Origin of the sequence: Saccharospirillum sp., from assembly GCF_040881935.1 — a bacterium.
Taxonomy (GTDB): domain Bacteria; phylum Pseudomonadota; class Gammaproteobacteria; order Pseudomonadales; family Natronospirillaceae; genus Saccharospirillum.
Window position 1 is genome coordinate 1 of sequence record NZ_JBBECH010000006.1, and the last position, 44,676, is coordinate 44,676.

34 protein-coding genes are annotated in these 44,676 nt (G+C 56.3%); 16 read left to right on the forward strand and 18 right to left on the reverse strand.

Annotated features, from left to right (window positions below; all coding sequences use genetic code 11):
- Positions 1-122: 122 nt before the first annotated feature.
- From WEB54_RS00505 to WEB54_RS00515, 3 genes are read right to left on the reverse strand one after another with little or no spacing between them, the layout of a single operon-like run.
- Positions 123-1,082, reverse strand: coding sequence for a sigma-54 interaction domain-containing protein (locus WEB54_RS00505; RefSeq protein WP_368052690.1), 960 nt, complete (start codon positions 1,080-1,082; stop codon positions 123-125).
- A complete protein-coding gene (locus WEB54_RS00510) occupies positions 1,075-2,685 on the reverse strand; it encodes a SulP family inorganic anion transporter (protein WP_368052691.1) in 1,611 nt (536 codons plus the stop codon). Before WEB54_RS00510 ends, WEB54_RS00505 begins: the two co-directional genes overlap by 8 nt.
- 3 nt (positions 2,686-2,688) lie before the next feature.
- Positions 2,689-3,021: a TIGR01244 family sulfur transferase gene (locus tag WEB54_RS00515; RefSeq protein WP_368052692.1), complete on the reverse strand. Its 333-nt coding sequence runs from the start codon at positions 3,019-3,021 to the stop codon at positions 2,689-2,691.
- A 354-nt stretch (positions 3,022-3,375) separates the two neighbouring features.
- Between WEB54_RS00515 and WEB54_RS00520 the strand changes: the two genes are divergently transcribed.
- Positions 3,376-3,987, forward strand: coding sequence for a Yip1 family protein (locus tag WEB54_RS00520; protein WP_368052693.1), 612 nt, complete (start codon positions 3,376-3,378; stop codon positions 3,985-3,987).
- A 15-nt stretch (positions 3,988-4,002) separates the two neighbouring features.
- Here the strand turns inward: WEB54_RS00520 and WEB54_RS00525 are convergent, their stop codons facing one another.
- The 3 genes from WEB54_RS00525 to WEB54_RS00535 all read right to left on the reverse strand — a co-directional run bounded on the left by WEB54_RS00525 (position 4,003) and on the right by WEB54_RS00535 (position 7,185).
- On the reverse strand, positions 4,003-4,869 hold the full coding sequence (locus tag WEB54_RS00525) for a hypothetical protein (RefSeq protein WP_368052694.1): 867 nt from the start codon (positions 4,867-4,869) through the stop codon (positions 4,003-4,005).
- Positions 4,870-5,183: 314 nt separating this feature from the next.
- Positions 5,184-6,254 carry a patatin-like phospholipase family protein gene (locus tag WEB54_RS00530; RefSeq protein WP_368052695.1) on the reverse strand — a complete coding sequence of 357 codons (1,071 nt, stop codon included), beginning with the start codon at positions 6,252-6,254 and terminating at the stop codon, positions 5,184-5,186.
- Positions 6,255-6,435: 181 nt separating this feature from the next.
- The gene (locus tag WEB54_RS00535) at positions 6,436-7,185 is read right to left on the reverse strand and encodes an inositol monophosphatase (protein WP_368052696.1); all 750 of its coding nucleotides are present in this window, start codon (positions 7,183-7,185) and stop codon (positions 6,436-6,438) included.
- A 265-nt stretch (positions 7,186-7,450) separates the two neighbouring features.
- On the opposite strand from WEB54_RS00535, the gene trmJ reads away from it, so the two are divergent.
- Entirely contained in the window at positions 7,451-8,227 is a 777-nt protein-coding gene (gene trmJ, locus WEB54_RS00540; protein WP_368052697.1) for a tRNA (cytosine(32)/uridine(32)-2'-O)-methyltransferase TrmJ, read from the forward strand.
- A 1-nt stretch (position 8,228) separates the two neighbouring features.
- The gene (cysE, locus tag WEB54_RS00545; protein WP_368052698.1) at positions 8,229-9,017 is read left to right on the forward strand and encodes a serine O-acetyltransferase; all 789 of its coding nucleotides are present in this window, start codon (positions 8,229-8,231) and stop codon (positions 9,015-9,017) included.
- A 25-nt stretch (positions 9,018-9,042) separates the two neighbouring features.
- Here the strand turns inward: cysE and WEB54_RS00550 are convergent, their stop codons facing one another.
- Both WEB54_RS00550 and WEB54_RS00555 read right to left on the reverse strand, forming a co-directional pair.
- Positions 9,043-9,909 carry a hypothetical protein gene (locus WEB54_RS00550; protein WP_368052699.1) on the reverse strand — a complete coding sequence of 289 codons (867 nt, stop codon included), beginning with the start codon at positions 9,907-9,909 and terminating at the stop codon, positions 9,043-9,045.
- Between the two features lie 393 nt (positions 9,910-10,302).
- Positions 10,303-12,861 carry an ExeM/NucH family extracellular endonuclease gene (locus WEB54_RS00555; protein WP_368052700.1) on the reverse strand — a complete coding sequence of 853 codons (2,559 nt, stop codon included), beginning with the start codon at positions 12,859-12,861 and terminating at the stop codon, positions 10,303-10,305.
- A 547-nt stretch (positions 12,862-13,408) separates the two neighbouring features.
- Between WEB54_RS00555 and WEB54_RS00560 the strand changes: the two genes are divergently transcribed.
- Both WEB54_RS00560 and WEB54_RS00565 read left to right on the forward strand, forming a co-directional pair.
- Positions 13,409-14,890: a SulP family inorganic anion transporter gene (locus tag WEB54_RS00560; protein ID WP_368052722.1), complete on the forward strand. Its 1,482-nt coding sequence runs from the start codon at positions 13,409-13,411 to the stop codon at positions 14,888-14,890.
- Positions 14,890-15,750: a universal stress protein gene (locus tag WEB54_RS00565; RefSeq protein WP_368052701.1), complete on the forward strand. Its 861-nt coding sequence runs from the start codon at positions 14,890-14,892 to the stop codon at positions 15,748-15,750. The genes WEB54_RS00560 and WEB54_RS00565 overlap by 1 nt, the downstream gene beginning before the upstream one ends.
- Before the next feature lie 8 nt (positions 15,751-15,758).
- Here the strand turns inward: WEB54_RS00565 and WEB54_RS00570 are convergent, their stop codons facing one another.
- The 5 genes from WEB54_RS00570 to WEB54_RS00590 form a co-directional block, all read right to left on the reverse strand.
- Positions 15,759-16,139, reverse strand: a complete 381-nt coding sequence (locus WEB54_RS00570; RefSeq protein WP_368052702.1) for a hypothetical protein — start codon at positions 16,137-16,139, stop codon at positions 15,759-15,761.
- The gene (locus WEB54_RS00575; protein ID WP_368052703.1) at positions 16,136-16,684 is read right to left on the reverse strand and encodes a TIGR00730 family Rossman fold protein; all 549 of its coding nucleotides are present in this window, start codon (positions 16,682-16,684) and stop codon (positions 16,136-16,138) included. Before WEB54_RS00575 ends, WEB54_RS00570 begins: the two co-directional genes overlap by 4 nt.
- A 63-nt stretch (positions 16,685-16,747) precedes the next feature.
- Positions 16,748-17,257, reverse strand: a complete 510-nt coding sequence (locus WEB54_RS00580; RefSeq protein WP_368052704.1) for a hypothetical protein — start codon at positions 17,255-17,257, stop codon at positions 16,748-16,750.
- Positions 17,258-17,380: 123 nt separating this feature from the next.
- Positions 17,381-19,153 carry a sodium:solute symporter family protein gene (locus tag WEB54_RS00585; protein WP_368052705.1) on the reverse strand — a complete coding sequence of 591 codons (1,773 nt, stop codon included), beginning with the start codon at positions 19,151-19,153 and terminating at the stop codon, positions 17,381-17,383.
- 5 nt (positions 19,154-19,158) lie between these two features.
- Complete coding sequence (locus tag WEB54_RS00590; RefSeq protein ID WP_368052706.1) at positions 19,159-19,419, reverse strand: DUF4212 domain-containing protein; 261 nt, start codon at positions 19,417-19,419, stop codon at positions 19,159-19,161.
- A gap of 235 nt (positions 19,420-19,654) precedes the next feature.
- Here WEB54_RS00590 and WEB54_RS00595 point away from each other — a divergent pair, with 235 nt between their 5' ends.
- Positions 19,655-20,500 carry a putative RNA methyltransferase gene (locus WEB54_RS00595; protein WP_368052707.1) on the forward strand — a complete coding sequence of 282 codons (846 nt, stop codon included), beginning with the start codon at positions 19,655-19,657 and terminating at the stop codon, positions 20,498-20,500.
- A 245-nt stretch (positions 20,501-20,745) separates the two neighbouring features.
- On the opposite strand, the gene aceF is transcribed toward WEB54_RS00595, so the two are convergent.
- The 5 genes from aceF to hexR form a co-directional block, all read right to left on the reverse strand.
- A complete protein-coding gene (aceF, locus tag WEB54_RS00600; RefSeq protein WP_368052708.1) occupies positions 20,746-22,701 on the reverse strand; it encodes a pyruvate dehydrogenase complex dihydrolipoyllysine-residue acetyltransferase in 1,956 nt (651 codons plus the stop codon).
- A 36-nt stretch (positions 22,702-22,737) separates the two neighbouring features.
- On the reverse strand, positions 22,738-25,395 hold the full coding sequence (gene aceE / locus WEB54_RS00605; RefSeq protein ID WP_368052709.1) for a pyruvate dehydrogenase (acetyl-transferring), homodimeric type: 2,658 nt from the start codon (positions 25,393-25,395) through the stop codon (positions 22,738-22,740).
- Between the two features lie 257 nt (positions 25,396-25,652).
- Entirely contained in the window at positions 25,653-27,095 is a 1,443-nt protein-coding gene (pyk, locus tag WEB54_RS00610; protein WP_368052710.1) for a pyruvate kinase, read from the reverse strand.
- Positions 27,096-27,246: 151 nt separating this feature from the next.
- Positions 27,247-28,272 carry a type I glyceraldehyde-3-phosphate dehydrogenase gene (gap, locus tag WEB54_RS00615; protein WP_368052711.1) on the reverse strand — a complete coding sequence of 342 codons (1,026 nt, stop codon included), beginning with the start codon at positions 28,270-28,272 and terminating at the stop codon, positions 27,247-27,249.
- Positions 28,273-28,679: 407 nt separating this feature from the next.
- A complete protein-coding gene (gene hexR / locus WEB54_RS00620) occupies positions 28,680-29,540 on the reverse strand; it encodes a transcriptional regulator HexR (protein WP_028670392.1) in 861 nt (286 codons plus the stop codon).
- Between the two features lie 324 nt (positions 29,541-29,864).
- On the opposite strand from hexR, the gene zwf reads away from it, so the two are divergent.
- The 10 genes from zwf to WEB54_RS00670 all read left to right on the forward strand — a co-directional run.
- Positions 29,865-31,346, forward strand: a complete 1,482-nt coding sequence (gene zwf / locus WEB54_RS00625) for a glucose-6-phosphate dehydrogenase (protein WP_368052712.1) — start codon at positions 29,865-29,867, stop codon at positions 31,344-31,346.
- A 12-nt stretch (positions 31,347-31,358) separates the two neighbouring features.
- Positions 31,359-32,057, forward strand: a complete 699-nt coding sequence (pgl, locus tag WEB54_RS00630; protein WP_368052713.1) for a 6-phosphogluconolactonase — start codon at positions 31,359-31,361, stop codon at positions 32,055-32,057.
- Between the two features lie 102 nt (positions 32,058-32,159).
- The gene (edd, locus tag WEB54_RS00635; RefSeq protein ID WP_368052714.1) at positions 32,160-33,995 is read left to right on the forward strand and encodes a phosphogluconate dehydratase; all 1,836 of its coding nucleotides are present in this window, start codon (positions 32,160-32,162) and stop codon (positions 33,993-33,995) included.
- Positions 33,988-34,998: a glucokinase gene (gene glk, locus WEB54_RS00640; RefSeq protein ID WP_368052715.1), complete on the forward strand. Its 1,011-nt coding sequence runs from the start codon at positions 33,988-33,990 to the stop codon at positions 34,996-34,998. Before edd ends, glk begins: the two co-directional genes overlap by 8 nt.
- Before the next feature lie 52 nt (positions 34,999-35,050).
- Positions 35,051-35,686 carry a bifunctional 4-hydroxy-2-oxoglutarate aldolase/2-dehydro-3-deoxy-phosphogluconate aldolase gene (locus WEB54_RS00645; protein ID WP_368052716.1) on the forward strand — a complete coding sequence of 212 codons (636 nt, stop codon included), beginning with the start codon at positions 35,051-35,053 and terminating at the stop codon, positions 35,684-35,686.
- A gap of 95 nt (positions 35,687-35,781) precedes the next feature.
- Positions 35,782-39,000 carry a glycoside hydrolase family 15 protein gene (locus tag WEB54_RS00650; protein WP_368052717.1) on the forward strand — a complete coding sequence of 1,073 codons (3,219 nt, stop codon included), beginning with the start codon at positions 35,782-35,784 and terminating at the stop codon, positions 38,998-39,000.
- Positions 39,001-39,222: 222 nt separating this feature from the next.
- The gene (malQ, locus tag WEB54_RS00655) at positions 39,223-41,418 is read left to right on the forward strand and encodes a 4-alpha-glucanotransferase (RefSeq protein WP_368052718.1); all 2,196 of its coding nucleotides are present in this window, start codon (positions 39,223-39,225) and stop codon (positions 41,416-41,418) included.
- Between the two features lie 200 nt (positions 41,419-41,618).
- Positions 41,619-42,713, forward strand: a complete 1,095-nt coding sequence (locus WEB54_RS00660) for an ABC transporter ATP-binding protein (RefSeq protein WP_368052719.1) — start codon at positions 41,619-41,621, stop codon at positions 42,711-42,713.
- A gap of 117 nt (positions 42,714-42,830) precedes the next feature.
- Positions 42,831-44,117: a DUF4032 domain-containing protein gene (locus tag WEB54_RS00665; RefSeq protein WP_368052720.1), complete on the forward strand. Its 1,287-nt coding sequence runs from the start codon at positions 42,831-42,833 to the stop codon at positions 44,115-44,117.
- 167 nt (positions 44,118-44,284) lie between these two features.
- Positions 44,285-44,676: hypothetical protein (locus WEB54_RS00670; protein WP_368052721.1), on the forward strand; the 392-nt coding region annotated here is incomplete at its 3' end.

A 44,676-nucleotide genomic window follows, 5' to 3' on the forward strand; every position in this document is an offset into this window, starting at 1 on the left:
CCTGTGGGGTCGGCGTAAATCCATCCATGGAGCCTAGGCCGCAGCATCCCTGCTGCGGACTTCCCCACAGGAACAACCCAGGCAGCCGCCGCTCGTCAATTCGGGGAACTTCGAATTGTAAGTTACATAAGCTGCAATGATTTCATTTTTCGCCACAGCGTGGCGCGTGAAATGCCCATGGCGTCGGCGACGGCCTGTTTATGGCCTTTGTGCTGTTGCATCAGCGCGAGGATCCGGTCCCGTTCATTTTGTTCGACGCTGATTTCGGACTCATCCGGCGGGGCTTCGCCGCGCAGCTCCGGTGGCAGGTCTTCCAACTGAACGGTCGGGCCTTCGCCGATGGCATGGGCGTAGGTGATGACGTTGATCAACTCGCGAATGTTGCCCGGCCAGTGGTAGGCCAGCAGTGAATCGAAGGCGGGGGCGGCGATGCTGTCTATCTGGCGTTCGTTCTCCTGGTTCAGGCTGTGAATGAACTGCCAGCTGAGCATGGCGACGTCACCGACGCGGCTTTTTAAGGGGGGCAGATACAGGGGCACGACGCGCACCCGGTACATCAAGTCTTCGCGGAAATCGCCGTCTGCAGCCAGCTTGCGCAATGATTTGTGGGTGGCGCTGACCATGCGGATATCGGTATGCAGCACCTCGCTCGACCCCATCGGGGTGAAGCATCGGTCCTGTAGCACCCGTAGCAGGCCGGCCTGAATGTCCAGCGGCATTTCAGCGATTTCATCCAGAAACAGGGTGCCGCCGTCGGTCAGTTCAAACAGTCCGGTGCGATCATGAGTGGCGCCGGTAAAGGCACCGCGTTTGTGACCAAAAAGCTCCGAGGCCATCAGTTCACGCGACAGGGCCGCACAGTTGATGGCGCTGAATGCCTGGCCGGCCCGGCGCGACTGGTCGTGAATGTAACGCGCTACCAGCTCCTTGCCTGAACCGGTTTGGCCGCGTACCAGTATGGATGCCTGGGTTCGGGCCACGCGTTCGGCCTGTGCCATGAACTCGATCATGTTGGGGGCGACGGTCAGCAGGCCCCCAAAGTTATGCGGGCGCCGGACATCGGGCCGGTAGAGGTCAGTCATCCTCTACCTCTGGTTCCCGGATACGCTGGGCCATCACCCGGTCGCACCAGGGCAGACGAATGCCCAGGGTGTTGGACAGCTGGACCAGCGCCGGGGTGTGGCCGCAAATCTGAATCTCGATGCCTTGTGTCTGGCCGTGCGCCACGAACTGTTGCAATGCCTGCAGGGCCGCGACACGAATGTGGTGAGTATGGGTCAGGTCGATGGTCAGTAGCGTTGTTTTTGGGGCCAGCATGGCGGTCAGTCGTTCCGGCAACTGACGGGCAGCGGCGAAATAGAGACTGCCCGAGATCTGGATCAGCGTATGGGGGCTGTCGAGTTCGATGGTGTCGCGCAACCAGCCCTCCTCGTCCACCGCGTAACGTCGCAACAGAGGTACGCTGGCCTGAAACAGAAAGATGCCGAGCCCCAGCGCCGCCCCGAGCAGAATGGCCTCGTGAAAATTGAGCACCAGTGTGCTGATCAGGGTGACCAGAAACAGAGTCCGGGTCTGGGAATTGGCTTTGAGAATGGTGCTAATCTGCTTGGGTTTGAGCATTGACAGAGCAGTGGCGATCAACAGACCGGCGATAACCGCCTGCGGGATGGCTCGTATCAAATCGGCACCGAACAGAATGATGGGCAGAATGGCCAGGGCGGCGATAAAGGGCGCCCAGCGGGTAGCTGCGCCGCCAATGTCGAGCAACACCGACCGGGTCAGGGAGGTGCTGGCCGGGAAGGCACCGGTGATACTGCCGACCAGGTTGGCGATGCCCTGGCTGCCGAGCTCGCGCCGCAGCCAGCGCTGTTCGGCGCGGTTGCGCAGGGTCACTATCAGTTCCAGCGAGCCGATAAAGGAGACGGCAAACCCCGGGATGATCAGTGCCTGCACCATGCTCCAGCTGGGCCAGTGGGTGGCCAGTTGCGGCCAGCCATCGGAAATGACAGTGGTTTGCTCCAGCGTTATCCATTGTGCGACGAAGGACCAGGGAGCCCAGACAACCAGGGCCGTGCTGATCACCAGGGTCATCAGTGGAATTGGCCAGCGTGGCAGGTAGCGTCGGCCGAGCACGACCGATGCCAGGGCAAAGACCGACAGACCCACCGCGGCCCATTGAATGTCAGGCAATCTCAGACCCGAGAGTTGCACCAGTTCATCCACGACATTACGCACGTTGGTGAAGGGGGCGCCGATGAATTCGTCGAGCTGCATCAGCGCGATAATAACGGCTGCACCGGTGGCGAAACCCACCATGACGGCCTCGGGAACAAAGTCGAAGACGCGTTCAGCGCGCAGTGCGACGATCAACAGGCGCGAAAGGCCAGCCAGAACCGCGAGGGTGGCCATGGCCGTCAGTAACAGGTCGGGCTGGTCTGCCCAGGGGGTCAGGCTGGCGAGAATGATCAGGCCGGTGGTGTTGGTCGGGCCGACCGTAACGTGGGCGCTGCGCCCAAGCAGGGCGGCCACCATGCCCGGCAAAGCAGCCGTAACCAGCCCATACATCGGCGGCAGCCCCGACAGCATCGCATAGGCAAGGCATTGCGGAATACCGACCAGAGCCACCAGTAGGCCTGCATTGATATCGCCGGCGCGGGGCAGAGAGAAGGCGATGGCTTTCGGCAAGGCTCAGTTGGACTCTTGAGTGGCGTTGTACAAAATGCTGCTGCGGTTGCCGGAGCGACAATAGGCGAGAATGTTGTTGCCATCATCGATCAGGGATTTCAGGGTGCTAACCTGTTCGGGCGAATAGTTGGGCCCGTTCATCGGCAGCTCGACAAATTTGATACTGGCCGCCTCGCAAGCGCGACGGATGTCGGCGGCTGGAATCTGGTCGGCACTTTCGCCATCGGGCCGGTTGCAGACAATGACACCAATGCCCTGTTCTTTGGCTTGGGCGACGTCGTCGGTGGTAATTTGCGGGCTGACCCGGAAGGTGGGGGATAGCTGGGTTACGTTCATTGAACCTCTCCTGCTCGATGTCGGATTGTGTTGGATGCTACCACCTGAAGAATGACGGTGCGATACCGCTGATCGGATTGCAGCGTCCAGTCAGTGAATTAGAGAAATATAATATAATGATTTGGATCACAATTTCCAGAGATTGGTCCTCGCAGTGCAATAATTTTCCGTGTCACAGGCCCCGGCATGCTTGCAGTCTGCGCTAATTCCTCTATGTTAGCAGTCAGCATCCGGCCACTTCCACGTAGCCTCTGGACGGTTGTAAACAGGCCATTTTTCAGCTTGGAAAAACCGCTCATACGACCGTCAACAACAATAACCCGTACCGGCCGGAAAGACCCTTTGGAGAGTATTATGATTCTGGATCACACCCTTGGTATTTTCACTCACCCCGGTAGTGAGTGGTCACTCATTCGTAAACAGCGACGCAGCAAGACGATGGAGTTTCTGACCCACGTCCCGATGCTGGCGTTGATTCCTGCGGTGTGTTTCTATTTTGGTGTGGCGGAGGTCGGCTGGCGTCTGGGTGACGGCCCGCTGACGGTCTTGACGGCACAAAGTGCGCTGGTTCTGTGCGTGCTGAGCTATCTGGCTGCACTGGTCGGTGTCTGGACATTCGGCGAGTTTATTACCTGGATGACAACGACTTACTCCGATGAACCGGTTGACCCCCATCACGGTATGGCATTGGCGGTCTATACGACGGCGCCGATCTTTCTGGCCGGTATTGTAGGTGCCTGGCCGGAGCTTTGGCTCAATGCGGTGGTGTTCGCGATCGCAGCGGCTTATTCGGTCTACCTGATCTACGAAGGCATGCCCATTGTCATGAACATTCCGAAAGAGCGTGCTTTTATGTACGCGACCTCGGTGATCACCGTAGCACTGGTGCTGCTGGTTACCCTGCGCGTTGGCACGGTCATCGTCTGGTCAGCAGGCTTCGGACCGGAATACATGGTCATTGAATAAGGTTGGCTGCCCGGTTTAGGGCAAGCTGGACCAGGCGATACTGTCCCGGTAGCCATTGCTGTCGGTCCGGGTTACGCCATAGTCCGAAAATTCCAGATCCACCCAACCCCGATAGGCCGTTAGCCGGACTTTGCCGGCGTGTGGCCGGATGTCGTTCTGGTACCAGTGAACGCCGCGGGTGGTGGTCAGGCTGGCGGAGTTGGTGCGCCAGCCGTCATCGAGCCAGACGCTGGCGCGCGCTTCGATGCGAAAGTCGGTTGAATTCAGTTCGATGATCTCGGTGCTGATGTTGGTGTAGTTCAGATCGCTGCGTTCGGCGCGCATGCGCAGCCTACCGGTCATGGTGCCTTCGAGTGATTCGATTCGGTTGTAATAGTCGTCGTACCAGCCCATGACATCAAAATCGAGTCGACTGTTCAGGGTGACATAACCCTGCCAGTTGCGGGTGTCGCAATCGACGGCTTCAGCCGTTACATCCATGGTAATGAACGTCATGCTGTTGGCGTAGGTTTCGGTTTCGCCATAGGCGTCGATGCTGGTGTAGCCGCCAAAATCGCAGGCTCCGCTGTCAAACAGGTAGGTTGAGGTGGTTTCAACCGGTGTATGGCTGCGACTGGTCATGCGGGCCGACGGGGTCAGAAATGCCTCGGGATCAGCGATCATCTCGATGCTGGTGGCACTCAGTGCATAGGGAATCAGCGCGCTGCGCACCAGAAAGTCGGTGTCGTAGCGCGCAAGAGAAGGTGTGACTTCCGTGTCGTAACCGGCCTCATGCTCATGTACATCGGTGACCGTAAAATGGCAGCCACTGAGCAGCAGCGCAGCCGAGGCGATCATGGCCAAGCGGCGGGGCTGAGCAGGAATATTCGGGTGCTGAGTCATGGGCAGGGCTCCTTCATTGTTGGAGCCATTATCTCAAGGCAGGCTGAACCCGATCTGAACCGGGCAGATCAGTAATGGTGCCTGTTCAGATTGGGTTAAGAGTTGAGTTCTTAGATAGGCATTTGTTTATCAATACTTTTAACTCAATGTTCGGAGTATGCACTCCACTGAGTGCCGGGTATCGGGTGTGCCTGTCCGGGGTAGTCCGCAACATGGATGTTGCGGTCTAGGCCCCATGGATGGGTTTACGCCGACCCCCGACAGGCACACCCGGTGCCCGGCGCGGACCTCTGGTAAAGTTGGAAACCCTAACTTTACCGCGCAATGGTGGTGATGGGCTGCAGTCGTTCTGCCAGCTTGCCAGTGCTCACCAGGTTGTGGAATTCATCGGCCAGGGCCCGATTCATGTCGACGACTTTGGTCCAGTAGCGAATGCGCGTGTCAGCATCGAGGGTTTCGAAGTCTTTGCGGTCGGGAATTTTGCCGTAGGGTAGGCTGTTGATGAACGCTGGGCTTGGGCACATCACCAACGTGTGGCTGTAGTGGTTGGCGGTGACTTTGCGCCATGGCAGGGGTTTGTCAAACCAGCCGGGTTTCAGCACCGGTGAGAAATGCGGGTAGAGCACCAGGCCGTTGTCTGGTTTGATCGGCAGGTCGAAATGGTAGTCGACCATGCCGCCGTCCCGGTAGACCCCCGGCGGGGCGCCAGCCGGGTTGGTGACGCCGTGTATTACAACCGGAATCGCGCCGCTGGCCTGCAGTGCCTGGCGCAGGTTGTCGATGGAAAGCGTCACCTGATAAGTGGTGAATTGATCCCAGTCGGGCAGGGGAAGCTGACCACCCTGGCTGCGAAACACGACACGATCGAAGTAACGTGGCAGGGTGGCGCGCGAGATCATGTTGCTGGCCGCGACGCCGGTAAACACCCAGGCTTGCCTGCGCGAGGAATGGGCCGCTGTGATTCCCCGGCAACGGGCGGTAACCAAATGCAATAACCGGTTTGGGTGCAGGTCTTCGAAGGAGGTATCGCCCAGCGTTTCGTCGATGAACTCATTCACCTTGCCGGTAATTTCATCGGCATCGGCGTTGTCTGAATAACGCTGGTTCAGGTAGCCGTGTTCAAGTCGGTCCAGCGCTGCCACCGGGTCTTTGTTGGCATAGGCCGTCATACGCCAGGCACCGATGGAGCTGCCAATGAGATTCAGCGGGTGATTGATGGCGGGTAGCCACTCGCTGGCCAGGTAGCGATCGAGGTGACTGAGCACAAACCATTTGGGGCCACCGGAGGCACCGAGAATCACGCGAATAGACTGGGGTGACAGCCCCTCGTTCTGAATGGTTCGATAGGCGTGCTCGCCAGCGTAGAAATTAAGCGCTTGGGTCAAACGAGGGTCCCTGTAGTTGCGGAAAACATATAGTTGCGGAAAACGCGCACTATACCCTGTGACGGGTCTTGTCCCAAGGTGTGGCGGGTAAAATCGGATGTTGATGTGTGGAACCGGAAAGGGCGTCTCAGAATGCGGGTCTCTGGCCGTCTGCTGCCAGAGACCCTTCGGTCAGTTTGGCTTAGCCGCGACTGAACAATTGCTTGAACAGGCGCGGAGACGACGCCAGCAATTCGGCTTTTCTAGCACTGACAGGGCCGCCGTTACGGTCGCCACTGAGGGCACCCGACTCCTGCAATAACAGGCTGGCGGCGGGGAAGTCGACATCGTTCAAATCGTCGGCAAAGGCCAGTTGCACGCGGCCTGCGACCAGTTGGGCGATGCTCATCAGGCCACAGCCGCTGACGCGTATGCCGGCAACGCGCTCAGACCAGCGCCCGATCTCGGCCGGGTCGCTGCTGTCGATGGCGGCCAGGGCCAAATCCAGTGTCGACGCATCGACACGTACCCGGCGCTCGTTCAATTGCACGCCGCGGCCGCGCATGCTGGTCCACTCGTCACCGGTGATCGGGTCGAGCAGGGCGACGGCTTCGATACGGTCTTTGATAAAAAAGGTGATGACGATGAGAAAGCCCGGGTAACCGGAGCGGTAGTTGGATTCACCGGCCAGCACGTTGATTTTCCAGCAGGATTGACCGTCGTAGTCGCGGCTTTCGTCCATACCGATGTGCAGGCTGTCGATGTGGTGGCGCGGGTGGCCTTTGCGGATGGCCTTGCGGGCACGCCAGGCGGCGTCTTCAATGGCCTGGTCAAACACGTCTTTGCGGGTGGCCCCTTCGGCAGTCAGTGAATCGATGTTCGACAAAGTGTAAGTCAGTTTGTCGGCTGCGTTGCGCGCAGCGCGCAGGGCTATGGTCAGAATTGGTTGCATGGTCGGTTCATACTCACATTCAATAGGGTTAAACCGCACCGGTTACAGGCAAGGGGCCGGCCATCATCGTCGGGTGTGTGACAGCACAGCCAGACAGAACGGACCGGACGAGCCAGTTCAGGTACGTCGGTTTTATCCGCAAAAACGGGTTTGTTAAACAGCGGTTCGGGCGCTTTCCCGAACGAGGGCGCGTATAATACACACCTTTGATGCACTCTTTAAGTCTTGGTGTGCAGTTTTTGAACGATAAGAGGTGATTTCAAGCATGTCGCAGTCACAGGACGCCGCAGGCGAAACGGGCATCCGGCTGGATGATATTAAAGTGGTTCTGGTGCACACCAGCCACCCTGGCAACATTGGTGCCGCCGCGCGGGCTATGAAGACCATGGGGCTGACCCGGTTGGTACTGGTCTCTCCCAAGGATTACCCTTCGGGTGAGGCCTTTGCGCTGTCTTCCGGTGCCCATGATGTGCTCGACCAGGCCGTAGTGGTCGATGAGATCGATGCTGCCATTGCTGACTGTTCACTGGTGGTGGGCGCGTCGGCCCGATCCCGTTCGTTGCCCTGGCCGCTGCTGAACCCCCGTGAAATGGCCGATAAGGTCGCAGCCCATCCACCCGGATCTTCAGTGGCGTTGCTGTTTGGGCGCGAGCGAAGTGGTCTGACCAATGATGAACTGGCCAAGTGCCACTATCACGTCAATATTCCCTCCAACCCGGATTACAGTTCGCTCAACGTGGCCCAGGCTGTTCAGGTTCTGTGTTATGAATTGCGCATGCGCCAGGAGCTGGCGGTAGCGCAGACCCGAACCGACTGGGGCGTTGAATGGGATCAGCCACCGGCGCGGGCTGAGCAGCTTGAGGGGTTGTTCGAGCACTGGGAGAAAACTCTGGTTGAGATCGACTTTCTCGACCCCACTAACCCCCGAACATTGCTCAGCAAAATTCGCCGTTTGATACTGCGCGCACAACCTGATGAAGTTGAGGCTAACATCCTGCGCGGTATGCTGACGCAAATAGACAAGTCGATAAGGAAACCCTGATATGTTCCGCAACCTGAAAGAAGACATCCAGAGCGTCTTTGACCGTGACCCTGCGGCGCGAAACTGGTTTGAGGTAATCCTGAACTATCCGGGTTTGCACGCCATCCTGATTCACCGTTTCAGCCATAAACTGTGGCAATGGAATCTGAAAACGCTCGCCCGCTGGGTGTCCCAACTGGCGCGCTGGTTTACCGGCATTGAAATTCACCCGGGCGCCAAACTTGGACGACGGTTTTTTATTGATCACGGCATGGGCGTGGTGATTGGTGAAACGGCCGAGATTGGCGATGACGTCACTATTTATCAGGGTGTAACCCTGGGTGGTACCAGTTGGGAGAAAGGCAAACGCCACCCAACGCTGGAAGACGGTGTCATTGTCGGTGCCGGGGCCAAGGTGCTGGGGCCTTTTACCGTCGGCAAGAATGCCCGGGTAGGTTCCAATGCCGTCGTCACCAAGGCGGTACCCGAGAATGCGACCGTTGTTGGTATTCCCGGTCGCATCGTGAAACAGCAGGGCGAAAAGATACTACCGTTCAGCGACCAACAAAAAGCCATGGCCGATAAAGTCGGTTTCGATGCCTACGGCGTCTCGCAAATGCCAGACCCAACGTCCCATGCCATCATGGCCCTATTGGAACACATCCATGCGCAGGATCAGCGTATGGATGTGATGTGCAAGGCACTCAAGCGCATTGATGCCAGCTACACCAGTACAGCATCGCCAGAACTAAGCGATGAGGATTTTGCACCCATTGAAGATTCCGACCGATCCGCCAATGCCGGAGGCTGAACGCCTCCGGTTTGCGGTTTACGCTTCAGGCATGGGCGGTGTGTCGGTGTAGAGTGCTTTTGGACCGGGTAGGAATGAGCTGGTTCAGTTCCATCGTGGCATAAAACGTATCCCGGGAATGACAGACCTGATCGTACAAAGTTCGACCCAGTAGGTGGTGACGCCGGGGGAAGCGCAGTTGTGGCGGTATTAACGCGAAACGGCGACTCTGGCCCAGTGGCTGGGCGATAACAACGTCCAGAAAAGGTGCCAGAAAGGCAAGGTAGCTGTCGATATCGGTGCCTTTGAGGGCGGAGATCAGTTCCAGCTCATCGGTGCGTGACAGCAGCGCGTCCTTGATGTCCAGTGCGCTGCAATAACGACCTTTGTTTAGAATAATGGCGTCGTACTGTGCGTCGACCCAGACCCATGTATTTTCTTCACTCAAAAAGGCTTCCAGTCCGGTATGACAGCCACCCAGTGGCCGCCAGTGACTGTCTCGGGTGTGCAATTCGATTTGGCGGGTAGAAATGCCCATAGCCTGCAGTGCATGGCTGAGTACGGTGACGTAATCGCCGCGCGCGAATTGTTCGCCCAGACTGACGCGCGCCATAATGTCGAGCGGGTTGTGCGACCCTGAATGTTGTCTGGCCTGGGGTTCCCAGCGGTTAAGTGCCCAGCGCAACAGGGCGTCTAAGCGTTCGCTGTCGAGGCGAGCATGCTTGATAACGTCGTCGAGCTGATAGCGTTGGGCGAGCACAGCCATGAGTTGGGTGCGTTTCGGCTCGGGCAGCGGCACTTCTGTCCCGGGACTGAAGCGAAAAGGACGCAGCCGCGAATAGTGGTTAAGTGACCAGTAGCAAACACCAAAAGCCAATAGAAACAGGCTGAGTATTACGATCAGTGCCAGCATAGAACCTCCCTGGACTCCGTTCCGACCGTGTTTCCGAAGACTGCTGATTTTCCTTGATTGAAGAACCCGCGTCAGTGATGGCGTGCAGCGCATTCACTTTATTGGACACTAACCAAACCGGGTCTCAACGGCTCCTTCACTTCGGTGCGTGGAGTACAATCTATACTTTGGCCCTTAACGATCAGCAGCGCAATGCGCTACCGCCCCCGTTTGTGGTTCATTTGACATTGAGCGCGTAATTATTTGGTATTGAAACGTAAGTAGAGGTTTCAAAGTGCTTGTCTGCGTAACGCCACCGCTGGATTTGGCGCCATTCACCCGGTATCCGGAAGGTATTTCAGGTGCCGAATTAAGATTGGCCGGGGCAGTGTTGAGTTACCCCGGCCAGAATGATTAACGCGGCAGCGTCTGGGTCAGACTGCTGGTGGCGCCATCGTTATCGGTGACGGTGAGGGTGACCTCACGCACTTTATTGCGTTTAAGCAGATATTTCGGAATCACGTTCCAGTCACCGGAGAAGGTGAATGGGCCAGCTTGCCATTCCTGATCGACGACATAGCCGTCATCGTCGTTGCTGTCGCTGATAAAGATGTACCAGAGCAGAAACTTGAACACGCTGAACGAAGCGTTCGGTGGTGTGTTCAGGTTGAAGTCGACAATAACCGGATCGTGGTCGGAAGACCGGTAGGGCGTCGGCGCATACAACAATTCAACGTGATTGGCGGTTTTGAACTCGGTGTTGTAATCCAGCACCAGCGGCTCATCGGTATTGATGTGCCAATCCTGAACCTTGATCACCTTGGCCTGCAAGCTGGCAGATGCCAGAGCATGGTCCAGGTTGCCGGATTCACCATCAAAGACGTAAGAGTATTCACCTTCGCCTTTCAGATTGGCATAGCCGGCATCGGCCAGAACCTGCAATGGATCTTCCATTGAATAGGCGTTTAAGTCACCAATGATCATCACATCCGCATCATCAACCCCGGTTGGGTTGGTGCTTAGCCATTCGACCAGGGCCGTTGCAGCAGCGGTACGTACGCCGTTGCAGTTTCCTTGCAGATTAGGATCGGTCGGATCGCCCACGTCTTCACAGGAAGAACCCTTGGACTTGAGGTGATTGACCACAACCGTGAACCGGTCACTGCTGCCCAGATGTTCGAAACTCTGCGTCAGAGCCGGGCGGTTCTTTTCATCGTTGAACAGTGGTTCGCCTTCATCATCCAATGGTGAATTGTCACTCGACAACACCTGGGCACTGTTGACGGGTGCGACCACGTCGGGGCGGTAGATCAGACCTACGGCGATGGAATCGGTGCCAATGCCCGGGCCACCCGTTGAGATGTAATCGTAGATCTTATCGGCTGGCTGAGTAACGTTCAGGGCATCGACCAGCTGGTCGATGGCACTGTTTTCATCAAATCCGTCGTTCTCGATTTCCATCAGGCCGATCACATCTGCATCCAGCGCAGAAAGTGCAGCGATCAGTTTGGCTTCCTGGCGTTCCAGTTCCAGCGGCGTATCGGCACCACGGTCGGTTGGGAACCCACCACCGAGACCATCACCATTGTAGTAGTTCAACACGTTGAAGCTGGCGACGCGCATGTCGCGATCCAGTGTGTCTTCGGGTGCTGCGGTACGCAGGTTGGTACCCTGCAATTGCAAGTCGCCACTTGGGATCAACTTGTAAGCGCCGAATGAATAATTCAGAACACCGCTCAGGCTGGTGAGGGTTTCACCAATGCGCAAACTGTTGTAGGCAGACAGTTCCGGTGCCGGGAAGCGCATCGGGTCCGGATTTTGGGTGCTTATTCCGTCTTCGATAATCAGCTTGTTCAGATCGTTGGCAGCATTAACAGCGAAGGCATCAGGCCCAGGTGTTGCGACTTCCGTTGGAATGTAGCGACGACCCTGGCTGACGGTAAACTCACCGTAGCGACCCAACTGATAAACTTCGTTCACGGTTAGGATCTGGTTATTGGTCACCAGCATGCCTTCAAATGCTTCGAGTTCGTCTGCGTCGCTCAGCGGCAAAGACACCAGAGCCGGTGTTGGCAGATACTGATTGCTGGCACAGATGCTGATGCCGTCTACATCATTGATTTGCGTCAGACCAAAGTATTCGTCCACCGACCCGTTGACAACAACCCGGTCGCCAACGGCTACATTGGTACCGGAGTAGAAGACAAATAGGCCTTCAGACGTAGCCGCGTCGCCATCCTGATCGGTATCCTCTTCCTGCAGGAAGAAACCGCTGAGCTGATTGCCGGCCTGGTAATCGCCAACCACAATGGCTTCAACTGACACGCTCTGGCCCAGCAGAGGGGACGCATCGCCACTGCCCTGAACGCCGGATATCAGTGTCATCGGGTCGCCGCACTGAGCTAAAACCGGATCATCCGGATCGCTGTCATCGTCGCCTGTTCCACTATTGCCCAAATAAGCAAAGGTGTTGCTGGAGTATGCATCCCACTGGATGGTTGGGTCGAAGGCAGCATTAAAGTCAGGATCACCCGCGGTAATGTCGGCTTTGCGCACCAGGGTGACATTGGCACCGAAGGTATCGCCATTACCCAATTGACCGATGCGGTCGACCACGGTATCGACTTCACGCAGCAGCACCACATCGTTGCCATTGAAATTGGCAACACCCGAGGTTGTGTCGGTGACATCCAAAATGTCCTGGGCGGCCTGGCTGTTGGCGATGACGTACACGTCACCCGCGGCCAGGGTGCCACTCAATGGCAGGGCGATGTTCAGGCTGGTACTGCCATTGGAATACAGTTCGACGGCGTATTGACTCAGGTCAATGGTGGCGTCACCGGTATTTTGCAGTTCGATGGCTTTATTGAAGGAGGAGCCTTCAATGTATTCGGAAAAGATCAGGTCGGCCTGGGCACCGCTGGCATAAGCCGCGGCGATCATCAGAGCCAGGGTAGTTCGTCTGGCGTTCATGGTATCCCTCTCGTTTTGCGTCCGGGCTCTCTGACATCCGTGTGGGTTGCCGACCACTGAGACCCGTTGTTGTTATTGTGATTGCAGCATCATTAGTTGATCGTATGGTCAAAAAATGATCTCGACCACATTACCGGAAAAATGTGACCGATTGGTAACATTTTTCAGACTAGATACCTGCAAAGTGCGAATTATTCAGAATCAATCGATGCAGATACTGCAATATGTGACTCAGGACCCCTGACGATTCGGGTTACTTTCCCTGCTTGTAGTCTTCTACAGGTGGGGTTTTTTGTACCTGTTACTGCGTGACAAAGGGTAAGCCGGGGTTGTTATCTACGCTCCAGCCGCTATCATGCGCGTCCCTCTACCAGACGAGCCAGCGGCACCCATCGTGATCCTTACGCCACCATAGCACTTTCCCACCTCTGCAGACTCTCCGAGCCTGTCGTCTGACCCAATATGTTCATGCAGGGCATGCATCCTGTGTGACGCGCCGATACGCGGCACCTGACTGTTAATCCGTACCCCCTGAGGTCTCTAAATGTTGTTATCTTCCACCCGAAAAGACTGGTTCGGGAATGTTCGTGGCGATTTGCTCGCCGGTCTTGTTGTGGCCCTGGCGCTGATTCCCGAAGCCATCGCCTTTTCCATCATTGCCGGTGTAGACCCGAAAGTTGGTCTTTATGCCTCTTTCTGTATTGCGGTTGTTATTTCCTTTACCGGTGGACGTACCGGCATGATCAGTGGTGCGACGGGTGCCATGGCGCTGCTGATGGTGACTCTTGTCAGAGATCACGGTCTCGAGTATCTGCTGGCAGCAACGCTGCTGACAGGTGTACTTCAGATTGTTGTTGGCTATCTGCGCCTTGGTGAGTTGATGCGATTTGTATCTCGTTCCGTCGTCACTGGCTTTGTGAACGCTCTGGCTATCCTTATCTTTCTGGCTCAGTTGCCGGAACTGACCAACGTCACCTGGGAAGTTTATGCGGTTGTAGCGGCGGGTCTGGGCATCATTTATCTGGTACCGCTGGTGAGTAAGGCCATTCCTTCGCCGTTGATAGCCATCGTCGTGTTGACGGGCATTAGTATGTGGCTGGGTCTCGATATTCGAACCGTGGGTGATCTTGGTGATCTGCCAGACACCTTGCCTATCTTTTTGTGGCCTGAAGTTCCGCTGAACTTTGAAACCTTGCAGATTATTTTCCCCTATGCCTTCGCGTTAACCATGGTGGGTATCCTTGAATCGTTGATGACGGCGACCATTGTCGACGATTTGACCGATACACCTAGCGACAAGAACCGCGAATGCAAGGCGCAGGGCGTGGCTAATATTGGTTCCGGCCTGTTGGGCGGTATGGCTGGTTGTGCGATGATTGGTCAGGCTGTTATCAACATCAAATCCGGTGGTCGTGGCCGCTTGTCTACGCTGATGGCTGGTGTGTTCCTGCTGCTGATGGTGGTGTTCCTGAACCCCTGGGTGTCGCAGATCCCGATGGCGGCACTGGTGGCGGTGATGATCATGGTTGCGATCGGTACCTTTAACTGGGGTTCTTTCAAGGATCTTAAGAAGTACCCCTTGTCGACCAACATTGTCATGGTGGTCACCGTGGTAGTTGTGGTCTATACCCACAATCTGGCCTATGGGGTTATCGCCGGTGTTTTGCTGGCCGCCCTGTTCTTTGCCAACAAGGTTGGCCACTTCATGTATATCACCAGCGAGCTGGATGAAGAGACCGATACCCGCCGCTATAACGTTGCTGGCCAGGTCTTCTTTACATCGGCCGAGAAGTTTTTGGCCTCGTTTGACTTCAAAGAAGCCGTCGATCATGTTGTTATTGACCTGACCCGTGCTCACTTTTGGGACATCACGGCCGTGGGTGCACTCGACAAGGCCGTGATCAAGTTCCGCCGTGAAGGGGCACAGGTTGAGATCATTGGCCTGAACGAAGCCAGTGAAACCATCGTTGACCGCTTCGGGGTGCACGATAAACCCGAAGAGATCGACAAAGTGTTAGGAGGTCACTGATGTTTAACAAAGACAATAAAATACTGGCCTGCATAGACGGCTCGAAATACAGCCAATCGGTCTGTGACTATGCCGCCTGGATCAGCCAGCGCACGGGTGCACCACTGCAATTGTTACACAATCTGGAGCACCCGACCGGTGCTTCCACCGGGGATTTGTCCGGTGCCATTGGTCTTGGTAGCCGCGATACTCTGCTGCAAGAGCTTACCGAGGTTGAAGAGCAGCGTAACCGCTTGCTGATGGAGCAGGGCAAACTGATGCTTTCGACCGCCAAAGAGCGGATCGGGCAGGATGGCACAGAGGCGACGACCAAACAGCGTCACGGCAGCCTGACCGAGTCGCTGATCGAGATGGAAGAAGATATCCGCGTACTGGTGCTGGGTATTCGTGGTGAAGAGCATGAACAGGATAATCAACACCTTGGTGCTCACCTTGAAGCGACCATTCGTTCCCTGCACCGGCCCATTCTGGTGGTCAACAGTGAATTCAAGGTCCCGGAAAACGTCATGCTGGCTTACGATGGCAGTGGGGCTTCCAGTAAAGCGCTGGACATGCTGGCGCAGAGCCCTCTGTTCAAAGGCATACCGGTGCACCTGGTGACCGTGGGTGAAGACCCGGCGGGCGCCAATACTCTGCAGCACAAGGCAACCGAGGTGTTACAGGCGGCTGGCCACAAGGTCACCTCAGTGACGCTGGATGGGAAGCCCAGTGAGGCGCTGGTGAACTATCAGGCTGAGCACGATATTGACCTGACGCTGATGGGTGCGTTCAGTCACACCCGGTTGCGTGAGCTGGTATTGGGCAGCCTGACGGCAAAGGTGTTGTTGAAGTCGAACAAGCCGTTGCTGTTGTTAAGATAAGACGAGACTCAGGGGTCGTCCGAATGTTCGGCGGCCCCTCTATCTTGCTCAACCCCCCGCCGCCAGACCTTCAACACATAAATATACAGCATGACCACCAGTGCAGCTGCCAATCCTGATGCCAGTATGGAGGGTTGCTCGACGGAATCCGGGTTTATGGTAAGCCCCAGGCCGCCGATGGTGAACACCTGCTGCGGCATTAGCCAGCGCTTGCGGGGCCTGCCGGTTAGAGTGGCGCGCAGCGTGAAGTGCAGTGCCATGGGCGCGACCGCGAGCAGAACGCCCCACCAGGGGGCTGGGTCAGTACCGTTCAGAAGGGCGAGGATGGCCACCGTGGTCGCCACACCGAGCAGACCGGTGTAGGCGCGTAGAAAAAACGCCGTATTCATTGCGTTTGAACCCGGTTCTCCAGAGTATCCAGCAAACCGTCTACGGTTGATTCGATGATCAACGTTGTCGTTAGATCCGCCCAGGCGAAACCCTGGTCCGTCATCCGGGTGATCATGGTGATTAGCGGGTCGTAATAACCATTATGATTCAATATGGCCACTGGCTTGCGGTGATATCCCAGCATCTGCCAGGTCCAGACTTCAAACAGCTCCTCCATGGTACCGGGCCCGCCAGGCAGTGCTACGAAGGCATCAGCCGGATCAGCCATACCGGCTTTGCGCTCGTGCATGGTGTCCACAACCTGCAACTCGGTGATGCCGGGGTGTGCAACCTCCCGCTCAACCAGCGCTTTGGGCATGACTCCCAGAACCTGGCGTCCACCGGCGAGGACCGCATCGGCCACGGCGCCCATCAGGCCGATGTTGGCACCGCCATAAATCAGATCATGTTGCCGCCGGGCCATGTGCTGCCCTAGGTTGGTGGCCAATTCGATGTATTCTGGACTGTGGCCACTTTTTGAGCCGCAATAGACTGCTATCTGCATGACGTTCCCCTGATGGATGGCGCAGCAAGAATGCCACCTTCAGCGCGCAATCTCAAAGTCTCCTTAACGCTCGCAGACCTCAGTCATTATGGTGCTGTCTTGTTCCAGAGTGCGGATGTCATTGACCTGGGCCTCTCCGGCTTCGGTCATCGGTACCAGCTCGGTGGTACTGCAGTTGAGCAGGTAGGTCTGATAGGTAACCTGATCGATGTGTTGTTTTTCAAAACGATACAGCACAAAGCGGACAATGGTGTCACCGTCCTGTTCGCGTTGAATCATGTTGTTCACATCGAGCACGGTAAAGGCGTTGACCATGGGGTAGGCCATGGTCCAGGGGCGCCAGACCTGGTTGGGGGATTCGGTTGAGACTACTACGGAACCGTCGGGTAGCTGCGCCTGCTTCAGTTCGAACCAGCCGTACTCAAAATTGACCTGGTAAGCCAGCATGCCCGCTCCGGCAAAAACCGGAATGATCCAGCGCGGCAGCTTTTTTCGGCTAATAAAACGAAGGAAGAGCCCGATGCCCGCAGCACCCAGACCCGATACTGCAATTGCGATGATATGCCATAACATGAAAGGTTTGCCCTGAAATAAAACGGGCCTCCAAATGGAAGCCCGTGAGTGAAACTGTATTCAATCAAGTGTACCGGTACCGACCTGCCAGTGAGGCGGGTCGGTGGTTATACACCGGGTGAATCAGTGACTGAGATGACTCGCAGCGCCAGCGCCTTTCGGATAGCGAACGCTTTCAACCAGTTCCTGAATTTCCTTCGGTGGTGCTTCAGTCGCATTGGATACGAGGAAGGCCACGCCGAAGTTGATCATAGCACCGACAGCCCCGAAGGACAGCGGTGAAATACCAAAGATCCAGTTGTCGGCGGTATTGGCCAGCATGTTGGTATCCGGAACGAAGAACCAGCCGAGGTAGGTGAAGATGTACAGCAGCGTGGACAACAGACCCGCCAGCATGCCAGCGATTGCACCCTTGTCGTTCATGCGGGTAGAGAAAATACCCATCATGATCGCGGGGAAGATCGAAGCAGCCGCAATACCGAATGCCAGTGCTACTGTCTGTGCCGCGAACCCGGGTGGGTTCAAACCCAGGAAGGTCGCCAGCAGAATGGCCCCGCCCATGGAGATCCGCGCGGCCAGCATTTCACCTTTTTCACTGATGTCCGGTTTGAGGGTTTTCTTGATCAAATCGTGACTGATGGCCGAGGAAATGGCCAGTAACAAACCGGCTGCGGTCGACAATGCGGCCGCAATACCGCCAGCCGCAATCAAGCCGATGACCCAGCCTGGTAAGTTGGCAATTTCAGGATTGGCCAGTACCAGAATGTCGTTGTTAACCGTCAGTTCATTGCCTGCCCAGCCACGTGATTCAGCGGTGCTCGCAAACTCAGGCGATGCATTGTAGAACTGAATGCGGCCATCGTTGTTCTGATCGTTGAAGTTTACCAGACCCGTTTCTTCCCAGCTGCGAATCCACTGTGGCCGCTCGTCATAAGTCAGCGCTGGTGCTTCGGCACCATCCGGGAAGACCGTGGTCAGCAGGTTAAGCCGTGCCATTGAGGCAACCGCAGGAGCGGTCAGGTACAGCAGGGCGATGAACACCAGCGCCCAGCCAGCAGACCAGCGCGCGTCAGCAACCTTGGGTACCGTGAAGAAGCGGATGATCACGTGCGGCAGGCCGGCAGTACCAATCATCAGCGACAGGGTAAACAGCACCATGTTCAGCTTGTTGGAAACGTCGGCGGTGTAGTCTCTAAAGCCCAGCTCACGAACCACTTCATCCAGCTTGGCCAGCAATGGCATGCCAGATTGGCTGTGCTCGCTGAACAGACCAAACATCGGAATCGGGTTGCCGGTCAGTTGCAGTGAGATAAAGATCGCCGGAATGGTGTAAGCGATGATCAGCACCACATACTGTGCTACCTGAGTGTAGGTAATGCCTTTCATACCACCGAATACCGCGTAGAAGAACACGATAACCGCTGCAATCCAGATACCCGCTGTGCTGCTCACTTCCAGGAAGCGCGAGAAGGCAACGCCGGCACCGGTCATCTGACCGATAACGTAGGTTACCGAGGCGACAATCAGACAGACAACGGCCACCAGACGCGCCTTGCTGCTGTAGAAACGGTCACCAATAAAGTCGGGTACCGTGAACTTGCCGAACTTGCGCAGGTAGGGCGCCAGCAGCATGGCCAGTAATACGTAACCGCCGGTCCAGCCCATCAGGAAGGTGGAGTTGGCGTAACCGCCAGCGGCAATCAGGCCAGCCATGGAGATAAAAGACGCGGCAGACATCCAGTCGGCCGCCGTCGCCATACCATTTGTGACCGGGTTGATGCCGCCACCGGCGACGTAGAACTCTTTGGTCGAGGATGCCCGCGCCCATATCGCAATACCGATATAGAGCGCAAAAGAGCCGCCGACAAAGATCAGGTTAATTGCAAATTGACTCATCTGCCTTACTCCCCGAGATCGAATTTTTTATCGAGTTTGTTCATCTTCCAGGCGTAGAAGAAGATCAGAACGATAAAGCTGAGAATTGAACCCTGTTGAGCAAACCAGAAGCCAAGATCGGTGCCGCCGAATTGAATTCCGGCCAGTAACGGACGGAACAGAATGGCACAACCGTAGGACACAAAAGCCCAGACGATCAGACAACCCAGAATCAATCTCAGGTTGGCCGACCAGTACTGCGCCGCTGGGGATTTTTCATCACTCATGATGTGTACTCCGTCTTATTGTTGTTGAACTAGCTAAAGAGTGCGCGGTGTTCTTAAGAAAACCCACGGTCTATGTTGCATAATTGCGGTGTCCATTGAAAAGCCAGACTTTAGTCGCATGGGAGGGGGCCGCTACGAGCTGCGAGCTTTGAGCGGAAAGTTCAGTGCTGGGACGAGCCGTGCCTGGTTGGTCTTTTCCGGTACAATGGTGGCACATTCCCGGCCAATGCTGATCATGCCTGTAACTGCTTTCGACCGCCTTGCCTGCCCATTGGATGGCCAGCCACTTACCCGCCAGCTTCACGCCTGGCAGTGCCCGCAGGGGCACAGTTTCGATATTGCCCGCCAGGGTTATGTGCATTTGTTGCCGGTTCAGCAGAAACGATCGAAAGACCCGGGGGATAGCAAGGCCATGGTGGCTGCCCGGCAACGGTTTCTGAATGCCGGTTATTACCAATGTATAGCCGATGCACTCAATGAAGCTGTTTTGCCGGAAATGGCCAGTGGAGCTGCCTGTCTGGACGCTGGCTGTGGTGAGGGCTATTACCTGCGGCAGCTTGGCCAGGCGGTGCCGGAAGGCATCGATATGCAGGTGATTGGGCTGGATGTGTCCAAATGGGCCGTGCTGTCGGCCGCCAAACAGGACCCGGCCCCAAGCTGGGTTGTGGGCACCAATGCCCACATTCCCGTACCCGACAGCAGCCTCGACCGGGTGCTGTGTGTGTTCGGGTTTCCGGTCTATGACGAGTTTGCCCGGATTCTTGGGCCAGCGGGGCGGCTAGTTATGGTCGACCCGGGGCCGGACCATCTGCGTGAACTGAGAGATATCATCTACCCGACTATCACTGAGCGACCTGCGGGAGCGCGCGCTGTGCCCGAATCGTTTCAGGTGGTAAGCCGGGAAACCGTGTGCGAAACGATTGTGCTGGAGGATGCCTCCAGTATTGAGGATTTGCTGGCGATGACACCGCACCTGTACCGGGCGCCTGCTGAAGGCCTGGCCAGAGCCGCCGAGCTGACCCGGTTGCAACTGACACTCGATGTCCGAATTCAGGTGCTGGAACTCACAGAACAGACATAAAAACTCAAGTGTTGGAGTTCAGGTTGGCTGTATCGCCTAGAGCCCGCGACGGATGGCACGGCTGCTCCTGCGGGGGCGCCGTGAATACCTCCATGTAGGCTTAACTTCGGCATCCATGCCTCAGATACCCCCGCATGAGCAGCCGTGCCACCCGTCGCTCGTATTGCGAGAACTCCGAAACTTGAGATAAAAAAACCCGGCCTGGGCCGGGTTGATTCGATCACGCTGTCGCGAACAGGGTCTGTTTACAGCACCAGTCGGCGAATGTCGCTCAGTACCTCGGTCAGGTAGGTAGCAAACTTGGCCGCATCGGCTCCGTTCACCGCCCGGTGATCGTAAGACAACGACAGCGGCGTAAAGGTACGCGGCACAAACTCCTTGCCGGTCCAGTGCGGTTTCACCTGGTTCTTGGAGACACCGAGGATCGCCACTTCAGGTGCATTCACAATAGGCGTGAACGCCGTACCGCCCAATCCACCGAGGCTGGATATGGTAAAGCAGCCACCGCGCATCTCGTCAGACTTCACCTTGCCATCACGACCGCGCTTGGCGTAGTCGATGATTTCTTCGGCTATCTGCCAGATCGACTTTTTGTCGGCATCGCGGATCACCGGCACGATCAAGCCGTTCGGCGTATCCACGGCGATGCCGATGTGCACGTAATGCTTCTGCACGATACGCTTGCCATCGGCCATCAGCGAGACGTTGAAGTTCGGAAACTCCAGCAGGGCCGAGGCACAGGCTTTCACGATAAACGCCAGCGGACTGATCTTAATGCCGCGTTTTTCCATTTCGCCTTTCAACGACTGACGGAAGGCTTCGGTATCGGTCACATCGGCTTCGTCGAACTGGGTCACGTGCGGCACGTTCAGCCAGTTGCGCGCCATGTTCTGGGCCGTAATCTGCTGAATTCGGGTCAGGTCTTTAACCTCGACTTCACCGAACTTGCTGAAATCCTGATCCGGAACTTTTGGAATACCGGCACCGCCAGCAGCCTGAGCGGGCTCTTGCACACGCTTTTTGACCCAGGCAGCGACGTCGTCTTTAACGATGCGGCCTTTGGGTCCGGAACCGGGTACCAGCCCCAGGTCGACGCCAAACTCACGGCCTAGCTTGCGTACCGCAGGGCCAGCATGCACGGTTTTGGACGGGCGTACCGGGTCGTTGTCGTGTGCGGTTGCCAGGGTGGCCGGTTGTTCTTCGCCAGCGGCTTTGGGCGCCGGAGCGTCTGGCTTGGCCGGTTTGTCGTCGGTTTTTGCCGATGACGCTTCACCACTGCTGACTTTCAGTTTCAACAACGGCGTGCCTTCACTGACCTTGTCGCCCGTTTTGACCAGCACTTCGACCACTTCGCCAGCTTCCAGGGCAGGCACTTCCATGCTCGCCTTGTCGGTTTCCAGAACGACCATGGGGTCATCAACGGCCAGTTTGTCGCCGGGTTTGACGGAGACTTCGATGACATCAACTTCAGACGCATCGCCAATATCGGGCGTGTTGACGGTGATTACGCTGTCTTTTCCGCCACCAGAAGAGGCCGGTGCAGCGGATTTTTCAGTCTTGTCGTCACTGTCCTGGCTACCATTGGACTGCGACGATTCAGCACCGCCCGCCGACTTCACTTCCACCAGCACACTGCCTTCTTTGACCTGGTCGCCTTCCTTGACCTTGATCGAGACCACTTCACCGGCGACATCAGACGGCACTTCCATGCTCGCCTTGTCGGATTCCAGCACCACGATGGGGTCGTCGACCTCGATGGTATCGCCGACTTTGACGTTGATTTCGATAACGCCGGCATCATCCATGCCGATGTCCGGCACCTTCACGGAAACGACACCACCACCGCTTTTTGCGGCCGCTTTGGGGGCTTCTTGTGCAGCGGGCTGATCGGCCTTGGCGTCGTCAGCTTTGCTGTCTTTCGAATCGTCGCTCGCACTGGCTTTATCGTTTGAACTGTCGCCTTCGCCTTCAATTTCCAGGTACAGAATCTCGTCGCCTTCTTTAAGGCTATCGCCTTCTTTGACTTTTACCTGTGTCACTTTACCGGCTTTGGGCGACGGCACATCCATGGAGGCCTTGTCCGACTCCAGCACGATCAGGGTATCGTCTTCACTGACGGTATCCCCGGCTTTGACGCTGACCTCAATGACCGAGGCCTCGTCCATTCCCAGATCGGGAACCTTAATGATTTCAGTTGCCATGCTTGACTCCTAAATCCGCTCGTATCCTGTACCCGATCAAGACAGCGCCGGGTTGGGTTTGTTGGGGTCGAGGTTGTACTGTTTCAGCGCTTTGGTGACTTCTTTCGCATCAACAGTGCCTTCTTCCGCGAGGGCGTTCAGAGCGGCGACAACGATCCAGTAACGGTCGACTTCAAAGAAGTGACGCAATTTCTGGCGCGAGTCACTGCGGCCAAAGCCGTCGGTACCCAGCACGTGGTAGCTGTGCGGAACCCACTTACGGATCTGGTTGGCGTAGTTTTTCATGTAATCGCTGGCAGCGATCACCGGGCCACGGCGGTTTTCCAGCATCTCGGTCACGTAAGGCTTCTGCTTGTCGCGTTCCGGATGCAGCATGTTGTCACGGTCGGTATTCAGACCATCGCGGGTCAGTTCGTTGTAGCTGGTCACCGCCCAAACATCAGCCTGAATGCCGTAGTCATCACGCAGCATAGTGGCGGCAGCGCGCACTTCCTGCAAGATGGAACCGGAACCAAACAACTGAACGGCTTTTTTGCCTTTCTTGACGCCATCTTCAAGCAGGTACATGCCGCGTTTGATGCCATCGACCATCGACTCATCGAGGCCCGGGTTGTGGTAGTTCTCGTTCAGGGTGGTGATGTAGTAGAAGACGTTTTCCTGATCTTCAACCATGCGCTTCATGCCTTCCTGTACGATCGTCACCAGCTCATAGCCATAGGTGCAGTCGTAAGTGACGCAGTTCGGTATGGTACCGGCCAGAATATGGCTGTGGCCATCCTGGTGCTGCAGGCCTTCGCCGTTCAGGGTGGTACGGCCCGAGGTGGCACCGATCAGGAAGCCACGCGCCTGCAGGTCACCCGCCGCCCAGGACAAATCGCCCACGCGCTGGAAACCGAACATCGAATAATAGATGTAGAACGGAATCAGCTGACGGTTATAGGTGCTGTATGCGGTTGCCGCGGCCAGCCAGGAGCTGAAAGCACCGCTTTCGTTGATGCCTTCCTGCAGGATCTGGCCTTTAACGTCTTCCTTGTACCACATCACCTGGCCTTTATCCTGAGGGATGTACAGCTGGCCGTTGGGTGAATAGATCCCGAACTGACGGAACAAGCCTTCCATACCAAAGGTACGGGCTTCATCGGGCACAATTGGCACGATGCGGTCGCCGATGTTCTTGTCTTTCATCAGCGTTGAGATCAACCGCACGAAGGTCATGGTGGTCGAGATTTCACGATCACCGCTGTCTTTGGTCAGCGCTTCGAACGATTCCAGCGATGGCACTTTCAACTGCTCTTTGGCGGTCTGGCGACGCATTGGAATGTAGCCGCCCAGATCGTTGCGGTGCTTGCGAATATACTGCATTTCCGGGCTGTTTTCGTCCGGACGGTAGAACGGAATCTTGCCCGCTTCCAGCTCTTCATCGGAAATGGGTACACCACAACGGTCGCGGAAAGTTTTCAGGTCGTCAACGCTCAGCTTCTTCAGCGAGTGCGTGGCGTTCTTGCCTTCACCGGCTTCGATGCCATAGCCCTTAACGGTGTGCGCCAGGATGACTGTTGGCTGACCGTTGTTGTCGTTAACAGCACGATCGAAGGCCGAGTAGACCTTGTATGGGTCGTGACCGCCGCGGTTCATGCGGTAGATGTCGTCGTCGCTCATATCCTTGACCATCTCGGCCAATTCCGGATATTTGCCGAAGAAATGTTCGCGGGTGTAGGCACCACCATGCGATTTAAACGCCTGCAGTTCGCCATCGACGACTTCGTCCATGCGTTTCTGCAACAGGCCCTTGCTGTCTTTGGCGAACAGCTTGTCCCACTGACGACCCCAGACGACTTTGATCACGTTCCAGCCAGCACCGCGGAACATGCCTTCCAGTTCCTGGATGATCTTGCCGTTCCCGCGAACCGGCCCGTCAAGACGCTGCAGGTTGCAGTTGATGACAAAGTTCAGGTTGTCGAGGTGCTCGCGACCGGCCAGGGAAATGGCACCCAGTGATTCCGGCTCGTCAGTTTCACCATCACCCAGGAAAGCCCAAACCTTGCCACCTTTGTCGATTTCACCGCGGTTTTCCAGGTAACGCATGACGTGCGCCTGGTAAATCGCCTGAATCGGGCCCAGACCCATGGAGACGGTCGGGAACTGCCAGTAATCCGGCATCAGCCATGGGTGCGGGTAGGAAGACAGCCCCTTGCCATCGACTTCACGACGGAAGTTGTCGAGCTGATCTTCACTCAGACGGCCTTCAACGAATGAACGAGCGTAGATGCCCGGTGAGATATGACCCTGGAAATAGATCATGTCCCCCGGGTGGGTGTCGGTCGGCGCACGCCAGAAATGGTTAAAACCCATGTCGTAGAGGGTGGCGGAAGACTGAAAGCTGGAGATGTGACCACCCAGTTCATCACCGCTCTTGTTGGCGCGAATGACCATGGCGATGGCATTCCAACGGATCATAGCGCGAATTTTACGCTCCATGTCGTTGTCACCCGGGTACTTGGGTTCTTCGTCCAGCGTGATGGTGTTGCGAAATGGCGTGTTCAGCGCAAAGGGTACATCCGGACCACCTTTGGTGATGTTGTCGGACAAGCGCTTGAGCAGGAACTGTGCGCGGTCATTGCCTTCTTCACGCATAACCGATGCCAGGGCATCAAGCCATTCCTGCGTTTCAATCGGATCAATATCGTGTGCCATAAAGTTCAGACCTCTTCCCCTATGGGTTGAATCATCAGAGTAGATTCACAAGTTGCGAACCGGTGTGATAAGCACCTGTCCGTTTTAAAAAGATGGTGTAACTCTAGCTTGTTATTTCAGTTTGGTGTCGTATCAGCGTGATTTTGCATTCTGGCGAAATTTCGCTTTTTGCCAACCCTGAAACAACAAACGGCAGCCAGAGGGCTGCCGTCTTGGATTGTCGCTTCAGATGATCATAGCGATCGTGGCTGCCCTTTTTACAGGATATTCCCAACGCTGACAATCTTAAGAGTATTGGTGCCGCCATGCACACCCTGATGATCGCCGTAGCTAAGCAGCACCAGATCGCCGTCCTTGACAATGCCGCGATGTTTCAATTCATCGACTGCGCGCCTGTTCACCTGCTCGATCGGGCCAGCGGAGACATCAAAGGCAATGGCTTCGACACCCCGGTACAGGGCGCACTTGCGCTGGGTCAGTGGCTGGCGGGTCATGGCATAAATCGGCATGCCGGAGCTGATGCGTGACATCCAGCGCGGTGTCGAGCCCGATTCAGTCATACAGACAATGGCTTTGACGCCCTTCAGATGGTTGGCGGTGTACATCACCGACATCGCGATGGCTTCATCGACGCGGTGGAACTCTGTGTTCACCCGATGGCGTGATTGAGTGGTCAGCGGGTGCTTCTCGGCACCCAGGCAAACGTCGTTCATCGCCTTCACGGTTTCAACCGGGTAATCACCGGCGGCGGTTTCAGCGGAACACATAACGGCATCGGTGCCGTCCAGTACCGCGTTCGCCACGTCGAACACTTCCGCCCGGGTCGGGAACGGGTTGTCGATCATCGACTCCATCATCTGGGTGGCGGTGATCACAACGCGGTCCAGCGTACGAGCCCGTTTGATGATGTGTTTTTGCACGCTGATCAGCGCCGGGTCGCCAATTTCCACGCCCAGATCGCCACGCGCCACCATTACCACATCCGATGCCAGAATGATGCGGTCGAGGTTGTCGTGATCCAGTACGGCTTCGGCACGTTCCAGCTTGGCTACGATTTCGGCGGTTGAACCCGCTTCGGCCAGTAACTGGCGGGCTTCGTTCATGTCTTCAGCGTTGCGCGGAAATGACACGGCGATGTAATCAACGCCGATGGCGGCGGCCGTCTTGATGTCCGCCTTGTCTTTTTCCGTCAGTGCTTTGGCCGACAAGCCGCCGCCCAGCTTGTTAATGCCCTTATTGTTCGATAAGGGGCCACCCTGGGTCACAATGGTGTGAACGGCATTGCCCTCCACCTTTTCGACTTGGACTCTGACCCTGCCGTCATCAAGCAAGTAAATGTCGCCGGGTTTGCTGTCGGCGGCCAGCTCCGGGTAGTCGATGCCAACCCGGGTAGAATCACCGGCGTTTTTGTCAAAATCAACATCCAGAATGAAAGGCTGACCGTCTTCCAGCTGGACCTTGGTGTCCTTGAAGCGAGCAATTCGAATTTTCGGGCCTTGCAGGTCGCCGAGAATACCCACATGCAGACCGTGCTTTTGCGCAATGGCGTGAACTTCATCGGCACGGCGCTTGTGATCTTCCGGGCTGCCGTGTGAAAAGTTTAGACGAACGACATTGGCGCCCGCCAGTATCAACTTTTCAAGCACACCGTCGCGATCGGTGGCCGGGCCCAGTGTGGTGACGATTTTGGTACGTCTCATGGTATCTCTGATCTCTTGTTGTCGGGTCTGGCTGTGTCAGACGGAACTGCTGTTAAGGCGCTTCTGAACCATCCCCCGAAGGCAGGGTTCAGAAGCGCCTTAGATCTTCACATACAGAAAAAGCCCGGATAAACCGGGCTTTTCTGGGAACTCACTTGGCGTTCATCAATGCAACGGTGCTGTCCAGCATGCGGTTGGAGAAGCCCCATTCGTTGTCATACCAGGACATCACCTTGACCAGACGACCCTGAACGCGCGTTTGAGTCGCGTCGAAGATCGAGCTGAAGCTGTTGTGGTTATAGTCTGAAGACACCAGCGGCTCAACGTTTACATCAAGTACCTTGGCCAGGTTTTTATCGGCGGCGATGGCATCAGTGATGGCTTTGTTGATGTCGTCTGCTGTCACATCCTTGCTGGCGGTGAAAGTCAGGTCAACCAGCGACACGTTGGCAGTCGGTACGCGTACGGCCATACCATCGAACTTGCCTTCCAGGGCCGGAACAATTTTACCCACCAACGCAGCCGCGCCGGTCTTGGTCGGGATCATGTTCAGCGCGGCGGCGCGGGCGCGGTACAGGTCTGAGTGATAAACATCGCTCAGGCGCTGATCGTTGGTGTAGGAGTGAATCGTGGTCATCAAACCACTTTCAATGCCAACGGCGTCGCTCAGCACCTTGGCGACCGGGGCCAGGCAGTTGGTGGTGCAGGAGGCGTTGGAAATCACCGTCATGTCGCTGGTTAGAACGCTGTCGTTCACACCGAATACCACGGTGGCATCCACGTCCTTGCCCGGTGCAGAGATGATCACCTTCTTGGCACCGGCGGTAATGTGCTTGCTGGCGCTGGCTTTGTCGACGAACAGACCGGTGCACTCGTACACCACATCAATGTTCAGTTTGCTCCACGGCAGGTCGGCCGGGTTACGCTCGGAGAAGATGCTGATCTTGTCGCCGTTGACGTACAGGGCTTCGTTGTCTGAAGTCACCTCGAAACCGAAGCGGCCATGCACGGTGTCGTACTTGGTCAGGTGTGCATTGGTGTTGGAATCACCCAGGTCGTTGATGGCAACGATCTCGATCGGGTAGTCCTTGCCAGCCTGGTTGGCTTCATACAAAGCGCGCAGAACATTGCGGCCGATGCGGCCATAACCATTAATAGCAACGCGGATCTTGGACATGGTGTGCTCCTTAGCGTTAATGAGGCGGTTTTGGGGCCACCGCCGGATTTATTGGAATTTTGTGGCCGGTCGAAGCCAGGCGTCCCGGGACGCTATTGCATGGCCCGACCGGACCAGGACAGGCACTCTCGTACTCTCGAGCGACTGGCTGAATTCATTGTCTGGTCTGTTTACCGTGTCACGGCAGTACGGCACGGTTCGCTGATCACCCAGTCTAGTGGGAGAGTTGCGGTGTAGCTAACTTTCATAGTTATACAACAAAACGCGCGTATTCTGCCAGCATCCGGTCTGTTTTCACAGTTATTTGTAGTTTTATTACATGTTTGGCGGTGCGAAACCGACGTCAGATCGGCATAAAGGGGGCGTCGCTGGCACGCAACGACACCAAAACGAAAGTACCAGGTGGGCTATTCGCTGTCGGGCGACTTGAAGCGGGTATCGGCCAGGGCAGCCTTGATGCGTTTCAGATGACTCTGGAATTCAGGGCCGTGTTTGAGGATAACGCCAGTGGCAAGTACGTCGATGATGGTCAGATGCACAATGCGCGAGGTCATGGGGGTATAGATGTCGGTATTCTCCGGGCTGTCGACGCCAAGCAGAATATGGCTCTCTTCTGACAGTGGCGTGTGCGGCTGGGTGATGGTGATCACCGTGGCACCGGATTCACGCGCGATGCGGGCGGTCTCCACCAGCGCTATGGTGCGGCCGGTATTGGAGATAATGATGACCACATCACCGGGTTTGGTGGCGGCCGCGGCCATGCGTTGTTGCAACACATCGATATAGGCAACACAGGGCGTGTTTAGCCGGAACAGCTTGTGCTGGGCATCCATGGCCACGCTGCCGGAAGCGCCAAGGCCGTAGATTTCAATACGCCGGGCCTGGGCCAGGGCGTCGACGGTGCGGCTGAGCGCGTTGGGGTCGATGGAGCGCTTGGCGTCGCTGATGGCGCTCATCGTCGCCTCGAAAATCTTGCTGCTGTACTCCTCAACGTTGTCGCTGGATTCAACATTGCGATTGACGTAGGGCGTACCTGTGGCCAGGCACTGAGCCAGTTTTAGCTTGAAATCGGGAAAGCCGGTGCAGTCGAGGCTGCGGCAGAAGCGATTGACGGTTGGTTCCGAGACGTTGGCGGCTTTGGCGAGGCTGGCAATGCTGGAGCGAATCGCTTTGTTCGGATCTTCAAGGATGACATTGGCCACCTTGCGCTCGCTTTTGCTCAGGCAGCTCGGGTTGGACTTGAGACGCTCCAGAATGTTTACAGACATGAACAGACAATCCTTGGTTGATTGCTTGGGGTGCTGCAGCCGCGCCAACCCCCAGGGTTGAGTGTTCGCGATTGTAGGGAATTCAACCCGCTGGCGAAAGCACACTGTGTGACTATCTTCTCTGGGGAGCCACACCAGCCGCTGAAAATGTCACCATTGCGACCTATTATGGTCGCTACTCACATTGTTGTAAAATTACAAATATGGGCGACATGGGGCTTTATTTCCCGTAAAATTGAAAATAAATTACAACACGGTGAGCGTGCCCGGGTGATATTCCCGGGTGTTTAGGCCACCGGAATGGCATTTGACCTGGAGTGATCTATGCAACACAACACGACCTGCTACCCTTGCAACGTCGTCATTTTCGGCGGCAATGGCGATCTGGCCATACGCAAATTGTTACCCGCGCTGTATAACCTCGATCGTGGTGGTTACTTGTGCGAGGGCACTCAGGTCATCGGCGCTTCCCGGACTGACCTCGGCCGTGATGGCTACATCGAGATGGTCCGCCAGGGCATCGATGAGTTCGGCGATCCGGACTGCTGGGATGAAGCCGTCTGGGAGCGGTTTAAAGCCCGTCTCAATTACGTCGCTGTCGACGCGCGCAACCTCGACAGCTTCAAGCTGCTGAAAAAAGCATTGGGCAAATCCTTTACCCAGAACGACACCGTCTATTATATGTCGACCGCGCCGGACTTTTTCGGCGACATAACCGACAACCTAGCATCAGCAGGATTGGTGAGTGACCGTACGCGCGTCGTCATGGAAAAGCCCATTGGCAAAAGCCTGGAATCTTCCAAGACGATTAACGACTCTGTTGCTCGCTCGTTCGCCGAGAAAAACATCTACCGGATCGACCATTACCTCGGCAAGGAAACCGTGCAGAATCTGCTCGCGGTGCGCTTTGCCAATGCGTTGTTCGAACCGGTTTGGACCAACGCACACATCGATAACGTGCAGATCACCGTGGCGGAAACCGTGGGCGTGGAAGGCCGCTGGGGTTATTACGACGACTCCGGCGCGCTGCGCGACATGATTCAGAACCATTTGCTGCAGCTGCTCAGCCTGGTGGCCATGGGGGTGCCGGTGTCGCTGGATGCCGAAGCGGTGCGGGCAGAAAAGCTCAAGGTGCTTAAATCGCTGAAGAAAATGTCGGTCGACCGGGTACGGCGCAATACCGTGCGGGCGCAATACACAGCCGGCAATATGGATGGCCGTAAAGTCCCGGGTTATAAAGAAGAAGAGGGCGGTGTGCCCGGCTCACAAACCGAGACCTTTATTGCCATTCGTGCCGACATTCATAACTGGCGCTGGCGCGGTGTGCCATTTTACTTGCGTACCGGCAAGCGGTTGCCCACCCGGTACAGTGAAATTGTGATTCAATTCAAGGACGTGCCGCATTCCATTTTCCCGGGAACGGCCAATATGAGTCCGAACAAGCTGGTGATTCGATTGCAGCCGGAAGAATCTATCCAGCTGTATATGATGAACAAGTTGCCGGGCCTGGGCGAGGGGATGGAAGTAACCCCGGTGACCTTGAACCTGACGCTGCCCGACCGCATCGCGGATTCGCGGGTGCCCGAAGCCTATGAACGCCTGATTCTGGATGTGATTCGCGGCAATTCGACTTTGTTCGTACACCGCGATGAAGTCGAAGCGGCCTGGGTCTGGGCCGATGCCATTCTGGACAGCTGGGCAACAGAAACGGTGGACCCTCATGCCTACCCGGCCGGAAGCTGGGGCCCGCAGGCGGCGTTTGAACTGGTGGCGCGCGATGGTCGCAGCTGGCACGAAACGAACTAAGGAGTCTGGACAATGACCATGACACAACACGACTTTGACAGCCGGGAAGCCCTGACAGAAGCCCTGGCCGGTGAGATTCTTACCCGGCTAAAAGCCGACATCGACGCGAACGGCGAAGCCGGGTTGGCGGTATCGGGCGGGCGCACGCCCGTGGCCCTGTTTCAGACGCTGAGCCAGGCCGACCTCGACTGGCGCAAGGTGACCATAACCCTGGTGGATGAACGCTGGGTAGAACCCGATCATGACGACAGTAATGAAAAGCTGGTGCGAACGCATTTGTTGCAAAACAAGGCCGCAGATGCGCGTTTTATAGCGCATAAGACTGCCGCAGAGTCGCCATTCGAAGCCGAGTCGGAACTGAACAAGGCGCTGGCTGTTTTACCGGATGTGCTCACCGTTACCGTGCTGGGTATGGGCGAAGATGGCCACACCGCCTCTTTCTTTCCGGGGGCTGATACACTCGATAAAGCCCTCGATACTGAACAGCACAGCGATTGCTGTGCGGTCGTCCCAAAAACAGCGCCGCACCCGCGCATGACGCTGACACTGCCACGTATTTTGCGCAGTGAATGGATCGTATTGCACCTGACCGGCGACGGTAAAAAACCCGTGCTTGAAGCCGCGCTCGGTGACGGGCCGGTTACCGAGTTGCCGGTGCGTAGCGTGCTTAACCAAAACCAGACACCGGTGTCGGTGTACTGGGCCGAATAAGGGTCGTTGGAAGTGGCACCGGGACACTGTTGATGACCACCGTCGCGTAACCGGGATGGTCGATTAACTGGTCTTTAGCCACTTTCAAAACTGGAGTTGACTATGAACACTGAATTGAACCGCGTCACTGAACGCATCATCGAACGCAGTCGCGCCTCGCGCCAGTTGTATCTGTCGCGCATGAAACACGCAGGCGATAACATTCCGGACCGCAAGCAGCTCAGCTGCGGCAATCTGGCCCATGGCTTTGCCGCCTGCACGGAAACCGAGAAAAACACCATCAAGATGATGAACGCCGCCAACCTCGGCATCGTCACCGCCTACAACGACATGCTCAGTGCGCATCATCCGTACGAGCGTTTTCCGGGCATCATCAAGGCCGCTGCCCGCGAAATGGGCTGTACGGCGCAGGTTGCGGGTGGCACCCCGGCGATGTGCGACGGCGTGACTCAGGGTCAGCCGGGCATGGAACTGAGCCTGTTTAGCCGCGACAACATTGCCATGTCGGCTGGCATTGGCCTGTCACACAACATGTTTGATGCGGCATTGTATCTGGGTGTCTGCGATAAGATCGTACCGGGCCTGGTGATGGGCGCTTTGCGCTTTGGCTATTTGCCCACGGTGTTTGTACCGGCAGGCCCTATGCCATCCGGTTTGCCCAACAGCGAAAAAGCCCGTGTTCGGCAGGAATATGCGCAGGGCAAGGTCGGGCGCGATGCGTTGCTGCAAGCTGAATCAGATTCCTATCACAGTGCCGGTACCTGTACCTTTTACGGCACCGCCAACACTAACCAGATGCTGATGGAATTCATGGGCCTGCATTTGCCTGGCAGCAGTTTTGTTAATCCGGAAAACAGCATGCGCGATGCGCTGACCCGTGAAGCCACACAGCAGGCGGTGCGCATCACCAAGCAGAACGGTCAGTACACACCGCTCTATGATGTGCTTACCGAGAAAGCCTTTGTTAATGGTTTGGTTGGGTTGCTCAGCACGGGTGGTTCCACCAATCTGACCATTCACCTGATCGCCATGGCACGCGCCGCCGGTATTATTCTGACCTGGGAAGATTTCTCTGATCTGTCTCGTGCAGTGCCGTCGCTGGCGAAGGTGTATCCCAACGGTATGGCCGACGTGAACCACTTCCATGCCGCCGGTGGCCTTGGCTATCTGATCGGTGAACTGCTCGACGGTGGCTTGCTGCACGATGATGTCAACACCATCATGGGACAGGGCTTGCGCAACTACACGCTAGAACCTTTTCAGGAAGGCGATGAGATCGTGTTCAAACCGGGCGCTGGCAAGTCGCTCAATGAAGACATCGTTCGCCCGGTCAGTAACCCGTTCAGCCCTGAAGGTGGCCTGCATGTTATTAAAGGCAACCTGGGCACCGGCGTTATTAAAGTATCCGCCGTAAAAAAAGAGCATCAGCACATTGAAGCCCCGGCGGTCATCTTTGAGAGCCAACACGATTTGCAGGCGGCGTTTGAGGCTGGCGATCTGAACAGAGATTGTGTGGTTGTAGTTCGCTTTCAGGGGCCAAAAGCCAACGGCATGCCCGAATTGCATAAACTGACTCCGCCACTTGGCGTGTTGCAGGATGAAGGCTACAAGGTGGCGCTGGTTACCGACGGCCGCATGAGTGGCGCCTCCGGCAAGGTGCCCGCCGCGATTCATCTCTCGCCAGAGGCCAGTGAGGGCGGTCCGCTTGCTCGCGTTCAGCCCGGCGACATGATTAAACTCAACGCCCATACCGGTGAGTTGAACATTCAAGTCGACCCGGCTGAATTCGCCGCGCGCACCCCGGTGTTGGGTGATCTTTCGGCCAATCAGTTCGGCGTGGGCCGAGAGCTCTTTGGCCATATGCGCAGTGCGGTCAGCACCGCAGAAGAGGGTGCAACCGTATTCCGGTTTGAAGATTCCGAGGTAAGCAATGGTTGAATACGGACTGGTCGCTGACATTGGCGGCACCAATGCACGCTTTGCTCTGGCACCGATCAAGCATTTCGATCCTCTGGTCGGGTTGCCTCTAACCGAGCAGGATCTGGTCGCCGTGGCTGCGCTGAATGGCGCCGAATACGAGACCATAGCCGATGCGATTCTGGCCTATCTGGCAGGACCGGCATCCGGTTACGACCGGCCTCAACACTCGGTGATGGCGATCGCCTGTCCAACAGATCAGGACCAGATCACCATGACCAACCATACCTGGTCGTTCAAAGTCAGCGAGCTGAAAGCCACGCTCGGTTTTGAAACCCTGGTGTTTGTGAACGACTACAACGCCCTGGCCAATGCCATCCCCCAGCTCGGCAGCGATGGCCTGGTGAAAGTTGGGCGTGGCGAAGCCGTACAGGGTTTGCCGATGGCAGTGACCGGCCCGGGAACCGGTCTTGGCCTGGCGGGCCTGGCTTTTGGCGAATGCGGTCCGGTGACTTTGCAGGCTGAAGGAGGGCATGCTCACTTCGCGCCCACCGATGACGTCGAAATTGGCATCCTGAGTTACCTGCTTACCAAATATGAACGGGTATCGATTGAGCGACTGGTGTCAGGTATGGGTATCGAGAACATATACCAGGCGCTGTGTCATCTGCGCGGCGTGGCGGCAGAAAGCCTGAAAGCACCCGATATTTCGGCGCGTGCACTGGATAAAACCAATGCTCTGTGCGAAGAAACACTGGCTCGTTTTTGCGCCATTTTGGGCAGCTATGCCGGTGATGTTGCGCTGACACTGGGCGCCAAAGGGGGAGTGTATATTTCTGGCGGCATCGTACCGCGGTTTCTGACTTATTTTCAGGCCAGCCAGTTCCGCTCCCGGTTCGAGGCCAAAGGTCGGTTAAGTGGCTTTAACCAGCCGATTCCCACTTACGTCGTCGTTGCCAGACAGCCCGGTTTACTGGGGTCGGCAGCGGTATTGAATCATCGATTGAATAAAGTAACCGCCTGACCGGTACACAACACCGGAATGGGGTACTTCCCGTTTTAGCAGAGAGAAGATTATGACCTATCAAGTCCAGGAAATTCTTGAACGTGCCTTCCCGGTTATGCCGGTGCTGGCCGTTAGCCGTGTTGAAGATGCTGTGCCACTGGCCCGTGCCCTGAAAGCGGGCGGACTGACGGTACTGGAAGTCACCTTGCGCACCAGTGCGGCGATCGACGTGATTGCCGAAATGAAAAAAGTAGACGGCATTATTGTGGGTGCTGGCACCGTCACGCGGGTTGATCAGTTGAAGCAACTGGAAGCCATTGGTGCCGATTTTGCGATTAGCCCCGGGGCGACCCCCCGGCTGCTCGAAGCCGGTCAGCAAACTTCAATGCCGTTTTTGCCCGCCATCGCCAGTGTGTCGGAAATGATGCAGGGGCTGGAAATGGGTTATGAACATTTCAAATTCTTCCCGGCAGCCGCATCGGGTGGCGTGTCCGCACTCAAGGCGTTTGCCGGCCCTTTCCCGGATGTTCAGTTTTGCCCGACCGGAGGCATTTCCGTCAACGATTTTACTCAGTACCTGGCGCTGCCCAATGTGGTCTGTGTCGGTGGCTCCTGGATAGTACCTGCCGATGCCCTGAATCAGGGCGACTGGGACCGCATTGAGCAGCTTGCTCGTGAAGCCTGTGAGCTGGCGAAGCAGTCGTAGCCTCCTTCGGTTTAAAGAGTGATGAGCGCTGTACCCGTTCGGCATGAAGGTTGCGGAATGGGTCGTTGTACTGCCCCATCCTGGAGTGTCAGTGTATGACCGAAGCCACTAGCGAACTGGGCGCCAATGAGCGCCTTGATCAGTATTTCGATGAAGTTTACGCGACCATTCTGAGTCGGCAGGATGCCAATACCGGTCTGTTTCCGGCCAGTACGGACGTAAACGGGCACGGTGATTACACCGATGCCTGGGTGCGGGATAACGTCTATTCGGTGCAGGCAGTCTGGGGCTTATGGCTCGGGTATCGCCGTTCCAACCATAACCCGGGGCGAACCGAATACCTGGGCGACTGCGTAACCCGGCTGATGCGGGGCCTGCTGAACTCGATGCTGCGTCAGTCGCACAAGGTGGAGCGCTTCAAGTACACCCAGAACCCGATGGATGCACTGCACGCCAAATACGGTACCCAGAGTGGTGACGTAGTGGTCGATGACGACAAATGGGGTCACCTGCAACTGGATGCCACCTCGATTTTTCTATTGATGTTGGCCCAGATGACACGCTCCGGTTTGCGGCTGATACACACGGTCGACGAAGTGAATTTCGTTCAGAACCTGGTCTGGTACATTGGCCGAGGCTATCGCACACCGGATTACGGCATCTGGGAGCGCGGCAACAAAATCAACAATGGCCATGTTGAAATCAACGCATCTTCGGTAGGTATGGTAAAGGCCGCCCTGCAGGCAATGCGTGGTTTGAACCTGTTGCATGACGCCCACAGCTATCGGGGCGTGATTCATGTGGTACCGGACGAGATTGCCCGTTGCCGAACCACCCTGGAAAACCTGTTACCGCGAGAATCCTTGTCCAAGGAAGTCGATGCCGCCTGTTTGTCGGTTATCGGCTACCCGGCTTTTGCCGTAGAAAAAAAGAGCCTGGTGAACACCACCCGTGAGCACATCCTGGACAAGCTGGCCGGCCGCTACGGCTGCAAGCGTTTTTTGCTCGATGGCCACCAGACCGTTCTTGAAGATCACAACCGGTTGCACTACGAACCGGAAGAATTGCGCAATTTCGAAAACATAGAATCAGAGTGGCCGCTGTTTTTTGCCTTTCTGTATCTGGACGCGCTGTTCGCCGGAGACATGAAATGCAGCGACGATTACCGCCAAAAGCTGGATGAACTGCGCGTCGAAAAAGACGGTCTATTGCTGTTGCCGGAACTGTATTACGTCGACCAGGATCACATTGATGCAGAACGCGCCGACCCCGGTAGCCAGCCACGCGTTGCCAATGCCAATGTCCCCCTGGTGTGGACTCAATCGCTCTATGTACTCGGGTGCCTGGTGCATGAAGGCCTGGTCACAACGGATGAACTCGATCCGGTGGCGGCGCACCAACGCATCGGTCGCAAACAGCGGTCGCCGGTTTTGGTTGGGTTGTTGGCGGAAAACGATTCGGTGAAAGATCGACTGGCCGCGCGCGGCCTTTGGTCGGAGACCGTCGATCAGTTGGACCCGGTACGGGTATTACCACCGCTGGAACTGGCGCGGGTATTTAACGTGGTCGGTCAGAACCGGACGCTGGGGTTAACCGGTCGCCCGCAACGCCGGCCGCGATCACTGGCCACCGCACAACTCTACCAATTGGGCGGTGAAAGCTGTGTGTTTCTGCCCCAGTTTCAGAATCGGGATACCTTTTATCTGGCGTCTGATAACCGCTTGTTATGCGAGAAAGTGCAGGCTGAGTTGAAGTACATCAGCCGGCACTGGAACCAGGATAAACAACCATTGATGATGCTGTACCTGACCGAAACCATGACCTCGGCGATGGATGCCGATGCCGTCTTCGATCTGGTGGCGGAACTGACCGGTGGTACCTGCAACGGCGTGACCGTGCGTACCGGCCCCCTTCTTAAACTGCTGGATGACGTCGGTACAGAACGCATCGATGATCTGAACGATTATTACGTACCCGATGCACTGAGCCTGGTTAGACTACGCCGCAAAAACTGGCTACCCAACGCAGACCATTGCCAGCCGTCGCAGCCTACTGCCCTGTCACTGCTGGAACCGGCAGAAAGTCTTGAGCAGCAACGTTACCGCTTGCAGCAAAGCACTAATCTGCGCGAACAGATGGACATCGTGACCGACTGGGCACAGGTGCACGGGCTTGATTTCGAGCCGGGTCTCGGCCCGAGAGTAACCGTCAAAGTATTGCTGGAAGAGGTGTACCGCAAAGCCGGTTGTCGCCATGAATGGAGCGTACTGCGCAAGGCTGCTGGTGTGCTCGGCAAATACTGGGGTGGCCTGGAAGACTCGGTGGCGGAAATCCTGGCGCGTCAGCGAATTATCAATGTAGGCCGGGCCTATTCGGATCAGGGGCTGATTCGCATGCCGCTCAGTAATCGCGACACCCTGGCGCTGATTCGTCAGAACTGCGGCGCTGATGTACGCGAGGCTATTCTGAACCAGGAAATACTGGTGATTCTATCGGTCATTATGCGCGGCGAGCCTGAGTTGTTCGACGGCATGATGACCATTCGACCCGGCCATCTGGCTCAGTTGATGATGGGCCGCTTTGCCCTGGAAGCGGCGCTGGAACCCGATCAGGCCTTTGAACGCCTGGCGGCGATGAGCCCGTTCGATATTCAGACCCGGATACGGGATATTCTGGAAAGCTACACCGAGGAGGTGGGGCGGCTGTTTTCCACCGAAGCTCTGCATTTGCGCAGTGTACCCGGTGTGCTGCACCGTGCCGATACATCCTTGGCTGGTCTATCGGCAGCTGCGCTTGATAGCGAAGTGACGGACTGGCATACCTGGCGCGAAGAGCAGGGGGTGATGCCACGCTTTGCTGAATCTTTCCATCAGCGGCTCTGGTCGGTTTTGCAGCAATGCCCGGGCATTGTGTTGGGCGACCGGTTTGATCCCCACAGTCGGCTGCAAAGTGATCTGGTGACCAGTCATATGACCGGAGGCGAACCTCAGTTTGCACAGTTGGTGGAGCGTCTGCTGAGCCATATTGAGAGTCCGGCTTACCGCCAGATGTCGGTTGAGGCATTGGCAGCCCTGATCGCTTTTGCCGAGGCGAACCCGGCGTTGGAACTGAACGATTTTGTGATTCTGGACGTGGTGATCTCACACGCGGTACGACTGAGTTGGCAGCAAGACCATGCCGGTCAGGCTGAAGCCTATAATCAGTTTCGGGGCGAAGCCTGGCAGGGGTTTTACCGGACGCCGCCTGAGTCGGTCCGCTACTGGCTGCTGGAATCGCTGACCTATCTGGTTGAGCATGCGCCGGAAATGGCCTGACAGGGTAAGTCCATAGCCGTTCCATTCCGTGCCGGAATTCCTCCTGATGTAAAATCCTTCCGGTACGGGGCAGTCTGAAAGCGAAAACCGGGTTCAGGGTCGCTACACTGGGTAGATCGGTGGCCGGGCCGGGAAGTTCATGCGACGCGAACAGTCATCAGAGTTAGCGCATGAGGCACTCGCTCCCGGTCAGGTTTGCACGGCACTTTGACTGAGGTTTCTATGGCGAATTCGGAGCTGGTCTGCAAGCTTGCTCACTTGCGAAATATATCCTCCACCTTTCAGGACTACCGCGGCGCCACCACGGCAGTCGATGTGGCCAATATAGAGCGTATTCTCGCCGCCATGGGTTACGACCTCGACGATGATGCCGGGCTGGGGCGGCGGGCAACACACCTCGACCAGCATCCATGGCAGCACCGTCTGGAGCCGGTGGTCGTTATTAACCCATTGCGTGGACACAGCCTCAACCTGTATCTGACCGGGGCAGAGCGCGACCGGACCGGATACTGGCGTGTCGATTTCGAACACAATCTGCCCGCCCAGGAAGGGCGCTTTGAGCCAACTGATCTGGTGCAAACCGGTGACTACTGGATTGGCGATACGCTCTATCTGCGCCTGGAATTACCCCTGCCGGACGACCTGCCTACGGGCTACCATCGCATCAGTTTGTCGCTGGCTGGCAAAGCCGACGAGACCGCGCTGATCGTCACCCCGGCCACCAGCTTCCAGCCGGACACCATGGCCCGCGGTGACCGTATATGGGGCACCGCCATTCAGTTGTATACCCTGCGTTCAGCCAACAACTGGGGCATGGGTGATTTTGGCGATCTGGCCGAGTTGGTGGATACCCTGGCCGACCAGGGCGCCGACGTTATCGGCTTGAATCCGATCCATTCGCTGTATCCGATCAGCCCGGAACACGCCAGCCCCTACAGCCCGTCGAATCGCAGTTACGTTAACCCCCTGTACGTTGTGATTGAGCAGGTGCTTGAATACCCGAGGGCCACTGAACTGCAAAAGACGATGTCCGGCGCGGATAAACAAGCCGAACTGGCGCGCCTGCGTGACCAGGCTCAGGTCGATTACACCGGTGTCAGTGCGCTTAAATACCGGGCCCTGTCAGACCTGTATCAGGTGTTCAGGCGCGACCATTTGGGGCAGGGCACCGAACGGGATCTTGCGTTCAGGGCGTTTGTCGAGCAGCAAGGCGAGCCGTTGCGTGAACATGCCACCTTTGAGGCCCTGCTGGCTCATTTTCGCAAACAGGATCCCATGGCCTGGGGTTGGCCATGCTGGCCGCAAGACTATCAGAATCATCACAGTCAGGCGGTGCAGGCGTTTGCCGACGAACATGACGACGACATTAGCTACTACCAATATCTGCAATTTGTGGCCGACGAGCAGCTCCAGGCGGTTGATCGCCAGGCGAAAGGTCGCGGCATGCGCATTGGTTTGTACCGGGATCTCGCCGTGGGTGCAGACCGCGGCGGGGCCGAAGTCTGGGGCAACCGTGAAAGCTTCTGCCTGAATGCTGCTGTTGGTGCGCCGCCGGATGCCCTGGGCCCCAATGGTCAGAACTGGGGTTTGCCGCCCTTTGACCCGATCAAATTGAAGGCCGAAGGCTACCATTCCTTTATCACCCTGTTGCGCAACAACATGCGCGCCTGCGGTGCCCTGCGCATCGACCACGCCATGTCGCTGTTGCGGCTCTGGTGGTGCCCGCCGGGCGAATCGGCGGCCTATGGCGCCTACGTCTATTACGATCTGTACGACCTGCTCGGCATTCTGAACCTCGAATCGCAGCGCAATCAGTGCATGGTTATCGCCGAGGACCTGGGCACCGTGCCGGATGAAGTCATCGAAACCTTCCCGCGCGCCCAGCTTTATTCCAACAAGGTGTTTTATTTCGAAATGTCCGATGGTGTGTGCACCGCGCCGGAAGACTACGCCGAACGGGCACTCGCCATTGTCTGTAACCACGACATGCCGACGGTGTACGCCTTCTGGGCTATGTCTGATCTGGACCTGCGCCAGCAACTGGGCATGTTTGCCAGCGAGGCAGACTTCCAGGGTGAGCGTAAAGCCCGTTCCCATGCCAAACAGGCCATTCTTGATGCTCTGGTGCACTACCAACGCCTGCCAGAAGGCGTCTCCTCCGACGCAGAGCAGGTGCCGGAGATGACATTGCCACTGTGCCTGGCCATTCACGAACACCTGGCCACCTGCCGGTCACAAATTGTAGCGGTTCAGTTGGAAGACCTGATGCTGATCAATGCACCGGTCAACATCCCAGGAACCAGCGATGAATACCCTAACTGGCGCAGAAAACTGACTAAACCGCTGGCCGAATTGTTCGCTGACCCGGCAATTGAGACGTTTTGTCAGCGGCTGAACCAAGTACGGGGTGGTGGTTAACGCCCATTCCAGAGCGGTTTGTAAGTAAAATACAGCGTTAGTGCCGGATTCGTACTTGCATTTGGTAGTATTATTACGTCTATAATGGGGACATTCGTCGGATGAGTCGGATTTGCCTGTAAGAAAACTACAAAGGCGCTCGAAGCATCCATTTTGCCCCGGCACTGGGTTCGTATAACGACAAAAATGAGTGGAAGCTGATGGCTAGCATAAAATTTGACAACGTTGTGAAGAGCTACGGCGACGTAGACATCATCAAGGGTCTCGATCTGGAGATCCGCGACAAAGAATTCATGGTTCTGGTTGGTCCGTCTGGCTGTGGTAAATCGACCACGCTGCGCATGATCGCCGGTCTGGAAGAAATTACTGACGGCAGTTTGTATATCGGCGACCGGGTGGTTAACAACGTACACCCCAAAGACCGCGACGTTGCCATGGTATTCCAGAGTTACGCCCTGTACCCGCACATGTCGGTTTATGAAAACATTGCTTTTGGTCTGCGCCTGCGCAAGTTGCCCAAAGACGAGATTGATCGTTTGGTCAGCGAAGCCGCCGACACACTCGGGCTGACGCCACTGCTGGATCGTAAGCCCAAGGCTCTGTCGGGTGGTCAGCGTCAGCGGGTTGCACTGGGTCGTGCCATTGTGCGCAAGCCTTCTGTCTTCCTGTTTGACGAGCCATTGTCGAACCTCGATGCCGAGCTTCGGGTACACATGCGCGCTGAAATTGCCAACCTGCAAAAGCGTCTGGCCATTACCTCGGTTTATGTAACCCACGATCAGGTTGAAGCCATGACCATGGGTGATCGTATCGCCGTTTTGCACGATGGTAACCTGCGCCAGGTAGGTACCCCGCTGGACCTGTACGACAGCCCGCAAAACGTCTTTGTGGCGCAGTTTATCGGTACGCCCAACATGAACATCCTGAAAATGACGGTGTCTGACGACGGTACTCAACTGGTGCATCCAGACATCACCTACAATACGCCGGACGCCTGGAAAGCGGCTATCAATGACCGTAAAGGCAAGATGGTTTACGTGGGTTTCCGTCCCGAGCATATTCGTGCCGCGGGCGAACACGACTGGACCAACGTTGCCGAGATTAAAGCCAAAGCACAAATCGTCGAAACCCTGGGTCACGAAGTGGTCGTGCATTCCAAACTGACCAATGATGACAAGTCCATCGTTGCTAAAATGGATGTGCACAAGACACCGAAGGTTGGCGATGATCTGGTGCTGTATGTGAACGCCGATAAACTGCACATTTTTGACGGTGAAACTACCAACCGTCTTTGAACGGTTAATCTCCAGAACAGCATCGCGTAGTAGACTATAAATAATAGCCTATAAGCAGTTCCCTATAAAAAGCCGGCTTTTAAGCCGGTTTTTTTGTTTCAGTTTCAGGAAACAGCCATGAAAATTCAGATTCACTCGCCGACTCACTACATTACCGATTTGCGCTATCCCTGGTCGAAGCACCTGACTCAGTGGCCGCCGGAGCTATTCGTAGAGGTAGCACGTGGTATCCATCGTAACGTTGTCCGGTTCATCAGCAATAAAGGCCGGGTTTATGCACTCAAGGAGTTAATGACACCCATCGCCCGCAACGAGTACAACTTACTGCGTGAAATGGAAGAGATGGGATTGCCCGTGGTCGAGCCAGTTGGTCTGGTGACGAACCGGGATGAAGGCGTCTCACAGGCACGGTCGAGCTTCGATCTGGTGGGCGACAGCATGGATATGGCTGGCCGGGCTCTGCTGGTAACGCATTATCTGGAAGGGGCGTTGCCCTACCGCATCATTATTCAACAGGGCATCACCGAGCAGCAGTTGGGGCAGATGCTGGATGCACTGGTTGAATTGTTGGCCCGGCTTCACCTCAGTGGCATCTATTGGGGTGACTGTTCAATGTCCAACACCTTGTTTCGGCGCGATGCAGGCTTAATGGCGGCTTACCTGGTCGACGCTGAAACCAGTGAGATTTACCCGACCCTGAGCGATGGCCAGCGCGCCTACGATCTGGAACTGGCGGAACTGAACCTGGCGGGTGATCTAATGGACCTGGAAGCCGCCGAGCAATTGCCAAAGGGGTCCGATCCGGTTGAGCTGGCTAATTCCGTTGTCGACCGATACCACAAGCTCTGGCAGGAACTGACCCACGACGAGATTTTCGAACCCGAAGACCAGTTCAAGATTGAGCAACGGGTTCGACGCCTGAATGATTTGGGGTTTGACGTCGAGGAGATGGAAATTACCACGCTCGATGACGGCCAACGTGTGCGTATGGTACCGCGCGTGGTTGAGCACTGGCATCACCGGCGTCGCCTGAACAGTTTGACTGGTTTGCAAGTTCAGGAGAATCAGGCGCGGCGTATGTTGAATGATCTCAGTCGTTACAAGGCGTTTTTGGCCGAGCACGAAGGGCGCGATGTGCCGGAAGCCGTCGCGGCCTATCGCTGGCTTTCAGAGGTTTTCAACCCAACTCTGCAAAGCATTCCCGGCGATCTGAAAGGCAGTCTGGATGACGCTGAAGTCTTTCATGAAATTCTTGAACATCGCTGGTATCTGAGCCAGGCCGCGGGGCGAGATGTTGGCCAGGCGGTTGCAACGGACGATTACATAAATACCGTGCTGAAACGTCGAAAAGCCGGCGATTTCAAAGCCGGTGATGATCCTTTTGTGAAAACTATCCAACGATAGCCAACAGTGCGTAACAGGCCTACTGGGAATCTGCAATACGATGCTGACGGACGGCTGACATCGGATAAAGACATCCTGGGCAGCGGCTGGGAGCTTGATCAGAACCAAATCGATACTGGATATGAGGTGGTTCTGACCAGCTCAGAACCCATGAGAATGGTGTCAGGGTGGGCCAGTATGATGCACAGGATCGGCTGTTCCAATATAAAGACAGCGAATATCGGTATACGGCTAACGGTGAGCTGACGGAAAAGTTGAACACCGACACGAGCGAAACCACCCAGTACAGCTACGATGCGCTCTCGAACCTACGACAAGTAACGCTGCCGGATGGCACCGAACTGGAGTACATAATCGATGGCCAAAACCGACGGGTTGGTAAACTCCGTAACGGAACCTTAGAACAAGGGTTCCTGTACCAGGGTCAGTTGAATCCGGTGGCGAAGTTGGATGGAAATAACAACATCGTCGCCCGGTTCGTGTACGACGATACAGTCAACGTTCCGAGTTACATGATCAAGGGCGGCACGAATTACTGCATAGTCAGCGACCACCTCGG

Excerpts from the sequence above, each read along its gene's own strand:
- WEB54_RS00525 (WP_368052694.1), bottom strand. The coding sequence starts at position 4,869 with ATGACTCAGCACCCGAATATTCCTGCTCAGCCCCGCCGCTTGGCCATG.
- WEB54_RS00665 (WP_368052720.1), top strand. The coding sequence starts at position 42,831 with ATGAAAATTCAGATTCACTCGCCGACTCACTACATTACCGATTTGCGC.
- WEB54_RS00505 (WP_368052690.1), bottom strand. The coding sequence starts at position 1,082 with ATGACTGACCTCTACCGGCCCGATGTCCGGCGCCCGCATAACTTTGGG.
- trmJ (WP_368052697.1), top strand. The coding sequence starts at position 7,451 with ATGTCGCAGTCACAGGACGCCGCAGGCGAAACGGGCATCCGGCTGGAT.
- WEB54_RS00535 (WP_368052696.1), bottom strand. The coding sequence starts at position 7,185 with ATGCAACCAATTCTGACCATAGCCCTGCGCGCTGCGCGCAACGCAGCC.
- pyk (WP_368052710.1), bottom strand. The coding sequence starts at position 27,095 with ATGAGACGTACCAAAATCGTCACCACACTGGGCCCGGCCACCGATCGC.
- gap (WP_368052711.1), bottom strand. The coding sequence starts at position 28,272 with ATGTCCAAGATCCGCGTTGCTATTAATGGTTATGGCCGCATCGGCCGC.
- WEB54_RS00570 (WP_368052702.1), bottom strand. The coding sequence starts at position 16,139 with ATGAATACGGCGTTTTTTCTACGCGCCTACACCGGTCTGCTCGGTGTG.
- WEB54_RS00650 (WP_368052717.1), top strand. The coding sequence starts at position 35,782 with ATGACCGAAGCCACTAGCGAACTGGGCGCCAATGAGCGCCTTGATCAG.
- edd (WP_368052714.1), top strand. The coding sequence starts at position 32,160 with ATGAACACTGAATTGAACCGCGTCACTGAACGCATCATCGAACGCAGT.
- WEB54_RS00590 (WP_368052706.1), bottom strand. The coding sequence starts at position 19,419 with ATGAGTGATGAAAAATCCCCAGCGGCGCAGTACTGGTCGGCCAACCTG.
- WEB54_RS00575 (WP_368052703.1), bottom strand. The coding sequence starts at position 16,684 with ATGCAGATAGCAGTCTATTGCGGCTCAAAAAGTGGCCACAGTCCAGAA.
- aceF (WP_368052708.1), bottom strand. The coding sequence starts at position 22,701 with ATGGCAACTGAAATCATTAAGGTTCCCGATCTGGGAATGGACGAGGCC.
- aceE (WP_368052709.1), bottom strand. The coding sequence starts at position 25,395 with ATGGCACACGATATTGATCCGATTGAAACGCAGGAATGGCTTGATGCC.
- WEB54_RS00550 (WP_368052699.1), bottom strand. The coding sequence starts at position 9,909 with ATGCTGGCACTGATCGTAATACTCAGCCTGTTTCTATTGGCTTTTGGT.
- cysE (WP_368052698.1), top strand. The coding sequence starts at position 8,229 with ATGTTCCGCAACCTGAAAGAAGACATCCAGAGCGTCTTTGACCGTGAC.
- WEB54_RS00515 (WP_368052692.1), bottom strand. The coding sequence starts at position 3,021 with ATGAACGTAACCCAGCTATCCCCCACCTTCCGGGTCAGCCCGCAAATT.
- WEB54_RS00580 (WP_368052704.1), bottom strand. The coding sequence starts at position 17,257 with ATGTTATGGCATATCATCGCAATTGCAGTATCGGGTCTGGGTGCTGCG.
- hexR (WP_028670392.1), bottom strand. The coding sequence starts at position 29,540 with ATGTCTGTAAACATTCTGGAGCGTCTCAAGTCCAACCCGAGCTGCCTG.
- glk (WP_368052715.1), top strand. The coding sequence starts at position 33,988 with ATGGTTGAATACGGACTGGTCGCTGACATTGGCGGCACCAATGCACGC.
- WEB54_RS00645 (WP_368052716.1), top strand. The coding sequence starts at position 35,051 with ATGACCTATCAAGTCCAGGAAATTCTTGAACGTGCCTTCCCGGTTATG.
- zwf (WP_368052712.1), top strand. The coding sequence starts at position 29,865 with ATGCAACACAACACGACCTGCTACCCTTGCAACGTCGTCATTTTCGGC.
- malQ (WP_368052718.1), top strand. The coding sequence starts at position 39,223 with ATGGCGAATTCGGAGCTGGTCTGCAAGCTTGCTCACTTGCGAAATATA.
- WEB54_RS00660 (WP_368052719.1), top strand. The coding sequence starts at position 41,619 with ATGGCTAGCATAAAATTTGACAACGTTGTGAAGAGCTACGGCGACGTA.
- WEB54_RS00555 (WP_368052700.1), bottom strand. The coding sequence starts at position 12,861 with ATGAACGCCAGACGAACTACCCTGGCTCTGATGATCGCCGCGGCTTAT.
- WEB54_RS00520 (WP_368052693.1), top strand. The coding sequence starts at position 3,376 with ATGATTCTGGATCACACCCTTGGTATTTTCACTCACCCCGGTAGTGAG.
- WEB54_RS00565 (WP_368052701.1), top strand. The coding sequence starts at position 14,890 with ATGTTTAACAAAGACAATAAAATACTGGCCTGCATAGACGGCTCGAAA.
- WEB54_RS00585 (WP_368052705.1), bottom strand. The coding sequence starts at position 19,153 with ATGAGTCAATTTGCAATTAACCTGATCTTTGTCGGCGGCTCTTTTGCG.
- WEB54_RS00595 (WP_368052707.1), top strand. The coding sequence starts at position 19,655 with ATGCCTGTAACTGCTTTCGACCGCCTTGCCTGCCCATTGGATGGCCAG.
- pgl (WP_368052713.1), top strand. The coding sequence starts at position 31,359 with ATGACCATGACACAACACGACTTTGACAGCCGGGAAGCCCTGACAGAA.